The sequence below is a fragment of the Staphylococcus sp. HMSC62D11 genome, assembly GCF_001839145.1.
Lineage (GTDB): Bacteria > Bacillota > Bacilli > Staphylococcales > Staphylococcaceae > Staphylococcus > Staphylococcus lugdunensis.
This window is the reverse complement of sequence record NZ_KV840177.1, coordinates 130,486-188,156: the sequence shown is the minus strand read 5'-3', so window position 1 is coordinate 188,156 and position 57,671 is coordinate 130,486. Positions and strand designations below refer to the sequence as shown.

The following is a 57,671-nucleotide window of genomic DNA, read 5'->3' as shown; positions in this document are numbered from 1 at the left end:
GGTTTATAAAATAGGCTAACACTGCTCTTTCAGGAGTCTCGCCATAAATAATACGTATTAACATGTCGTCTTATATTGAAATGCTTAAAAAAACAAGACACTTTCGTATCATTTAATAAACTTTACTAAACTAAATGAACGAGGTGCCTTTTGTATAAAATCCTGATATAAATTAATCTACGCTACCCAATATTGTAAGAACCATATCCAAAGAAAAAGTTTTGGTGTTCCAATTTGAATCCACTACATTTATATTCTAAAATGTTTCTGACTATACTAATTGTTGCTCTTGTAATTGTTTTACTGCATAAATAATCGCTAGCTTAACGTGCTCATAAGTTAAACCGCCTTGGACATAAACTTCATATGGTGGACGAATTGGACCATCTGCAGATAATTCGATAGATGCACCTTGGATAAAAGTGCCTGCAGCCATAATGACATCATCTTCATAACCAGGCATGTAACTTGGCTCTGGACTAAAATGTGCATTTATAGGTGACGCATGTTGAATACTTTGACAGAAAGAAATCATTTGTTCTTTTGTTTCAAATTGTACTGTTTGGATTAAATCAGTGCGTGGTACATCATATTTGGGCGTTGTGTGCATGTGCATTTTCTCTAATAAAAGACTCGTAAATAAAGCGCCTTTCAAACTTTGGCTCACTACGTGTGGTGCTAAGAAGAAGCCTTGATACATTTCATGAAGTGCATAGACCGAAGCCCCTGCTTCACGCCCAATTCCAGGTGCCGTTAGTCGATAGCCACAACGTTCAATTAAATCTTCACGACCTGCGATGTAACCACCAATTTTAGCTAAACCACCACCAGGATTTTTAATCAGTGATCCTGCCATTAAATCTGCACCACATTCAATTGGTTCTCGTGTTTCAACAAATTCGCCATAGCAATTATCTACAAAAATAATAACATGCGGATATTGTGCTTTAATTTTTTGAATAGCGCATTCAATTTTATCAATATTAAGAGATGGTCGTTGATCATATCCTTTAGAGCGTTGTATAGCAACTACTTTTGTTTTATCAGTAATCGTGCTCAAAACTTGTGAAGTGTCTATATCACCATCTTTTAATGGAATATCACGATATTTAACGCCATGCTCTTTTAAACTTTCGATACCATTACCATTGACGCCTATAACTTCTAATAAAGTATCATATGGACTTCCAGTAATATAAAGTAGTTCATCTCCATGCTTTAACATACTTTGAAGCGCTATTGTAATCGCATGTGTACCTGAAATAATTTGCGGACGCACCAAAGCTGATTGTGCTCGAAATGTATGTGCATAAATCTCTTCTAAATGCTGCCTTCCAATATCATCATATCCATAACCAGTAGTTCCTAGTAAATCACTTTCTGTTGCTTTTACATGATGAAATGCTGCTAGTACTTTTTCCTGATTCAAAAGTGCAATGTCTTCAATCTGTTGAAAAAATGGTGCTAAGATATCTTCTACTTCTGCAATTGTGTGTGTTAAATCTGACATGTATAATCTTCCTTTTTGTTATTTTCTATATCCCGTAACCTCATAACAATTGTTTTGAGGATTAAAGTTCATTTCTTCTATTAGTGTATGCTGTTTCAAAAAGTATATGCGTTGTGCATTGGAACTTGCCACTGTTTCTGAATAATAAGTTAAACTTTCTTTTATTTGTTTAATTAACAACGCTTTGACCTTTGTAATATCTGAATGATGCTGTGTCGATACAAATTCAAATAATGATGATGACATTGGTAAAGCCATTGTAGAAGGACATAAATCTCTTTTGTTAAACAGTACAACTTGTGGAATTTGGTCCATATCTAATTCTTGAATTAACTGATTGACTGTTTCGTATTGTGAGCGAAATTCAGGGTGGCTCGCATCAACTATATGTAATAATATATCAGCATTTTTGGCTTCTTCTAAAGTGGATTTAAATGCAGCTACTAAAGTTGTTGGTAGTTTTTGAATAAATCCTACTGTGTCCGTAATTATCACATTAAATCCTTCATTTAGCTGGATTTGTCTAGTTTTAGGGTCTAGCGTAGCAAACAATAGATTTTGCTCATAAGTACTTTCACCAGACAATACATTAAACCATGACGATTTACCTGCATTAGTATAGCCAACTAATGCTATTTGAAATACTTGATTTTGCTCGCGTTTATTTCGATATCTTTCTCGATGTTCAACTATTGTCTGTAATTGATGTTTAATTTCATTTATTCGTGTTCGAATATGTCGTCGATCCATTTCTAACTTGGTTTCACCAGGACCTCTCGTACCTATTCCTCCACCTAAACGTGACAAACTCTTTCCATGTCCTTGTAGTCTAGGTAGTAAATAATCTAACTGTGCTAATTCAACTTGTAACTTCCCTTCTTTGCTTTTAGCACGTAATGCAAAAATTTCTAGTATAAGTTGTGTGCGGTCAATAATCTTAACATCTAACGCATCATTTAAACTTTTGGACTGTGCTGTCGTTAATTCATCATTTGCTACAACGACATCTATATCATGTAAATCAATAAATGCTTTAATTTCATCGATTTTACCTTTACCAACATAATATTTATGATCAACTTGTTGTCGATTTTGTGTTATTTGACTAACCACTTCAAGCTGGCATGTCTGTGATAAGGCCTGTAATTCTTGCATAGTTGAATCATAATCAAATTGATTATCTACTTGGGCATTTACACCGACTAGAACTGCAGTTTCTCGTTTCTGTTGTGTGCTATATGCTGCTTGTTGCACCATAGTATGCATCTCCTTAATCTTGCTACTCAAATCATTCTAACACAGTGCTTTATTTAAGACTATCTGCATAAATTATGTTAAATTAAAGATAAATTGAAAGGGTGAATAGAATGGAAAATATTTATGATATTGTCGTTCAAACTTCAGATGGTAAAGACTATAAATTAGAAAAATATAAAGGGGACGTCATGCTCATCGTGAATACTGCAAGTGAGTGTGGTTTTACACCTCAATTTGAAGGACTTCAAGAGATTTATGATAAATACAAAGAACAAGGTCTTGTCGTATTAGGTTTTCCATGTAATCAATTCGGTGGTCAAGAACCTGGTTCTGGTGCTGAAGCTAATCAAAATTGTAAAATTAATTATGGTGTCACATTCCCTATTCACGAAAAAATTGATGTAAAGGGAGAGCATCAACATCCATTATTTAGATTTTTAACTGACGCGCAACATGGTATGTTTAATGAGAAAATTAAATGGAATTTTACGAAGTTTTTAGTTGATCGTCAAGGTCATGTGGTTAAACGTTTTTCTCCTCAAAAGAAACCTACACAATTACATGAAGCAATTGAAGCTCTTTTATAACACAAAAAGGCATCCAGTTCGTTTTTAGCGAGCTGGATGCTTTTTACAAACAACTAACGATATTATTTTAATGTGTTATCGCCTATGTTTGTAAACATGTGTAGTAACCGAATACTTCGCTTACTTAGATATGATGATTAAAAGCTTGTAAGCTTATAACCTATTCTTCGCTGTTTGTTTCAACAGTGTCTGAGCCTTCTGTATCTACAGCAAAAGTACTGATCGCATGTTTGTAAATCAAATGTTGTTTACCTTGAGATACGATGTTGACAACATATTTGTCAAAGTCTTCAATAACACCTTTCATTTGGAAACCATTTAAGAAGAAGACAGTGACTTCTGTTTGATTCACTTTAAAATTTTCTAGTGTTTGGTCTTGGATGTTGTGATTTGCAATCATTTTACAGAACTCCTTTTATTTATTTGGGTTGTAATCTCATCTAACATCATTTGAAGCGACATGTTCTCTTTATCTAACCATCGCACTTTCATCTTATTCTTGAACCAAGTCAGTTGTCTTTTGGCATATTGTCTCGAATGCTGTTTCAATTTATCAACTGCATAAGACAATGTTTCTTCACCTTTGACCACAGGAATTAGCTCTTTATAGCCAATTGCTTGCATGCTCTGTTCATGCTCATATCCTGATTCAAGCAGTGCTTCCACTTCCCTAAATAATCCGTTGGTCAACATAATATCAACTCGTTTATTTATTTTAAAATATAATGTTTCACGCGACATTTCAATCCCTACTAATAATGTATCATAATTTTCTGTAAATTGTTGAACTTTCTTGCGTGAACTTAAAAGTTTTTCTGTTTTTAAATAATATTCTATTGCCCTAAGCACTCTTTTTCGATTATTAGGGTGTATTTCTAAAGCAGATTTTGAATCAAATGTTTTTAAATATTGATGTAAATGATCATTATCTAATTCTTCTAATGCATTCATTTTTTTTGCGACTTCACGTTTCTTTTCAGCTGTAATTTCTTCCTTTTCAAATGGATAATTATAAATCAGTGATTGAATATACAAACCTGTACCGCCTGCAATAATAGGAATTTTCCCTCTCGCAGTGATATCTGCGATGCATTGTTCTGCACGTTTTTTAAATTCGTATGCCGAAAAGGCTTCATCTGGATTTAAAATATTGATAAGATGATGCGGTACACCTTCCATTTCTTCTTGTGTTACTTTTGCTGTACCTATATCCATTTGTCTGTACACTTGCATTGAATCGCCACTAATCACTTCACCATTTATTTTCTTAGCTAGGGCGACACTCAATTCAGTTTTCCCTGATGCCGTTGGACCAACGACAACAACGATAAACGGCTTTTTGCTCATCATATTTTACTATCCTCTCTCGTTTGTTCGCTTCAAAATATGTTTTTCAATCCATTCAAACATGTGATTCCATGTTAAATCATAATTATCTTCAAATAATATTTCATGTCTTTTGAATTTATATAGTTGTACCGTGATATGTTTTATACCTGCTCGTTTAAATTTTCGTCCTAGCTTACGCACACCTTTGCCGTAATCACCAAATGGATCTTCCTTACCTGATATCAACAAAATCGGTAGCTTACTATTTATCTTCTTGAGTTCTTTTTTCCATGAAGTCACCATCATATATTTAACCGTTTGATAGATAAGTTGATTAGACACTAAAAAGCCACAGTATTCATCTTCAACATATTTATCTACTTCTGCACGTTGAGAAGATAGCCAATCGCTTGGCGTTTGAGGATTGTCGATACGTTTATTAAATGATTTATAAACAAGTTGATTTACCCATTTTAGACGCTTTCTTCTACCTAGGCATAAAGCTATAAGTTTAAGACTAACTACTGCTGGAATGGCTTTCCATAATGGAAATTGACCTGTCCCCGTCAAAATTAAGCCATCAGCAACATCAGGGTATTGTTCAACAAAACGACGCGCAATAATTGACCCCATTGAGTGACCCAAAACAATATATGGCAATTTGCCAAAGTCACCATATATTGTCCGTGCGATTTCTTCTGCATCTTGAGCTACAATACGCAAATCATCATAGTGTCCGCGTTCATGAATCGTTATTTCCTTTCCATGTCCTCGATGATTATGACGAATCACGTCGTAACCATGTAGATTAAATGCATGGACTAAATTATCATATCTATCCATATGCTCTGCCATACCATGAAAAATATGTACTACGCCAATTGTGGTCTTATGCGCTTTATTAAGTTTAACTTCCAACATTGTGCCATCTTCAACGGTGATATAAAACGTGCCTTGGCTCACATATATGCCCCCTAAAATGAAATATCATGTACTATGTATAAAATTCAGTGTTATATTTTAATATACCTTTACTTATCACTGTTATCAAATGGTTTGCTTTTGTTGAAAAGCTTAGCCAAAGCTCATTATCTTCAAAATAATTAGTAAAAACGCCTATATTATTAAACAAGAAATAACACCCTGAAAATTAGACCTCCGCCTACTTTTCAAGGTGTTACTCGTTTATATAACAATATTTTTACACATAATACTTATGCTTTTACAGCAGGTTGATCATTGCCAGTTTGAGCCTCATCAATAGCTTGATCTAGTTCAGCAGTGAATTGTATCTTCTGCGCAGGCGTATAGTTCAATAAATTACTTAACACTTCGATAACACCTGCTTTATAGGCTAAAACATCTTGAATATTAAAATACAATTTACCTGTTCGGCGTACCAAGAAGTCGGTTGGTTTATATACCATTTCATTTTGAACACTATAAATAAGTTCAACATAAATTTCAAGTGGTAAATCAATATCGTGCAATTGTGCAGTTTGTGCAATATTAAACAATTGATCTACATTAGATCCGTATTTTGAAGCAAGACGTCGTGCAACATTTTCATCGATATGGAATGCTTTTGCTTCTTGGACTTTTTGTTCAACAAATTGATTAAAGTTCTTACTTCCACCAACGTCACCACCAGAAATTGGTAAATGTTTCGTTGCACACGCATCGAATGTTAAACCATATTGCTGCTTCAATCGCTTAGCTAATAAGTTAACTATATCCAATGCCATATGACGATATCCTGTGAGTTTACCGCCTGCAATTGTTAGAAGACCTGAATCTCCTTCCCATACTTCATCTTTACGTGATATTTCTGAAGGATCTTTGCCTTCTTCTAAAATTAATGGACGCACACCAGCCCATGTAGATTCAATATCACTATCCGTCACTTGAACATCGGGGAACATATAATTAATAGCGTCTATAATATAATCTCGATCTTCTTGTGTCACTAAAGGTGATGCTTTGTCATTATCATAGAATGTATCTGTAGTACCTACATATGCTTTACCTTCACGTGGTATGGCAAAAATCATGCGTCCGTCATTCTCTGTATCGAAATATACCGCTTGTTGTAATGGGAATTTAGATTGATCAATAACTACATGAATACCTTTAGTAAGACGTAATTGTTTATTATTTCTAGCATAATCACCGCTTCTTACTTCATCAACCCATGGTCCAGCAGCATTGATTACTTTTTTTGCTTTAATTTGATAAGTTTCATTTGAAAGTTGATCTTTAACTTCTACGCCATTCACTTTGCGTTTTGTATCGTAAATAAAGTGTTCTGATTTCGTATAATTTATGATATCCGCACCTTGTTCGGCAGCTTTTTTTATAACTTCAATTGTTAATCTAGCATCATCCGTGCGATATTCTACATAGTAGCCTCCGCCTTTTAACCCTGCTTTTTTAACTAGAGGTTCTTTAGCCAAGGTTTCTTTTTTAGATAACATTTTTTTACGCTCTGCTTTTTTAACACCTGCTAATCGGTCATACATTGCTAAACCAATTGATGTGCTAAATTTGCCAAAGGTTCCACCCTTATGCATAGGTAACAGCATCCATTCCGGAGTTGTAACGTGTGGACCATTTTCATAAACAATTGCGCGCTCTTTACCCGTTTCAGCTACGACACCTACTTGTAGTTGTTTTAAATAACGTAAACCTCCGTGAACAAGCTTCGTTGAGCGTGAGCTCGTTCCTTGTGCAAAGTCTTGCATTTCTACTAATGCGACCTTCATTCCACGCTGGCTTGCATCTAAAGCAATACCTGCGCCCGTAATACCTCCACCAATAATTACCACATCATAATCTTTATGCTTTAAATTTTGTTTGATTGCTTCTCTTTTTAACGTTGATAATGTCATCGTCATACCCCTCCTATATTAGATAAAAAAAAGAGAGACCTGTCCCAATACAAAGTACTGTCAAACAGATCTCTTCTTCTCAAGATAAATATTAACTTATTAAAAGTATAACACAAATTAAAACACTACGTCTATTTCATAGTTTATTGTTCAAGTTTGAAAATTTGTGTTGCCTCGACTGCTTTTTTCCATCCTTTATAAAGCTTAGTTCGTTCTTGATCTTCCATTTGTGGTTCGAATTCTTTTTCTAGTTTCCAACGATGTGCAATTTCATCTTTACTATCCCAAAAACCAACAGCTAATCCAGCTAAATATGCTGCACCTAACGCCGTTGTTTCTTGAATTTCCGGTCTTTCAACTGGCGTATCCACAATATCCGCTTGGAATTGCATTAAGAAATTATTTTTTACTGCGCCGCCATCGACACGTAAGTTGTTAACTTCTATATTAGAATCTTTAGACATCGCTTCCATAACATCTCGTGTTTGATAGCATAATGATTCTAAAGTAGCTCGTATAAAGTGTTCTTTTTCTGTGCCACGTGTTAATCCGAATATTGCACCTCGTGCCTCAGCATCCCAGTATGGTGTTCCTAATCCTACAAATGCAGGTACGACATAAACCCCTTCAGTTGATTCTACACGTGTCGCATAATTTTCACTTTGCGGTGCAGAATTAATCATTCTTAAACCATCTCGTAACCATTGAATAGCCGAACCTGATACAAAGATAGAACCTTCTAACGCATAGTTCACTTTGCCATCAAGACCATATGCAATCGTCGTCAATAAACCACTTTCAGATTTAACAGCCTTTTCACCTGTATTCATTAACATAAAGCCACCAGTGCCATATGTATTTTTCACATCTCCACGATCAAAACATGCTTGACCAAATAAAGCAGCTTGTTGATCTCCGGCAATACCACTAATCGGCACTTCTTGACCAAAGAAATGGTAACTAATTGTTTTCGCATAAATTTCACTTGAAGCTTTGACTTCCGGTAACATATTGCGTGGAACATCCAAAATTTCAAGTAATTCGTCGTCCCATTTTAAATCATAAATATTGAACATTAAGGTACGGCTAGCATTGGTATAATCAGTAACATGTGCTTCTTTACCAGATAGTTTCCACACAAGCCACGAATCTATAGTTCCAAATAACAATTCACCATTAGCTGCTTTTTCGCGTGCCCCTTCAACATGGTCTAAAATCCATTTTACTTTCGTACCAGCGAAATAAGGATCTAATAATAATCCAGTACGATCACGGAATTTTTCCTCATGTCCTTGTTCTTTTAATTCTTGACAAATTCCTTGTGTTTGACGTGATTGCCATACGATAGCATGATAAATAGGACGTCCTGTATTTTTATCCCAAACAACTGCCGTTTCACGTTGATTTGTAATACCAATCCCCTCAATCTGATTGGCATTGACATTATTCTCATTTAATACTTCAGCCATAACTGATAACACCGACGTCCAAATTTCATTCGCATCGTGTTCTACCCACCCAGATTGTGGGAAATATTGTTTGAATTCTCGTTGTGAAATCCCTTTGATTTCTCCATCTTTGTTAAATAAAATGGCACGAGAACTTGTAGTTCCTTGATCAATTGATAAAATATACTTTTCCATTTAATGGCCACTCCTTTAGTCTTTTAGCTTAGAAACTGTACAAATGAAATAACTACTAAATTATGCCAATACTAACACAATTTTATTATTAATTAATAAATCGTTTCAATATCATCACTTTGCACAATTTTATTTAAAACAAAACCTAGTATTACAGTTAATATAACTACAATAATGCCAATAATCGATATTGTAGTTAAATGTCCTTTATAGAACAACTGATATAATGCGGCACCTAGCATTCCACCAGCGATAGGTCCAAGAACCGGAACAATTGCATACGCCCAATTAGATGCGCCTTTACCTGCAATAGGTAACAATGCGTGAGCAATACGCGGTCCTAAATCACGTGCTGGATTAATAGCATAACCAGTTGTACCACCTAGGCTTAGACCAATAGCTATAATTAAACTTCCAATAATGATAGGATTTAACCCATCAGCAATCTTATTGATACCTATAAATAAAATTCCCATTGTCAAAATGGTAGTTCCAATAATCTCACTAATAAAATTGGCCATATAATTTTTGATAGCTGGACCAGTTGAAAAGACGCCTAATTTAGCGCCTTGATCATCAGTTGCTTTCCAATGAGGCAAGTACATAAGCCACACTAGAACACCTCCGACAATGCCACCTAACATTTGTGCCAAAATATAACCAGGTAATTGTGTCCAACTAAAACTACCATCCATGGCTAAAGCAACAGTAACTGCTGGGTTTAAATGTGCGCCTGAAATATTACCAACTGCATAGACCCCCATCGTCACGGCCAATCCCCATCCAAACGAAATAACTATCCAGTCTGACTTGTGTCCCAATGTCCGCTTTAAATTAACATTTGCGCACACGCCACCACCAAACAAAATTAATATAGCAGTACCTAAAAATTCTGCTACGTATACATTCATTAAAATAACCTCCTAAACAAAAAAATCTCCACAATGCATACCTCATTGTAGAAATCTCCTCGTCTCTTATTCTATTATTAACTTGGGACTATCATACTATCGACATGTAAGCGTTGTCAATATTTTGTTTTAAATCGAGTCTTATATTTACTCTAATATTTGAAAATTACAACAATTTTTTATTTAAGCAAGCAGCGGGCTCAAAGTCAAGGTTTACTTTATTGCCCGCCACATATAATTAATCTCATTACCTACACATCATTAAACTTATCATTTTTATTGGTTAATCATTTAATATCATTCTTAATATCATAGGTTATATTGATAAACTACCAAAGACTGCGATCACTAGTAGTTACATAGCTCGCCCCATTTGACACAGCTTCCTCAATTTCTCTTTTTTCGCTAATCAAACCACCAGCGATAACTTCTGTCTTTGTACTTTGTTTAATTATTTTTACAATTTTACTGGCAACACCTGGTAATACTTCTACATAATCAGGCTGAACCTTTTGTATTAATCTAATACTTCGATTTAATGCTTGGCTATCAATAATAAATACTCTAAATATCGTTGTTTTATTTAATGATTTGGCTTTTTGAATCACTTTTGTTTTGGTAGAAACAATACCTTTGGGTTGATAGGTTTGAATAATATATTCACAAGCAAATTCATCATGACTCATACCTTTAATCAAATCAACATGAATGTATGCTGAGATATCATGCTGTGCTAATAGTTCCATAACACTTTTCAAATGTCCTATATGCATATCTAGAAGGACACAAGATTTATAGTCGGTTTCTGTCAGCTTTTCTAAATCTTTCATATTTCTAATTGCCGGTAAAACATTATCATTCATGCGCACTGTCCTTTCTAAACAACTCTTTTAAATAGTTTTTCTAATTCATAATTTGAAAAGTTAATAATAATAGGTCTTCCGTGTGGACATGTAAATGGATCTTCGGCTTTTCTTAACTGATCAATTAAATCTGCCATTTCATTTATTTTAAGATAGTGATTTGCTTTAATTGACTTCTTACAGCTCATCATAATTGCAGCATCTTCGCGCAATTTTTTTATATCAATTTTTTTATGTTCTAATACTAACTCAATCATATCTTTAATAATGTCTTCAACATCTGCTTTCGGCAACCATACTGGATAGCTATTTACAATATAGTCACTACCTCCAAAATGCTCTAAATGCACGCCTACTTTATCTAACTCCGATTGATATTGGTTTATAATGATTTGTTCATCTTTTGAAAAATGAAAGGTCATAGGTATAAGTAAATCTTGTACCTCATTAGTAACCTCTCCTATTTTATCTCTAAAATATTCATATTTTATCCGTTCTTGAGCAGCGTGCTGATCTATCATAAACATGCCATTTTCATTTTGTGCAATAATATAAGTTCCATGTACTTGACCAACAATTTCCATATAAGGGACACGACGCGATGGTGTCTTACTAACCGTACCTTTAATATCTTCTTGTTCCAATAATGAACTATTGCTAGATGTACTATTTTCTAGCTCAGACAAAAATTCTTTTTGTCGTTCAAAGTAATCATCATTTGAATTTCGTTTATTATAAGTAGAGTCAACTGGTTGCACTGTTTCCTCATTGAAATCATCAGATGTCGTTGTCTGTTCTAATTCATTTGAAGCTCGTTCACTAGATGTGTCATTTGAGTTAGTATTTTGTCGTTGTTTCTCAAAATCCATTTGTTGTTGTTCAAATGTATGCAGAACTTTATTCTTTTTCGGCTTCTCATCCCATTTATTTTGTGGTATTAAAATCCGATCATGGAATGCCTCTCTTATCTTTTCAACGATAAGTTGATACAACTGCTCCTCTTTTGACAATCGCACTTCTAATTTTGTGGGATGTACATTAACATCTACTAGTATAGGATCCATTTTAATATTAATATAACAAATTGGATAACGACCAATCATCATCAACGTGTGATAACCTTCAACAATCGCTTTATTAAGAATGAAATTTTTAATATAACGACCATTAATAAAGATAGAAATATAATGTTTATTGCTTCTAGAATGTTCAGGTTTAGCCACGTAACCTTCTATATGGTAATCACTTGTATCACCAGTAATATGAACTAAATCTTTAGCTACTTTCATACCATAAATATCAGCCATAACCTCATTTGTTTTTCCAGAACCATTTGTTTGCAACATTATTTTACCATCTGATACTAAAGAAAAACGAATATCTGGATGACTCATTGCCATACGATTCACAATATCAGTTATTTTACCCAATTCGGTATATAAACTTTTAATATATTTTAAACGTGCCGGCGTGTTATAAAATAATGACTCGACTTTAACATCTGTACCTTTTCTAGCTTTCGCAGGCTTTTTATGCACGATTTGACCATTTTCAGCATAAATCTCATGACCTTGTTCGTTATCAGTACACGTCGTTAAAGTAACCTTTGCAACAGAAGAGATACTTGCTAATGCTTCGCCTCTAAATCCTAATGTTCGTATATGAAACAAATCGTCATCATCATGCAGCTTACTTGTAGCATGTCTATGAAACACTAAATTTAAATCGTCGGCCTCTATACCTGAGCCATTATCAACTACACGAATCGACGAGATACCAGATTCTTCAACTTCTACATTAATTTCAGTTGCATCAGCATCGATTGCATTTTCTAATAATTCTTTTACTACTGAACTAGGTCTCTCAACTACTTCGCCAGCTGCAATTTTATTAGCTAAAGAGGTTTGTAACTCTTTTATTTTTCCCATTTCATTTCACCCCATTTTATAACTTTTTTTGTAATTCATTTAGTTTAATTAATGCATCAAGTGGTGTCATATTGGAAATATTTAATGTTCTAATTTCAGCTTCAATTTCACTTTCTGTGGTTACATCGTCGAATAAGCTAAAGGTTGTTTGTTCATATGCTGGTTTTACAGCTTGATTTTCAGAGTCTTTCAGATATGCTGATTGTGATTCTGCAATATATGCATCTTTATTGTCTTGCGACCGTATCTGTGACGATTGCGTCGATTTTTGTTCGAATTGGTCAAGAATAACTTGTGCTCTTTCAATCACTTCGTTAGGTAAATCTGCTAATTTGGCAACTTGAATACCATAGCTATCATCTACCGCACCATCTTTAACCTTATGTAAGAAAATAAGTTCTCCTTGGTACTCGTCAGCTGCAACATGCACATTTTTCAAACAGCTTAATTCTTGATCTAGATCTGTTAATTCATGGTAATGCGTTGAAAATAGTGTTTTAGCGTGTGATGTTTTTGCGACATACTCTATCATTGATTGAGCTAAAGCTAAGCCATCGTATGTTGATGTGCCACGCCCAATTTCATCAAAGATTATTAAACTGTCCGCCGTAGCATAAGTTAATGCTTTTTGTGCTTCTAACATTTCAACCATAAATGTACTCTTACCTGAAACTAAGTCATCGGCAGCACCAATACGCGTAAATATTTGATCAAATATTGGTAATGTCGCTTTATCACAAGGAACAAATGAACCCATTTGCGCCATAATACTTATAATAGCCACTTGTCGCATATATGTTGACTTACCAGACATATTTGGCCCAGTTATCAAATAAATAAAGTTCTCTTTATTTAACAAGCAATCATTAGGGACGTAATCATTGTGATCCATCACTCGTTCAACAACAGGATGACGAGAATTTTCTAAATTCAATGTCTTATTCTCGCTAAACTGAGGTCTTGTGTAATTATAGCGTTGTGCGATTTCGGCAAAGCTTTGTAAACAATCTAATTCCGAAATGATTTTTGCTTGTTGCTGAAGTTTCTCAGTATACGTTTTAATATGCTCGCGTAATTTTACAAATAATTGATACTCTAGTTCAACTGCTTTATCTTCAGCCCCAAGTATAATGTCTTCTTTTTCTTTTAATTCATCAGTAATAAATCTTTCTGCATTAGAAAGTGTTTGTTTACGATAATAACCATAATCAGTCGGATTAAATCCTTGTAAATTTGCTCTTGTAATTTCAATGAAATAACCAAAGACTTTATTAAAACTAATTTTTAAAGATTTAATACCTGTTTTTTCTCTTTCTCTAGCTTGTAATTGCGCTAACCAGCTTTTTCCATTTTGAGACGCATCCAAATATTCATCTAACTGCTGATTAAAACCACGTTTAAATAGTCCACCATCTTTAACAGATATAGGCGGTTCTTCCACAATACTATTTTCCAATACATCTAATAGGTCATCTAAAGGTTCCAATTTGTCAAATTGCTGACTAAATGTTTGATCCATTTCTAACAATAATTGTTTAATATGTGGGATTTCTGATATGGAATGTTTCAATTGAATTAAATCTCGAGCATTAACATTACCGTAACTTACTCGACCAACAAGTCGCTCTACATCATAAACTTGATTCAAATAACCTCTTAATGTATCTCTTTCAATAAAAGCGTTTATTAGCTGATCAACAGCATTTAAGCGATGCTCTATTTCTTGTTGTTGAATTAAGGGACGATCAATCCATTGCTTTAATCGTCTAGCACCCATCGGCGTTTTTGTTTCATCCATCAACCACAATAAAGTGCCTTTTTTTGATTTTAATCGAATACTTTCTGTCAATTCTAGATTTCGTTTTGCATAGTAATCCATTTTCATAAAATCAATTGCAGCATATTCTTTCACATCTTCAATATGAGACAAATCTCTTTTTTGAGTATGGTGAATATAATCTAACAATAATTGTGTTGCTTCGAACATCAAGGTTTCTTTTTTGGGATTTACCTCATATACGTTTTGAGAAAGTGATTCATTGACTGTAATCGTTTCAGTGGTCAAATTTATTTGTCGCGTAAGCGCATCAGACAACGCTTGATTAACAACAATTTCATTCGGATTAATCGTAGTTATTTCATTTAACAGTGTCGATGTACCTTCAAATTGTGTTGTCTTCAATTCACCTGTAGAAACATCACAATAGCTAAGTGCTATTTGATTTTGTCTTTGAATAAAACTCAATATATAATTATTTTGTTTGTCATCCACCCCGCCTTGCTCCATTACAGTACCAGGTGTGACAATACGTACTACTTCTCTTTTCACCATTCCTTTGGTTTGCTTTGGATCTTCCATCTGTTCACAAATAGCAACTTTATATCCATTATTTATCAAAGTTTCAATATAGCTATTTGCCGAATGATACGGTACGCCACACATTGGAATAGGTTTTTCTTTTTTGGCATCTCTTTTCGTTAAAGTAATTTCAAGAACTCGTGATGCTTCTTTAGCATCATCAAAGAACATTTCATAAAAATCGCCTAATCGAAAGAATAATAAACAATCATTATATTGTGCTTTTATGTTTAAATATTGTTGCATCATAGGTGTTACATTTGCCATTTATTATTCACAACCTTATTTCTTTTTACTTTTTGATTTATATTATTATTAAAATTATTTGCCTTCGTTAACTTATATATTTTAACATAACTATAAACAAGTCGCCTATTGATATTATCTTTTAAAGTTTAACATAAAAAAACATTGACTTTTGCAGCTATAAACGCATAAGTCAATGTTTTAGGCTCTACTTAAAGCGATCAAGTAAACCTCGTTTTTTTAAAATAATCAATAATATATAGCTTATTACTGCACCAATCACACTAGAAACAATAAAAGCTAACATTAATGGTTTAACAACAAAATTGTGAAATCCTAATATCCAAGCCATTGGTATACACATCAAACTACCAATAATACCCGTACCAATAACTTCTCCAATAGCAGCTATAAAGATATGTTTTTTATACATATAAAATAAACTTGCTAAAAACACACCAATCATGCTACCTGGAAATGCAAAGAAGCTACCTGTATTAAATGTGATTCTGATAATTGATGAGATAAGTGCTTGTGCTAAGCCATACCATGGTCCAACAAATACTGCACATAAAACATTGATAAAATGCTGTACTGGTGCTGCTTTGATTGGTCCTACCGGTATAACAATGATACTGCTTAAGACAACGTTAATGGCAATAAGTATGGCAGTCACAGTTAACTTCTTTGTGTTCATGAAATTACAATCCTTTCACTATTGATTACTATGTTCATCAGTATGATGTTCATTTAATCTATTTTCCATTGTGCTAATCATCAATTGTAGAAATTCATTAGCTTCAAATTGCGCGCTTTTAAATTCATCTACAATAGGCAAATGATTAATTTCTGCTTCAAGATGATTAATTTCATCTTCTGATTGTTCAAACGCATGTTGTTTACCATAATTCTGAAAGTTGACCGATTGCTTTTGTTGCTTTTTAAGCTGATTCATCTTTGTTGCAATCGTCTTATTTTGATGAATTTGTTGTTCGACACGCTGATAGGTTTGGATAATATCCAATTTTTCAATATTCTTTGTTATCCCATCGGCATACGTTAAAATATCTTTTTTTGAATACATTTAAGGCGTCACCAACGTTTGTTGAGTGAATCTAACAAAGGTACCATTTAATGAATATTGTTTAGCTTCATCAATTTTCACTTCTACTAATTGACCAATCGCTTCTTTAGGACCTTTAAAATTCACTAATTTATTTTTACCAGTATATCCAGCTAGTACTGTGTCATCTTTTTTACTTGTGCCTTCACATAATACAGTCACAGTTGTGTTTTCATAATGGCTCATAGCTTGTTGTGAATACTGTCCAACCTTTTGATTTAAACGTTGTAATCGTTGTTTTTTCACTTCTAGCGGTACATTATCTTTCATTTTAGCAGCTGGTGTACCATCGCGCTGCGAGTATAAATACGTATAAGCATGTTCGAAAGCCACTTCATCGTATAGTGTTAACGTTTCTTCAAATTGATCTTCTGTTTCGTTAGGGTAGCCAACAATGATATCAGTTGTTAAAGCAATATTCGGAATAGCCGCTTTAATCTTTGATACTAATTCTAAATAACTTTCACGCGTATATTTACGCCCCATAATTTTTAACACTGCATTATTTCCTGATTGAACCGGAAGATGAATATGTGGCACAATATTACCACCTTGCGCAATCACTTGTATCATTCTGTCAGTAAAATCCCATGGATGACTTGTTGTAAATCTAACTCTAGGAATATCAATTTTAGAAATAGCTTCAAGTAAGTCGCCAAGCTCATAATCTATATCTTCAATATCTTTCCCATAAGAGTTAACATTTTGACCTAATAACGTGATTTCTTGATAACCTTCACGTGCAAGTTCTTTGACTTCCGCAATAATATCTTCTGGTCTACGACTACGTTCTTTTCCTCTTGTGAAAGGAACAATACAATACGTACAAAACTTATCACAACCATACATGATATTCACCCATGCTTTAATATTGCCTTCTCTCACTTTCGGCAAGTTTTCAATGATGTCTCCCTCTTTGGACCACACATCAACAACCATTGCTTTAGACATATATGCCTCTTCAAGAATTTCTGGCAATTTATGGATATTATGTGTGCCAAAAATCATATCGACATTTTGATATGACTTTAAAATTTTATTGACTACTGATTCTTCTTGCGACATACAACCACAAACACCAATTAGGCAATCAGGTCTATTTTTCTTTAGGTGTTTTAAATTTCCAATCTCACTAAACACCTTATTCTCGGCATTTTCACGGATAGCACAAGTGTTTATAAGTATGACATCTGCTTCTTGAATATCAGAGGTGGATTGATAACCTAGTGCTTCTAAAATACCGGCCATTACTTCTGTATCGTGCGCATTCATCTGACAACCATATGTTTTAATTAAAAATGTACGTCCTTGACCGATATTGCGATATTTATCCTCTATCTGAAAATCTCGATTATATTGTACTTGTTGTTTCCCACGTTTTTTAGCTTCTTTTAAACTAGGCGGCTGATAAACCGTCTCAAAGTACTTGCTATAATCTTTTTCTTCTTTTTTATTACGTTCACTTAAAATATCTATCGTACCAGCTTTTCTTTGCTCTTCATTCACTTAAAAAATCCTTTCCATATGCCCTTTTTATCATTATTCCATTATATTAAATTTAGCTATAAAGTGCAAAATGCCTTCATTCTGAATTTTAAAGACATCTTTATTATAAAAAAATTAGGGCAAGAAAAAGGTCAATACATTGTCCTTTAAGCTTACCCCATCACTATTTATTATTTAAATCGTAGCTTATCCATCATATTTTCCTGTTAAAGTTTCAATCGAAATACCTTCGGGTACATGATAAAACTTAACTTGGCTAATAATACTTGAACATTCTAATTCAACCATTCTCTCGTTCAATTTTTGAATGAGAATTAAACAAGCACTCATTTCACCTTGTACTGTTGTTTCAAGCGGACCTACTCGATAATGCAATCCAGATTGTTCTATCAATTTAATAGCTTCGTCAACATATGGGATTACATCATCATTTTGTGGTGTCTTTGGTATAATTTGAATACTCATTAATGTATCTTGCATCATTATCACCTCGAAAAAATTGTTCTTTATGTTCATCATATCATTTTTATCTTATATTTAGTTAACTTGAGATGTTGATTCTACAATTGCTTGTGCTATCTGATACATTAAGTTACTCCAATTATCTTTATTAGTTCGATTGTGATAGCCGTATTTTCCATTTTTAAATAATTGTTTTCTGAGTGCCGATGTTAATTCTAGTTGTACACCCGCACCAAGTTGATTACAATTAACAATATTATTTGATTGTTTGCCTGACATGTTGCTTGGGGCATGCGCCACTTTTATACCTATTTGTTTCAGACTATTGCTTATTTTTTTACTCAGCAGTTCATCTTTACCTCCAATATAGACTATTGGACTTTCACCTTTACATCCATGTATAGCAATTGTTCTTTCACTCCGTTTTACAAGATCTATCGCTATTTTATTATCATAATGAATTGAAGTCACATGCAGTTCTTGATTCCCCTTGCTTCTCATTCCATTAAAAACAAAGTAATTATAGTTACCTTCTTTGGCTATCAGTTTTGTTAACTCTGTAGTTGCTGGCTCAATTCCGCCACCATGTGGGGCAATAATAACCACTTGACTGTGATTATCTTCCGTTTCAATCTTCCAATCTTGATGTTCAGCTGTTTGTTGTTCCAATGTCTCCATCGTTTTAAATTTATCCATCATACATCACTCCTTTATACAACTTATATTTCATATTACCTATTTTAGAAGTTATAAAAGTGATTTACAGAAAATAAATAAAATTTCAATTTATTAAAAATAAACAGCAGAGACATAATCCAAAATAATAGAACCTCAAACATGATTATTATGTTCGAGGCTCTTAACTATATATTTAGTAGACTAAATTGAAAATGCACTGATACCCAGCTTTTTCTATCCTAGTCAACCTTGACTGGGTGGAAATAAGAACTCAAAATGAATGCTGTCCCGCTTCCTTATTTTATATTTAATACTCTATGTTGTATGGCTTCGCGTCTTTAGGATTCTATATCAGTCACACTGGCTTGCTTTGTTAGAAAAACTGTTCTAGCCAGTTACGCTGTGCTTGGATCCCAACAAAGGGAAATACAACAACCATTTCTACAATTAACATATGTTGCAATCAATATGCGTTAACAAAAATTGGGAAAATAATATTACCTTATTGTTCAGGATTACTTATACCCTAGACACTTAATGGCCTAGCCTTTTATAAACTACTATACAAATTGCTCTGTTAAAGTGTTAAATACTTCTTCCGGTAACTGCAAATCTCTTTTAGCCAATGGCGTATCTTCTAACTCTACGATTTGCGACTCATAAGACGGAGTTGAAGTATCTTGATACACTATTCCTTTTACTAAAGATTCATGTTCAATGACTGTTTTCATAGCTAATTGCTTATCCGATGTATCATAATCAGTGATATCTTCTATATTTGTCAAATGTTCTTTAAACCAATCATATGTGTTCACTTTATTATATGTTACGCAAGGTGAGAAAACATTTACAAATGAAAATCCATCATGATTAATTGCATCTTCAATCATTTTTGTTAAAGCTTTAATATCGCTGGAAAATCCTTGAGCGACGAAGGTTGCACCTGAAGATAGCGCTAACTCTAATGGCGCAACATTTTTTTCTATATTGCCTTTAGGTGTTGATTTCGTAACAAAACCAACAGCTGAAGAAGGTGAAGTTTGTCCTTTTGTTAAGCCATAAATTTGATTGTCCATAACGATATAAGTCAAATTCATATTTCTTCTTAATGCGTGGATCGTATGCCCCATACCTATCGCATAGCCATCTCCATCCCCACCTGATGCAATAACAGTTAAATCTTTATTTGCCATTTTTACACCTTGAGCTAAAGGTAATGCTCTACCATGAATAGCATGAACACCATAAGAATTTACATAACCCGATAAACGTCCGGAACAGCCTATACCTGTAATTATGGCTACTTCTTCTGGCTCTAATCCTACATTGGCAGCAGCTTTTTGAATGGCTGCTTGTACTGAGAAATCACCACAACCTGGGCACCAATTTGGTTTGACGCTATTTCTAAAATCTTTAAATGTAGCCAATTAGACCAACTCCTTTAATTCTTTTACAATTTTAAGTCCTTGTTCCTCAATTTCATGTGGTAAAAATGGCGTACCATCATATTTTGTCTGCTGTACTAATTTATCTTGAATCTGCGTATTCATTTTAATAATACTTGCGAGTTGTCCTTGATAATTATGTTCTGCAACAATTACCTTTTTAGCTTTATTGATGGCGTCTTGGATGATTTCTTTAGGAAATGGATGTAATTGGCGAATCTGCATTGTATTAACTTTTATTCCTGCATCTTTTAATCGTGATGTACCTTCTTGAATGGCACCTTTACTTGAGATAAAACCAATGTATAATATATCTGCTTCATCATACGTTTCGTTTGACTCTACAGGATTTTCAATTCGTAGCTGTTCTGTTTTTCTCATTCTTTTATCCATTTGTTCGCATCGATTCATCGCAGCTTCACTTGGTTTACCCTGTTGATTATGCTCTACGCCAGTTACATGATGAATACCACCTTTTACACCAGGTATTGGTCTTGGGGATATACCACTATCTGTTATCGCATAGCGTTTAAAGTATTCCTTATCTCCCTCTTCTCTCTCAATATCAGTTTGGATAATCTCACCACGATTGATTTCAATTTTATTATAGTCTAATGCTTTCACTGTCTGTTTACCTAGAGACAACTGCAAATCACTTAAGACAATAACTGGACATTGATAAATTTCGGCTAAATTAAAAGCTTCAATAGTTAAATAAAATGCATCTTCTGCATCAGTTGGCGCAAGAACAATCTTTGGTATATCACCATGAGTTCCGTATATCATTTGCATAAGATCAGATTGTTCTTGTTTAGTTGGCAAGCCTGTTGAAGGTCCCCCACGCTGCGTATTTACAATAACTAATGGTGTTTCTGTCATACCAGAAAGACCGATTGCTTCCATCATTAAAGATAATCCGGGCCCAGAACTTGCAGTAAATGCTCTTACACCAGCATAATTTGCACCAATAGCCATTGTGGCAGCTGCGATTTCATCTTCAGTCTGTACAACAGCCCCTCCTGCTTTTGGCAAATTAGCAATCATATATTCCATAATTTCAGATGCAGGTGTAATCGGATATGCTGCCATAAATCTTGAGCCTGCTGAAATTGCACCCAGCCCTATAGCATCATTCCCAATCATATATAAATGCGGCGCACTATCCGTTGCTACTAATTCAAAATCTCCTTGAATTTGATCTAATTGCTCTTGCATCAATTGGTATCCTTGATACAATGCAGTTATATTCATATCGACAACTTTGTCGCCTTTTTTCATAAACATATTTCGAATTAAATCTTCGAAAGTTTGTGTATTTAAGTTCATTAAAGCACATGTTGCTCCGACAGCTACCATATTTTTCATTAATGCAGTACCTAACTCTTTTGCAGTTGCAGTTAATGGTAAATCAATGAGTTGTGCTTTACAGTTTTCAGGCTTTTCTGGTTTTGCTTTAGTATCAGCAATAATAATACTATCTGATCTCATTTCGTGATGATTTAATTCGATAGTTTCTTGGTCAAATGCAACAAGGATATCTAAATCATCACTAATAGCATGAACAGGTGTTAATGATACTCTTATTTTATTATTTGTATGACCGCCTTTTATTCGACTCGAAAAGTGTCTATATCCATATAAATAGTATCCTTTTCTGTTCATTGCAGTTGCAAAGATTTCACCTGTAGATTCTATACCTTCACCTTGTTGTCCGCCCACTTTCCACGATAATTGTGGTTTCATATCATAAGCCTCCTGTGGAATTAATTCATCTTAAATAATAACAAAAAGAACCACCGTATTACTATGTCAACAGTGGTAATTTCATAAACTCATACTTATGGACGATAGTCTTCATATCGTTCTTAGGAACTTGTTAAAATGGATGATCTTGATTAATTAGTATCCTTTCAATATGTGATGTTTTTCCTTCTCTATCAAGATCAATCAGCACACCTGACAACACACTGCGTCCATCATCAGGGACAACATGACGTTGCGGTAAACTTGTAATAAATCGCTCAATAACTTCTGTCTTGTTGATACCTAGAATACCATCATAAAAACCAGTCATACCAACGTCTGTAATATATCCCGTGCCTTGGGGTAAAATACGTTCATCTGCTGTTTGTATATGTGTATGTGTACCAACAACAGCACTCACCCGTCCATCTAAATACCAGCCCATTGCATTTTTTTCAGATGTTGTTTCCGCATGAAAATCAACGAATATATATGGTGTTTGTTGTTTAGCCTCATTTATAAGTTCATCTGCTTTTTTAAAAGGATCATCAATAACTGGCATAAAAGAACGTCCTTGTAGATTAATTATAGCTAATTTAATATCATTAATTTGGATAAATCTCATACCCACGCCAGGTGCTTCACTAGGAAAGTTTGCTGGTCGCACCATTCTTTTCGCTTCATCGATAAAATCATATATTTCCCGTTGACCATAGGTATGATTTCCCATTGTAATAAAATCAACGCCGTCTCTTAGCAATTGCTTATATATTTTTTCGGTTAGACCTTTACCGTGTGCAGCATTTTCCGCATTGACAATCGTTATTGTTGGCCTATGTGATTGCTTTATTTTAGGTAGGTATTCTGCTATTGCTTTTCTACCAATTTTCCCTACGATATCTCCTATAAAAAGTATTCTCATGAATTGTTCATCCTTTCATAAATAATTTTAAGTCAAAATCAAAAAGAATTAAAGCAGATTAACTATTTTTATTTTGTTTTAAAGTGCATTTCTTTTTCAGTAAAGAAACCTATGTTAAGATGAATTTATAAAATAATAGGAGTTGTATATATTACATGTCAATTAACATTGATCCAGAAAGATTTGCAGAATTGGTTTTAACAGCAAACCCAGCAAAATCTGAAGATGCTGAAGATATCGCAAAAGAATGTTTAGAGTTATATATTAATGCTTATCGCTTAGCAGAAAGATATTCTAACGTTGCAACAAACTGCTATGACACTGCTGAAGTCATTTCAGAGATGAACAAAGCGGATTTACAATTGAAGCATTAACATACCACACCTATTAACGACAACAATTTGCATATTAATGAATAAACATATAAACATTTAAATTATTAATACAGGTTGCCACCAAAAGTTGAATGAAAATTCTAACTTTTGGTGGCACTTCATATTTCAAATAAATATATTTTTATGATGCCTTACTTTAAGTTCTTAATAAGATGATCAATTATGCATAAGCATTAACCTAACTTATTATTTAATGTTGAACTAATCATTTTTATTTGAAACAATAATGAAGTAAGTTGTGCCTTATAATTAAAAATAACACCTAAAAAAACAAACCTAATATTTTACAACATTAGGTTTGTCGACATTTAAGAAACAGGCACGAAAGGCCTGTTTTATTTAGCATATTCAACTGCTCTGGTCTCACGAACAACTGTCACTTTAATATGACCAGGATATTGAAGTTCTTCTTCGATTTGGTTTTTAATATCTCGTGCAAGGCGATATGATTTTAAATCATCAATTTCATCCGGAGAAACGATTACTCTTATTTCTCGTCCGGCTTGAATAGCAAATGCTTTTTCAACGCCATCGTAACCTTCAGATAATGTTTCTAAGCGTTCTAATCTTCGGATATAATTCTCTAAAGTCTCTTTACGTGCACCTGGTCGTGCAGCGGATAAAGCATCTGCTGCCGCGACTAAAATTGATATGATAGAAGTGGGTTCCACGTCACCATGATGAGAATGAATAGCATTTATTACCGTATCATTTTCGCCGTATTTTTTAGCGAGTTCTACACCAATTTCAACGTGACTACCTTCAACTTCATGGTCTATTGCTTTACCAACATCATGGAGCAAGCCAGCTCTTTTGGCTAAACTTACATCCTCACCTAATTCAGCAGCAAGCATACCTGATAAATGCGCAACTTCAATCGAATGTTTCAACACATTTTGACCGTAGCTTGTTCGATAATTTAAGCGACCTAAAATTTTCACTAATTCAGGATGCATATTATGAATATTCATTTCAAAGGTAGCTTGTTCTCCCGCATCTCGAATGATTTCGTCAACTTCTTTTCTTGCTTTGTCAACCATATCTTCAATTCTACCAGGATGGATTCTACCGTCTGATACTAAATTGACTAATGCTGTTCTTGCAATTTCACGTCTAATTGGATCAAAACCAGATAAAATAACTGCTTCTGGTGTATCATCAATTATCAAATCGATACCTGTTAATGTTTCTAATGTTCGAATATTTCTACCTTCTCTACCAATAATACGACCTTTCATTTCGTCGTTTGGTAAATTAACAACTGATACTGTTGATTCTGTTGTATGATCTGCTGCTAATCTTTGGACAGTTGTAGCTAATAATTCTTTGGCAGTTTTATCGACTTTTTCTTTAGCTTCTGCTTCTTTTTCTTTAACAAGTACTGCAATATCTTGTGACAGTTCTTCTTCAACTCTCTGAAGTTGTTCTCTAACAGCTTCTTCTTGAGTAAGACCGGAGATGCGTTCTAATTCTTGTTCATGCTTCATTATTAATGATTGAACACTACTCTCTTTTGCATCTACTTGTTGTTGTCTTTCTTCAAGTTTAGATTCTTTTTGTTCTAAAATCTCATCTTTTTTGTCTAATAGATCAGATTTTCGATCTAAATTTTCCTCTTTTTGAAGAAGTCGGGCTTCTTGTTTTTGAAGCTCACCACGTCTTTCACGTAATTCTGATTCAGTTTGTTCTCTTAAGATTTGGTTTTCTTCTTTTGCTTCAAGTAACTTTTCTTTTTTGATATTTTCAGCTTCTTTGTTTCCTTGCCTAATAATATCATCAGCGGTTTGTCTTGCTTGTAATTGTTTTTGATGCAACAAATTTCGGGCTACGAAATACCCTACAACAACTCCTAGAATAATCCCAAGCAAAATGAGTAGGAGGGCTAATAAATTCACACAAACACCTCCTTTTTCTAGGGCTATGTTCTGTATATCAAAATCGATATGATTTTATGAAATTTATAATAATCATACAAACTAATTGTACTTTTTTAGTTGTGTGAGTGTCAAGGTAAGAAGCCTATTAATCATTGTAATTCTATTAAAAATAGTGTATAAAAATACCTTGATGGCCATAAAACCAACAAGGTATTTTAAAAGTTATATATTTAATTATTTTGTAGTTAATTAACTATGCGTTAAATCATATCACTCAAACTTGATATCATTCTTCATCAAATAGAGATTCTGGTGCTTTAGCTTCTTTTTCTTCAACATCACCATCAAAAATACCTAATTTTTCTCTTAGTTTACGATCAATATCATCTCTTACTTCTGGATTTTCTTTTAGATAAGTTTTGACATTTTCTTTACCTTGGCCCATTCTATCTCCATTGTATGAGTACCAAGCACCTGATTTATCAACAATATCATGTTCAACACCTAAATCAATGAGTTCTCCCTCTTTAGAGATTCCTTGACCATACATAATATCTACTTCTGCAACTTTAAATGGCGGCGCAACTTTATTTTTAACAACTTTGATTTTCGTTCTATTACCAACGATGTCTTGACCTTGCTTTAATTGTTCTGCACGACGAACTTCTAAACGTACTGAACTATAAAATTTAAGTGCACGGCCACCAGGTGTTGTTTCAGGATTACCAAACATTACGCCAACCTTTTCACGAATTTGATTGATGAAAATGGCTGTCGTATTTGATTTAGAAATTGCACCTGAAAGCTTACGTAATGCTTGAGACATCAAGCGAGCTTGTAAACCTACATGCGTATCTCCCATTTCTCCTTCAATTTCAGCTTTGGGTGTTAAAGCTGCAACTGAGTCCACAACTACAATATCAACAGCTCCACTACGTACAAAGGCTTCAGCGATTTCTAAACCTTGTTCACCATGATCTGGTTGAGAAAGATATAAGTTATCAATATCTACACCTAAAGCAGCTGCATATTCAGGATCTAGCGCATGCTCAGCATCAATAAAAGCTGCAATACCACCATTTTTTTGAACTTCGGCAATTGCATGTAATGCAACGGTCGTTTTACCTGAACTTTCAGGACCATATATTTCTATAATTCTTCCTTTAGGATATCCACCAACTCCTAAAGCATTATCTAATGTCACTGATCCAGTAGATACACTAGATACGCGACGGCCTTTATTATCCCCTAATTTCATTACGGCACCTTTACCGAATGATTTTTCCATATTTTTAATTACAGTATCTAGCGCTTTTTGACGATCATTATCCAAAACGAGACCTCCTAATAGGATTATTTTCCTGTTTATTGTCTTATCATTACTATACAATCATTTCATATAAAATACAAGAGATTTACGAATATTTGTTCGCTATATTTACGGTAAACTTATATTAATTTCATGTTAAAACTAAAAATATACGAACATAAGTTCAAAAAATGATACTATCTTAACCAATTAAGTAATGTTATCAAAGCATAATTTTGACTTCTGCGTCTTAGAATATTTCGTGTTTGTGGCATTTTAAACATTTTAGCTTTAAATGCTTGATCTGTTAATAAACCTATATAGACTTTCTCATCTTCATTCAATAATGCAATTCCCATTTTACTATGGTATGTCTCTTTTATATATAATGCTGACTGTTGCAGCTTGTCATGAATATTTGATGTGTTGCTCAAAAATATTTCTGAATCTGGCAACATTCCTACTAACTTTTGTTTTTCATCTACATCTTTTAAGCGATGATATAATGCACCATTGGTCACACCATCATAAATTGCGTATGAATCAGTTAACTTTTGACTCACGGCTTCTTCTATAAGAATATCATCAGAACCGTAATAATATTCACCAATTCTAGCTAATATCTCATCTTTCACAGGTGCTATTAAATCGTGACAATCTTCTTTAGTATCCGCATTAGCTGTTAAGCGTATATATACCTCATCAGTACCCGCTAATGGTGCAATAGTCGGATTTTCTTGTGCATCAATTAAATCCATTAACAACGTTTCAACTTTTGATTCCCCTATACCAGCAAAACGGAGTTGTTCTGAAAAAATGATATGTTCGCCATCTAATAAATACGGTAATAACTTATTTTTAGCCATTGGACGCATTTCACGCGGTGGTCCTGGAAGTAGGACTATTTTTTTATTACCTTCTGTTATTAACATGCCAGGTGCCATACCATAATCATTTGCTAATACAGTTGAACCTTCTATCACTAAAGCTTGTTGCTTATTATTGGGGGTCATTATTTGCCCTTGAGCATTAAAATAGTCTTGAATAAAGTTAAGTGCCACATCATCTATAACCAGTTGTCGTCCTAAAATATCTGCAACAACCTGTTTGGTTAAATCGTCTTTTGTTGGTCCTAACCCGCCAGTTAATACGATAGTATCAAATCGTGTTAATCCTTGTGATATAGCATGCGCCAATCGTTCTGGATTATCACCAACAACTGTATGTTCTACTACACTTTTTCCAATACTATTAAATAATTTTGATAAATATTGACCATTGGTGTTTGCTATTTGACCTAATAGCAGTTCTGAACCAACCGCTATAATTGATATATTCATAAATTAAAAGCTCCTATTCAATAAAAAATTATCACTTTATGTGTCAAAAACTTGTGCCAATTATTAAATTACAATAAAAACGACCAAGTGTCCTAATAAAAAGTTTATACTTATGAATCACGTCATTTATTATGCGTGTATAAACTTCAGAACATCTTGGTCAGAAATAGCTATTGTTTAAAAACAGCTCTACCTTTATAAAAATATTCAAGGCCAGATAATATTGTAAATAAGACACCGATGTATAGCAATGTTTGTCCTATTGAGAATCCAATCACGTTAACGAACAGATCGCCAAATAGTAGCCAAATAATTGCAACCATCGTTACAGCAGTTTTAATTTTACCTAATTGACCTGCTGCACTTACAAATCCTTGTTCGATTTGTAATAATCGTAGTCCTGTCACAGCAAATTCACGTGCTATAATAATAATCGCTACAACAGAATTAGTTATTCCTAATTCTACCATTACAATCAAGGCGCTTGATACGAGTAATTTATCAGCTAAAGGATCTAAAAATTTCCCCATATTCGTAACCAATTCCCATTTACGCGCCAAATATCCATCAACAAAGTCGCTCAGTGAAGCAACTATAAATACTATCGCACTAATCAACTGCTCAATGCGTATATCGTAGCCTCCTAAAACGGATACCGTACCGAATCCAAAATCTACAAGAGCAAAAAGGATAAATACGGGGATGAGGATAACTCTAAAAACTGTAATCTGGTTAGGTATGTTCATTAAAAAGCCTCATTTCTATATTTAAAAAATTAATACTGCAATAATCCATAGTATAACAGATATGATACTTAGTGAGACGATGATTATACTCAATTGAATAGGTTCTTTATAAGAAACGTGTTGGGTTGGTGGTTCAATACTTTGAAACTGTGTGATTAAATCATCTAGTTGGCTTTGACTATTGGGAATTTCTTCTCTATGTGCAGATACTAATTGGTTATCATCAATATTTACAGTTTTAGCATACTTACGAATAAAACCTTCTGCATAATCTTTTTTAGCCAATAATTCATAATTATTATTCTCAATATGCTGTAATGTTTGACGTTTAATTTGCGTTCGTGACTCTAGTTCAGCTAATGTCATTCCTAAACGTTCTCTTCTATGTTTTAATATTTCACCAACTGTTTTCACTTGATATAGCCTCCAACTTTATTATTCAAAGAAACCAAATCCACCACCAAATGGATCACCAAAATCCAAGTTGTTCTTGCTTTGTACCTTTTGAGTCTGAGCTTTCATATGCTCATATTCAATTTTTTGAAGTTTATTTTCCCGCAATTCTATAATATAGTCAAAATCATCCATAGTATATTCTGATGTTTCTACAAATAAATCGGGATGTTCTACAACCTTAATAGATGGTAATGTCATCACTTCACGCACAAGCTCTTGATGCTTTTGATTGGTTTCTCTACCTGTTACTGCACCATCGATGATATAAACATGATTTGACTCATATTCCCCTTTAATAAGTGAACTTCTAACTGTTTGCTTAATAAGTGTTGAACTAATAAATAACCATCGTTTATGAGCACAAACACTACCTGCAACAATTGACTCGGTCTTGCCAACACGAGGCATTCCTCTTATACCAATAAGCTTATGCCCCTCTTCTTTAAACAATTCAGCCAAAAAATCCACCAACAGTCCTAAATCTTCTCGTTCAAAACGAAAGGTTTTCTTATCATCTGCATCTTGCTCAATGTATCTACCGTGTCTTACAGCTAACCTATCTCGCAATTCAGGAAGTCTTAGTTTGGTTATTTCAATATCATTAACCTCTGAAATAATGTTTTCAAAACGTTTTACTTTTTCGAGGCTATCGGTTTTGATTAACAAGCCTCTCTTGCCTTGATCCACACCATTAATCGTAACAATGCTGATGCCGAGCATACCGAGAAGGCTTGATACATCTCCTAGCAAACCTGGACGATTTAACGTAATCCTATACTCAAGATACCATTCTTTCTTTTCAATTATGGCCATCAGTCATCCCCCTTGTAGATAACATCAATTTATTAAAGCTATTATAACACTTCAAATGATTACATGAATATAAGAAAATAAACAACAAAATATCTTATTAAATATACCAACCGCCGTTAATTTTTTGCACTGTTCCAGTGATACTACGTGCTAAAGGATGGCATAAATATGAACAGGTATGTGCAATTTCAGCCGGTGTCACAAGTCGCTGTTGTGGAATGTTCTGTATAATTTCTGCTAAATCATCCTCAGACCAGATATCGCTCATTCGCCCTGAAACTATACCGGGCGCAATAGCATTAACGGTCACCGTCGTCAAAGCCAATTCTTGACTCAATGCTTTAACAAAACTTATTTGTGCACCTTTCATCGCCGAATAAATTGTTTCCATACTTGCGCCAGTCTCACCCCAAATAGAAGAGATAACAATCACTCTTCCATGTTGACTTTGTCGTAATTTATCAATAAAAAAACGGCAACAACGCATCATTTGTTTAACATGAATATAATAACTCTTATCCATATCATCATCCGTCATATCTTGGAGCATACCGTATAGGGCTACGCCGCTACAATAGATAAGGCAATCCAGTTTATCAATGTGTCCAAATGTTTGCTCTAAATCGATATTTTGACTTAAATCTGCTTGAATAAAAGATACACTTTTACCATGATATTTTTCTCGCAAATCTTCGATATCGCTGCGATAATAATGCAAAATAACATCATAACCGTCAGATAATAAGCGCTCAACAATTGCCGTTCCAATACTTCCTGATCCGCCTAACACTAATGCCTTCATTGTGTCTCAATCTCCAAACGACTATCTACTTGTTGTTCAAGATTTAAATAAGCCATTGTCGTTTCATTAATACTTTCAAGTGTAATACGTTCAACAATATCTAGTAACTCAAAGACACTAACTCCCTCAAAATATAATTTAGTATACTGATTAGCTATATATTCAGGAGAGTTTAAACTAGAAATGTATTCGCCTATAAATTGTTTTTTTAGTAATTGGAACGTTGCATCATCTGTAAGCTGTCCACGATTTTGAGCTAACTCATTGAGTAATAATTCTTTTAATTTGTCAGGTTGTTGTGTTGCACTCGTAATAACTGAGAAACTATAGCTTGGCTCTAGCACAAACTGATAACCAAATGTTTCGTCTATCAATGATTCATTAAGTAGCATTTGATAAAAATCTGTTTCCTCACCGAAAACTAATTCAAAAAATAATGTCATTTCTAGATCTTTTTGAACAAATTGTTGTGGTGACAAATCACCTGGCGTATTTTTAAAACCAAGCATAATTCGTGGAGACTGCAATTTCATACATTCACGCACATTAGCATCTTTAACATATGACGGTTCATCCACTAAAGATCGTTCTATCGTAGGTTGATAGACTTTGTCTCGTTTCGCTTCATGCTTTTCAACAATTTGGCATATTTCTTCCGGATTAACGTCTCCAACAACAAACAACACCATATTGGAAGGATGATAAAACGTTTCATAACAGCGATATAAATCATCTTTTGTAATATGGTAGATACTTTCGACACTTCCAGCAATATCCACCCTGATTGGATGGTGATGGTACATAGCTCTTAGTGTATTAAACATTAATTTATAACCTGGTTGTTCTTGATACATTTTGATTTCTTCTGCTATGATTCCTTTTTCTTTTTCAACAGTTTCTTCCGAAAAATAAGGCTGTTCAACCATGGACAATAAACGAATAATATTGGCTTCAATTTGATCAGTTGCACTAAACAAATAACTTGTACGATCAAAACTAGTAAATGCATTTGCTTGAGCACTGTCTTGAGCAAATGATGTAAATAAGTCTTCGCCTTGCTCTTTTTCAAATAATTTATGTTCTAAAAAATGGGCTACGCCATCTGGTACAGTTACAAAATCATCTTGACCAAATGGTTTGAATTTACTATCAAGGGAACCAAATTGCGTCGTATATGTAACAAATGTTTTTTGAAATCCTTTTTTAGGAATGATAAATAAACGCAATCCATTGTCTAGTTCTTTTTCATAAACACGCTCATCAATAAGTTCATAATAATGTTCATTCATTTATGTCATCTCCTTTTGTTAAGACATAAATTGTATCTAATTGAGCTTGGTTTACTAATTCGATTATGTCTTCTTTGGTTACTTTATTTATAGCATCAATATATTGTTCGTTACTTTGAGGATAATCAAGTAGTAATTGATTATGCATTATTTCGATAATACTTTTTGGTCTATCCATCGATTCATAGCGCTGGGATGCAATAACCTTTTTGGCTAAAGCTAATTTTTCTTCGCTAAAGTTTCCATTTTTAAACTTATCAAATTCATCTAAAATAGTTTGCTTAGCAACTTGGTATTTATCGACTGAAACACCACTTAACACAAATAAATAACCATTTTTACCATCGATTTGTGAATGAATAGAATATGCTAAACTTTGTTTTTCACGCACTTCACTAAATAAAACCGAAGATGGATCTCCACCAAACATCATATTAAAAACAACAAATGTGTAATAATTTGCGTTTCCATAAATAGCAGGGAAACGATAACCTAAATTCAATTTAGCTTGATCAACCACATCATAGTCTTTGATATCTTGAACTTGGATTTCATTTGCTAAGTCTAGATTTTCGTCAACTTTTTCAAGTGTAATGGAAGACATAGGGAACTTTTGTTCAATCATTTTTGTAACATGTGCATCATCTACATTTCCTACAATATAAACGGAAGATGTATCATTAGTAATCATAGCTTGATATGTATTGTATAGACTCGTTGGCGTAACCTGATCTATTTGTTCTAACTGGCCTGTTGCTAAAAAACGATAGGCTTCATATTTAAACATATGTTTCATCAAATTTAAAAATGCAAACTGTGATTTATTGTCAACCATGGATTCTAATTTCTTAGTAAGTAATGTTTTTTCTTGCGTTACATATGTATTATGAAAAGCTTTATCATGAATAAGTGGATTCCAAATCACTTCGTAAAGTAAGTCTAACCCTTTTTCAAGGAGTGGTGTTGTATCCTTTAAATAACGTTCATTAACAATCTCCAATGAAATACTTACTACATGTTGATTCTTATATTTGGATACAGAACTATTGATGTAAGCACCATATAAACCTGCTAAATGTTGATTGAAAGCCTTGTCTGTAGGGAAGTGTTGTGTAGCCCTGGTTAAAACTTTGCTGAGCACTGATCTTTGTGTAATCGTCTCATAATTTAATGGGGTCATAAACTTAAAAGTTATAGTCGTTGTTTTGAACTTTTCTGTGGAAAATATATGAATATTATTCTGTTTTTCTTTCTCTGTCATATTCTTTCGCCTCTCTTTCAAAGTTGTCTTTCTACTACCATTTATAAAGCTTATTAATTACAACTAATAAAACAACCTTAAAATGTATCGCTATTCTCGCCTTTGCATCTAGTTATTTTAAATTTAACTAAGCTGCTTTTTAAATAATTTAAAGAATAAAGAATGGGCTGCTGATTTTCGTCATAATGCGTAACCTTTAACATCATTAAGCTTTCGTGGGGAGAAGCATTTAATACTTCTGAAATATGTGGCTCATAGCTAATAGCTTCAACCTCTGTTTCGGCATATTCAATACTTAAACCCGTGTTATCTTCTATTGCCTTCAACATTGAACCACTGCGCGATTGATACTCTGTACAGGTCAAATGATGGTTTGCTATTTTGTCTAAACAATAAACGACAGGCACTTGATTTGCTGTGCGTATACGTTCTATTACAGTAATCAATTCTTGATCTTGTATACCTAACTTTTCTGCATCTAAAATACTCGCTGGCTGCTGTTCTAAACTTAAATATTCTGTTCCTGATTGATATCCAGCACATGTTATCATTTCACTAATGCTAAATAATTTATTTAGCGGATAGTAAAAAGGGTGAAGTGCTTTCACACTTGGCCCTTCTTCAAAGTTATCCGTTAATACCTGCTCTGTGATAAGTTCACCAATAGCATCATAAACATCATCTGTTTTCACATGAAGTTCACGTGCAATTGCTAAATTGCTAGGAAGTTTGTCACCAGGTAGATATTTATTTGAATGTATTTGATTTAAAATATATTCTTTCACTTTAAAAATAGCGGTCAATTCTGCCATGATTTACACCTCATCATTATCTAAATCAATTAATACTTGTCGTGGTTTACTTCCTTTTTGTGGACCAATCACTTGGTTTCTTTCTAAATCATCCATTAATCTTGATGCTCTATTGTATCCAATTCTAAATTGTCTTTGCAATAATGACGTACTCGCTTTCTGCTTTTCTAAAACAAACAAGTAAGCTTCATCATATAATTCATCTTCACTTTTCATCTCTGATTTATCTACTGGTGCGTCTGGTTCCATTTCTTTTACATAGTTTGCTTGTTGTTGTTCCACAACATAATTCACTACTTCTTGGACTTCATAATCACTTAAAAATGCACCTTGCACACGCGTTTGCGATGATTCGCCATTTCCAACATAAAGCATATCACCCTTACCAAGAAGTTTCTCAGCACCACCTGAGCCAATAATTGTTCTTGAATCAGTTTGTGAACTCACTGCAAACGCAATACGTGACGGTATGTTATTTTTAATAATACCAGTAATAACATCTACAGAAGGTCGTTGTGTTGCAACAATTAAATGAATACCTGCCGCTCTTGCCATTTGTGTAATACGTTGTATGGCGTTTTCAACATCTTTTCCTGCTACCATCATTAAATCAGCTAACTCATCTACAATAACAACAATATATGGTAATTCCGCTTGCTTTTCGTCTAACTCAGCATTTTGTTGACGAATATATTGATTATAACCTTCTATATTACGTGTTGATGAATGTTGGAACAAATCATAGCGTCGTTCCATCTCAGCAACAATTTTTTCAAGTGCTTGTGCAGCTTTATGTGGATTAGTAACAACAGGTATTAATAAATGTGGAATTCCATTGTATACATTTAATTCTACCATTTTAGGGTCAATTAACATAAGTTTTACTTCGTGTGGTTTTGCATTAAGTAATATACTCGTGATAATGCCGTTAATACAGACAGATTTACCGCTACCTGTCGATCCTGCTACTAATAAATGCGGCATTTCATTAAGTTGTATTGTCATAGGATTCCCAGAAATATCACGACCTAAGCCAACTTCTAATTTATTTTGAGCTGGGAATTTTGAATCTAATACTTCTTTAAGCGTTACCAATGAAATTTTATCATTAGGCACTTCAATTCCTACTGCAGACCGCCCTGGAATTGGTGCTTCTATTCTTACATCCTTTGCTGCTAAGGCTAACGCAATATCATTATGTAAGTTAACTATCTTACTTACTTTAACGCCTTGAGCTGGTTGAATTTCATATTGTGTTACTGCAGGTCCAATTTTAATTTGTGTAACTTTTGCATTCACACCAAAGTTCTTTAACGTTGTTTCTAGTACACGACCTTTACGTTGCACTTCTGCTTTAGATGTCGTTTGTTGCTTAGTCGGTTGATTCAACAATGATAAAGGCGGAATATGATATGCTTCATTGGCCACTTCACCCGCTTCAGAAATCGAGCTACCTACTTGGTCATCAATCATTGTTTCCTCATTGGTTTCAGCTTCTAATGATGGTGCTTTGTTTTCATCAGTATCTGAATTCATATCAGTTGTTTCAAAGCGACGTTTTTTTCGTGAAGAATGATTAGCCTGCCCTTTTTCATTATGATTATAAATAGGAATATCATTATTACCTGTTATTTCAGGTAAGTCAGATACATCTTTGACTTCAGAGTCTTGCTGACCATTTTCTAGTAATTGCTGCTGTTTTTCTTCTGAACGTTGTTGCTTTTTCTCTTGTGCTTTAATACGTTGTTGCTTTATTTTAGCAGATGCTGCTTGGCTGAAATCTTTAATTTTTGTGAATAATGATTTTAATACATCACGATGTCTCAATTTCATAATTAAAATGATACTAGATGCACTTAACACAATGGTGATTAATATGACACCTATAATTGAAACTAATGGTTCAAATATTGCTAATAGATAAAAACCTATCAAGCCGCCACCAAAATCAGGAAAACGGGAAGAATCATAAGCGCTATAAACGTATGATAACACCGGTTCTCTCTCCGCTAATACACCTTTAGTAAAATGAAAATTGAGTTGTGCTATCAATAACAAGACAAATTGTAATAAAAATATACCTGATGTCCGTCTTGATTTCGGTATTTTACCAGCAAAAGCAATATAAAGTGATATTAAACTAATAAGAATATAAGTCATGTAGCGACTCCAACCAAATAGATAATTAAAAAAACTATCCACTGCACGACCTATAATCCCTAATTGAAATAAACCAAATATCGATATTGCGATAACAATGATTGCGAATATGAAACGTACTGAATTATCACTGCTATTTTTTCTATTTCTTGACGATCTACGCGCGGTTGTTTTTTTCTTTCTAGAAGTAGTTTTCTTCTTTGTTTGTGGCAAACTCATACACCTTCTTTTTAATCTTTAACATGATATAACATCTGTGTTGCTTATGTATTGTTGTTCTGTGTCATAACATAAATGATTAAAGAGGTAGGGCGACATATTCACTAATAGATAACTTTATCAAGCAACCGACTGGCTACATTATGATAACACTATCATCTATCATTCTACATGTACTGCGACACTCTGATAGCATCATTGTACAAATTCAAGTGATACGACCCAACCTCTTTATATAAATGTGAACAACTCACTAGAAGCTAATTTATTAAATTTCTGAGATAACTGGTATAATCATTGGACGACGTTTCGTACTCTCAAATAATAGCTTGCTAATTTGGTCCCTCATATTTTGCTTAATTTCAGACCATTCAATACGTTTTTCTTGTAGACCGGCTTCTACGATTTCACGCACTTTTTCTTCTGCTTCTTTTAAAAGTTCTTCACTTTCCCGAACATAGACAAATCCTCTTGATTGAATTTCAGGTCCAGCAGCGATACGACGATGTTTAGGGTCTAACGTTACGACAGCAATAAAAATGCCATCTTCTGCTAGTAAATGACGATCTCTTAACACGATATTACCTACATCACCAACACCGATACCATCAATTAAAACATTGCCTGATGTAACTTTCTCACTCAAAGTCATGTCTTTACCGTCGTAATGCATGACGTCACCTTTTTCAACTAAAAAGATTTTTTCTGGAGCAACGCCAGTTTCATTAGCTAATTTAGCATGCGCAATTTGCATTTTAAATTCACCTTGTACTGGAATAAAGTACTCTGGTTTCATAATATTAAGCATCATTTTTAATTCTTCCATGCAACCGTGACTAGAAGCATGTATTTTTTTATTATTAGGAACGATATGTGCACCTGCACGAACCAACTCATTTAAAGAATTACCAATAATAACTTCCATATTAGCAGAAGCTGTAATGGCTAGATACACTGAATCACCTTTTTGAATGTTCATAATTTTATGTTTATTACGTGCCATTTGACTTAATGCTTCAATAGGTTCGCCTTCCATTCCAGAGGCGATAATAACAACTTCATTTTTCGGATAATTTTCAACTTCATCAATTGGAATAAGGAGATCTTTAGGTATATCAAAATATCCCATCTTACGTGCAATATTAAATGAGCTTTCTAGTGATCTGCCTAAGAATGAAACTTTACGATTTAACTTACTAGCAGTATTTAACACCTGCTGAATACGAATAAAGTTTGATGCATAACATGATACAATAATTCGTCCTTTTGCTTTAGCAAATGCATCATAAATGTGCGTTTCAATGACATTTTCTGGTGTGTTGTAACCAGGTTTTTCCGCTTCTGTAGAATCACTTATTAACGCAAAAACACCATTCTCTCCTATTTCTGACATTCGTTTTAAATCTGGCGCATAGTTTCCTTGTAAGCTTTGGTCAAACTTAAATTCGCCTGTATAGACAATGGCACCATATGATGTATGAATACAAATACCTAAACTATCTGGAATACTATGTGTTGTATTGAAAAACGTAATATTTACATTTTTGAATTTCATCACTGAATCATGATTAACTGTATAATAGCGTACTTTTTTCTTTATATTACGCGCTTTCATATTCTCTTTAACAAGTGCCAATGTAAGCTTTGATCCATAGACTGGAACATCTAACTGCTCTAAAATATAACTTACTGCACCAATGGCATGTTCATGTCCATGAGTCAAGAAAATCCCTTTTAAACGCGCTTTATTTTCTAGGACATACGTAATATCCGGTATAACAATGTCAACACCTAGCATTTCATCTTCTGGAAACATCAAGCCGGCGTCTAATATAAACATCTCATCGTCAACTTCGACGATATACATATTCTTTGCGATTTCACCCACGCCACCTAAGGGTATGATGCGAATATCTTTATTTTTTTTCTTAATTAAACTCAAAATGTTACCTCCTATAAAAATTCCCGTCCAAATATATACTCATTCATTATTATAAGTTAAATTGTACGCTGTGTACACTATTAAAACCATTTCAACTCCGGTTAAAAAATAGAAAAGGTAGCGCGTCTAGCACACTACCTAAAACTTCATTAATTGATTTAATTCGTTTTAAAAAACAGAACCTTATTCAACAAGTACTTTATGAGAGGCATTGACGCGACCTTGTTTATCGATTTCAGTGATTTTAACTTTAATCGTATCTCCAATTTTCAAGACATCTTCAACTTTATTAATGCGGTCTTTTGAAATTTGAGAAATGTGTAATAATGCATCTTTGCCTGAGAATATTTCTACAAACGCACCATATTTTTCAATACGTTTTACTTTTGCATCATAAATTTGACCAACTTCAGCTTCACGTGTAATCGCTTCAATGATTTCTTTTGAACGATTAATCATTGCTTGATCTACAGCCCCAATATAAATTGTTCCATCTTGTTCAATATCTAATTTCACACCTGTTTCATCAATAATTTCATTGATTTTTTTGCCTCCAGGTCCAATGACATCTCTAATTTTATCTGGATTAATGTGCATAATTTCTACTTTTGGTGCGTATGCACTAAGCTCAGCACGTGGATGATCAATCGTTTGTAACATGTGGTCCATAATCGCTAAGCGACCTTTACGTGCCTGTTCTAAAGCCTCTTCAATAACTTCACGTGTTAACCCATCAATCTTAATATCCATTTGGATTGCCGTAATACCATCTTTTGTACCAGCAACTTTGAAATCCATGTCTCCTAAGGCATCTTCCATACCTTGTATGTCTGTTAAGATTGTATAGCTGTCTTCACGTGTAACAAGACCCATCGCAATACCTGCAACCGGTGCTTTAATTGGTACACCTGCATCCATTAAGGCCAAAGTAGAACCACAAATGGATGCTTGTGAAGATGAACCATTAGATTCAAGTACTTCACTCACGATTCTTATTGTATAAGGGAATTTAGATGTATCCGGAATAATGTGACGTAATGCGCGTTCACCTAAAGCACCATGTCCGATTTCTCGACGTCCTGGTGCTCTTACAGGACCCGTTTCACCAACTGAGAAATTAGGAAAATTATAATGATGCATAAATCGTTTTTCTTGTTCAGGTCCTAAACCATCAATAATTTGATAATCACCTAAGGCTCCGAGTGTCAATACAGACAATGCTTGAGTTTGTCCACGTGTAAACAATCCTGACCCATGTGCTCTTGGTAAAATACCAACTTCAGATTCTAAAGGACGAATCTCATCTGGTTTACGCCCATCAGGTCGGATTTTTTCGTCTGCAATAAGACGACGTACTTCTTCTTTAACTAGATCATTTAAAATTGCATGAACTTCATTAATTAGCAATTCATTCTCAGGATCAGCTTCGTCTATAAATTCTGCTGCAATTTCCGCTTTTAACTCGTCTAAGTTATCATCACGTTGTTTTTTATCGAATGTTAACACCGTTTCTTTAAGACTTTTTTCTTCTGTTAATGCTTGTACTCTACTAACTAACGCTTCATCGCGTTCAACTGGAATAAACTCTGACTTAACTGGTTGGAGATGATCAACAATTTGTTGTTGGAATTCAACAAGACGTTTTATTTCATCATGCCCAAAGAAAATAGCCTCTAACATTTCCTGTTCTGTGATTTCACTTGCACCGGCTTCAACCATATTAACAGCATCTTTATGCCCTGCAACCTCTAAATCCAAACGAGATTGCTCTTTTTGTTCCAATGTAGGATTAATAACATATTTGCCATCTACATAACCAACATTCACACCGGCAATTGGACCTTGGAATGGAATATCAGATACGCTAAGCGCCATTGATGAACCAATCATCGCTGCCATTTCAGGTGAGCAATCAGGATCTGCACTTAAGACGATATTCATAATTTGAACATCATGTTTATATCCTTTAGGAAACAAAGGTCTAATCGGTCTATCGATAAGTCGTGCTGTTAATGTCGCTTCATCTCCAGGACGACCTTCTCTTTTTTTAAAGCCACCAGGGATTTTACCAGCAGCATACATTTTTTCTTCATAATTTACTGTTAATGGGAAAAAGTCACCATCACGTGGTTCTTTTGACGCAACAGCAGTTGATAAGACAACTGTATCGCCATAACGTACCAAAACAGCACCGTTAGCTTGCTTAGCTAATTGTCCTGTCTCTATTGTTAATGAACGGCCGGCCCATTCAGTTTTGAAAACTTTCTTTTCTTGAGACATTATGAATCTCCTCTCTTCATTCTAATATATATATCATATCATTAATTTTTGAATTTTTATAATAGTTATTTGTCTTATTTCTATAAAAAAAGGAAAGCCCTAAGTGAATAGAACTTCCCTCAAAGTGTATTAAGATTAACGACGAATACCTAATGATTTAATCAATTCACGGTAACGTTGAATATCTTTGCTACGTAAGTAGTTTAATAAATGTCTACGACGACCTACCATTTTCAATAGTCCACGACGTGAATGATGGTCTTTTTTATGAGTACTTAAATGTTCGTTTAATGCTGAAATTTCAGCAGTTAAAACAGCAATTTGTACTTCTGGTGAACCAGTATCTGTTTCGTGTACACGGTATTCTTTAATAATTTCATTCTTACGTTCTTGAGTGATTGCCATAATCAATTCCTCCTATAATTTGTATACACCTCAATCTGAGCTAGGCGTCGGAGTCTCAACCTGCCAAGATAAAGGATTATATTGGTTGATGTCTTTATTTACAAAACTCAACTTTATATATTATATGATACTTCATCGCCAAAATCAACTGCCAGTAAATATTGGGCTTTAGCTTTATCTTCATTCATCTGTTCAACTAGCGGATCAATGCCATCAAATTTAACTTCAGGTCGTAAATAATGATGCCAATAAACAATGACCCTTTCACCATAGATATTTTCATCAAAATCAAAAATATTAACTTCTATTACAATTTCCGCTTTAGAAGGATCATGGAATGTTGGCTTTACACCAACATTTGCTACACCACGATACAATCTCTTTTCTGCACCAATAGCCATACTAACAGCATATACACCTTTTTTCGGTAGCACATAATCATCACTAGGTTGAACATTCGCGGTTGGAAAACCAATCGTACGCCCTCTTTTTTCACCTTGTACAACGGTACCTTTTAAACGGTATAAATAACCTAATTCATTGTTAGCTTTTTGCAAATGACCTTCTTGCAAAGCCTGACGAATAGCAGTAGTAGAAATTTTTTCGGCTTCAATTTCTTGCTTTCCAACAATGGTCGTATTAAAGTCGTCCATTTCTTTTAATACTGTCATATTTCCTTTGCCAAATTTACCATAAGTAAAATCAAAACCAGCAACCACTTCTTTAACATGGTTATTTATAATATAATTTTGAACAAAATCTTCTGCAGTCACATCAGCAAAACGCGAAGAAAAATTAATGACAATGCAATAATCGATATTTTGTTGTTCAATCATCTCTAATTTATCAGTCAAAGGTGTTAAATATGTAGTTCTTTTTCTTTTTGGGTTTAGAACGACAGAAGGATGTGGATCAAATGTCATAACTGCTTTTTTCAAGTTATGCGCTTCAGCACGTTCGTTGAGTGTTTCAAAAACCTTTAAATGACCTTTATGCATACCATCAAAAAAGCCAAAAGCCATCGCAACATCTTCGTTAATCAGTTGTTCCGGCTGTATAGGATGCGTTACTTCTATCACTTTCATTAATATTTCTCCTTTAATTAAAAACTTTCTTTGGTTTAATTTCCTTTGGCTTATCTGGATGTGAAATATAGATAGCTAAAACTTGTTGTGTCCTACCATCAATAAATACAATTTGTTGTTGAATAACTGTAGAAAACATAGACTTCTGAAACTTTTGTCCATTAAGTATACGATGCTTGATGTCCTCATTATATATTTCAATAGAAGGTAGACCTTTTAATCCATATTCTATAGGAAACAACTTTTCTTGTAACTGTTCTTGCTCATGCAATACTTTGATTTGCTCAATAGTTAAACTATCACTTATATTAAATCCGCCAGATGATGTTCGAGTAAGGCGTGACATATGTGCTGGAAAGCCTAATGCTTTGCCAATATCTGTAGCAAGCGTACGTATATATGTCCCTTTACCACAAGTAATATCTATATCAAATAAGCACATGCCTTGTTTAAAGTGAATTTCTGAAACACGTTGTATGCTTTTTATCTCAACTTTTCTTTCTGGACGCTCTACAGTTTCACCATTTCTAGCATATTCATAAAGCTTTTTTCCTTTAACTTTAACTGATGAATACATAGGTGGAATTTGTGTAATCCATCCTTGAAATTGAGACAAGGTCGAGTCAATTGCTTCTGATGTAATTTCTCCTACATTTATTGTTTTCTGTTCTAATATATCTCCAGTTTGATCTTCAGTAGTGGTACTTGTCCCTATAGCCACAGTAGCATGATAGGTTTTTCCCATATCCATGATATAATCACTTACTCGAGTGGCGATGCCAATACAAACTGGCAATACACCATCAACTTCAGGATCAAGTGTGCCCGTGTGGCCTATTTTCCTAGTTTGTAATATCTTTCTCAATTTAAAGACGACATCATGACTTGTAAGTCCTCTTTCCTTGCGTACAGGCAAAATACCGTTATACATATTTTCACACCTTTTAAATAATAAATGCTATTCTTTCACATTATAACACTGATGATTAGCGCTTCGAACATTATTTTTACAAGAAAAAAGACAAGCTGCTTTAAAATACTCACTGTCTTTACTAAAAATCATAGAAGGTTGAGTATTTAAAATCGAATTGCTTGCCTTAATGTTGCTTTTAAATGTTAACGTTAATTTTAATCTTTTTTATGCAAATCTCGAATCATTTTTTCAATTTTATTACCATAATCTATGGATTTGTCATACTCAAATGATAATTCTGGTATTATGCGCAATCTCATACGAGTTGCTAATTCTGATTTAATAAAACCTTTTGCTTTATCTAATGCTTTAAATGTATCATCAATTTCTTTATCACTGCCAAGTACTGTTAAAAATACTTTAGCTTGTGATAAGTCGTTCGTTAAGTCTACATCTGTGATAGTAATAAAACCTACTCTTGGATCTTTGACTTTATTATTAACAATATCCATAATCTCTTTTTTCATTTGTTCGCCTACACGTTCAGCTCTCATATTAGTCATAAATCGTTCACCTCTTTGTCCATTTTTGTATTTATTCAAAATTCAATAAAGTCATAATACGTCTTTGCATGTGAATATCATTGTTTATTTTAAGTTATATTGTACTATTTAACACATAAATTTATAAATTTTTTGATATTCAAAAACTGTCAACATAGTTCAACTCAATGCTGACAGTTTTTAATTGTATTATCATTTATTTTCGATAAATTTAACGTTTTACTTCTACCATTTCAAATGCTTCAATAATGTCGCCTTCTTTAAGGTCATTATATTTATCAATTGTAATACCGCATTCGTAACCTTGTGCTACTTCTTTAGCATCATCTTTAAAACGTTTTAATGTATCTAATTCACCTTCAAATTGAACAATACCGTCTCTAATCACACGAACACCTGCATTACGAGTGATTTTACCTTCAACAACGTAGCTGCCTGCAATTGTTCCTACTTTAGATACTTTAAATGTTTGACGTACTTCAGCTTGACCGATGACTTGTTCTTCAAATTCTGGATCTAGCATTCCTTTCATAGCTGATTCAATTTCTTCGATAACATTATAGATAACACGATGTAAGCGCATATCTACATTTTCAGCTTCTGCTGCACGTTTAGCTCCTGAATCCGGTCTCACATTAAAACCAATGATAATTCCATTAGATGCATTAGCTAATGTAACATCTGATTCATTGATTGCACCAACTGCAGTGTGAATAATACGTACATTAACGCCTTCAACGTCAATTTTCATTAATGATGCAGCTAGTGCCTCAACAGAACCCTGCACATCACCTTTGATAATGACATTTAAATCTTTCATTTCACCTTGTTTCATTTGTTCAAATAAGTTATCTAGAGTTACATTCTTACTTTCTTGACGTTGTTGTATAATACTGGCTTCGTGACGTGCTTCACCGATACGACGCGCTTGCTTTTCATCACTAAAGATAACGAAGCGATCTCCAGCTTGTGGCACATCGTTAATACCTGTAATTTCTACTGGTGTGGATGGTCCTGCTGATTTAATACGTTGGCCCAAATCATTGACCATTGCACGAATACGTCCATATGTGTTACCGACAACAATGGCATCACCTACATTTAGAGTACCGTTTTGTACTAACAGTGAAGCTGATGGCCCTCGTGATTTATCTAACTCAGCTTCAATCACTGTACCAACTGCACGCTTACTTGGATTAGCTTTTAATTCTTGAACTTCTGCCACTAAACCAATCATTTCTAATAAATCATCAATACCCTCACCACTTAATGCTGATAGCGGTACAAAGATGGTATCGCCACCCCAATCTTCAGGAATGAGTCCATATTCAGTTAATTCTTGCATAACTCGATCAGGATTAGCTGTTGGTTTATCAATCTTATTTACAGCGACAATCGTAGGTACATCTGCTTCTTTAGCATGATTAATCGCTTCAATTGTTTGAGGCATGACGCCATCATCAGCTGCCACAACTAAAATAGTGATGTCAGTAACTTGGGCACCACGAGCACGCATCGTTGTAAATGCTGCATGTCCTGGTGTGTCTAGAAATGTTATTTTCTTCCCAGCATTTTTAATTTGATAAGCACCGATATGCTGCGTAATCCCTCCAGCTTCTCCTGCAGTCACTTTAGTGTGACGAATTGAGTCAAGAAGTGTCGTTTTACCATGGTCAACATGTCCCATAATTGTAACAACAGCAGGTCTTTCAATTGCATCAGGATCTTCTTGTTCATCATCAAAGTAAATAGATAAATCTTCTTCATCAATAACTATTTCTTTTTCAAGTTCAACATCATAATCACTAGCAATCAGTTCTAATGTATCTTCGTCTAAAGATTGATTAATATTGGCAACAATACCCAATAAGAATAATTTTTTTATAATCTCAGCTGACTCTACATTCATTTTATCAGCTAGTTCTCCAACTGTAATACCTTCAGTATATGAAATTTTTGATGGAATTTCTTTAGGCTCAACTGGTTTTTTAACCGTATTATTTTTGTTATTTTTATTGTTTTTACTATTTTTGTTGCTTTTATTATTTTTATTGCCCTTATTATTATTTTGATTGCTTTTCTTTTGATTGTTCTTAGTTTGTTGATTTCCTTGTTGTTTACTACCTTGTTGTTGATTTGATTTTTGAGTTGATTTATTAGATGATTTTTGGTGATTATTTTGAGCTTCTTGTTTATTATTCTGTTGTTTTTGTGGTCTGAATTTTTTATCAAGCGCTGTGATTTGTTCTTTTTCTAGTGCTTGCATATGATTAGATACTTCAACATTCATACTTTTAAGTTCATCTATAATATCTTTACTCTTTAAATTTAATTCTTTCGCATATTCATAAATTCTTTGTTTACTCATATAATCACTCCTTACGATATTCATCGATCATTGACACTAATTTTTTAGCAAATCCAGCATCAGTGATTCCGATATTAACTCGTTCGCTTTTGCCCAAAGCTTGTCCTAATTGTTCTTTCGTTCCAAATACTCTCAACGGAACTTGATAACTATGACATTTATTTTTAATTGTTTTTGTTGTATTATCAGATGCATCAGAAGCTAAGATGACTAATGTTAATGTCTTTTTTTTGATTTCAGTCATCAAAACTGATTCACCAGACTTTACTTTTCTTGCTCTCATGGCTAAGCCAAGAAAGTTCATAATTTGAGCTTCAGTCATTTAGGTATCTCTTCTCTATATATAAGTCGAATGATTTCCTTGTAGACCGGATCAAGTTGTTCTTTGCTCGCATTGAAGTACTTTTCTAAAACGCCTTTTTGCTGTGCCTGTTCAACAGCTGAAACCACTTTAGAAACATAGGCACCTCTCCCTGGTTTCTTACCAGTAGCATCTGCAAATATCTCGCCTTCTTTATTAATAACCACTCGAATCATATCTTTTTTTGGTTGCATCTCATTCGTTAAGATACATTTACGCATTGGTATTTTTTTCTTTTTCATAAGATACATACACCAGCCTATTCTTCAGTGTTTTTGGATTCTTCAGCTGCATCTATTTCTGTTGTTTCAATTGATTCGTCGTCTATTTCAATTTCAGCTTCATCTGCATGATTTTCAGCTTCTACAATAGGATAGATACCTGCTTCACGTGCATCTGTTTCTGATTTAATATCGATTTTCCAACCTGTTAATTTAGCTGCTAATCGCGCATTTTGCCCTCTTTTACCAATAGCTAATGATAATTGATAATCTGGAACAATGACAACAGTTGATTGATTGCTTTCATCGACAATAACTTCTAAAACTTGTGAAGGACTTAAAGCATTCTTAACGAAAACTTTAGGATCTTCATCCCATTGGACAATGTCGATTTTTTCTCCACCTAACTCTTCAACAACAGCTTCAACACGTGCACCTTTTGCACCAACACATGCACCTACAGCATCGATGTCTGGATTCTCTGAGTACACGCTGATTTTAGATCTATCACCTGCTTCACGTGCAACAGATTTTACGATTACTGTGCCATCATAAATTTCAGGAACTTCTTGCTCAAATAATCGTTTAAGCAAACCAGGATGACTGCGAGACACATAGATTTGAGGCCCTTTTGTTGTTTGTTCAACTTTATTGACATAAACTTTAATACGTTCATTAGGAATATACTTTTCATTCGGACTTCTTTCAGCTTCAGATAATACGGCTTCAATACGACCTAGATTAACATAAACGTAACGATGATCAACACGGTCAATAAGACCAGTTAAAATATCATCTTCTTTATCTACAAATTCATCATAAAGGATTTCTCTTTCTGCATCACGTAATCGTTGCATAACAGCTTGTTTAGCTGCTTGAGCGCCAACGCGGCCAAAATCCTTTGGTGTCACATCTTCTTCATAAATATCGCCCACTTCGTATGCAGGATTTTTAACAAGTGCAGTGCTCAAATCCACTTCATCTCTATGATCAGAAACTTCTTCAACTACTGATTTGCGAGCCACTACTTTAAATGTACCTTCGTCCATATTTAATTCGACACGAACATTGCGTGCGCTATCATAATTTTTCTTATAAGCCGTTATTAATGCGGCTTCAATCGCATCAATTAAAACTTCTCTTGGGATTTTCTTTTCTTTTTCTAAATATTCTGTTGCCAATAATAGTTCATTACTTGCCACAATTATTCCTCCTCATCACGTTAGAGCATTACCGCGTGACGTGCTTTTGCTATTTTATTTCTTGGTATGCTAATTTGTTTTTTCTTGGCTTTTTCTTTAACTTCCATGGTAATTGTTTCTGCTGTAACTTCCACTAAAATACCTAGCCATTCTTTATTATTTTCGATAGGTGCATAAAGTGACACAAAGATAGGCTGTTGGATTGCCTTTTGATAATCTTGCTCTTTTTTGATTGGTCGCTCTGCACCTGGTGAAGCCACATCAAGATAGTACATTTCTTTAATCGGATCATGCTCATCCATCACTTCACTAATTTTTTCGGAGGCAAGTGTACAATCGTTCAAATCTACGCCACCTTCTTTGTCAATAGATACACGTAAGAAATGATCTTTACCTTCTTTCACAAATTCAACTTCTACAAGTTCATAATTTAAAGCTTCCAACACTGGTTGAATAAGAGTTTCTACCTCTTCAGTTATTTTGCTCATACAGACCTCCCTTTTTGGCAAATAGAAAAGAGCGGGTATATGCCCACTCTTTTTGCCTGAGTATCATTTTTTACACAATTAAAGTATACCATAACTAATTGTAGTAAACAAATTGTAACAATATTTAGTGCGTCAATTACATATCAAATATAGATAACTGTGCTTTATCTGGTAAATCTGGTAAAGAACCCAAATCATCTAAGTAATCAATAATCTTTTGTGATAAGCCAGCTTTTTTATTTAAATCTTCTTTTGATAAGAAAGGACCTTCACTACGCGCCTCTACAATACGTTGCGCAACGTTTTCACCAAGTCCAGGAACTGCAATAAATGGTGGAATTAAAGAATCACCTTCGATAATAAAATCAAATGCCTGGCTTTTCTCTAAACTAATCGGCTGCATACTAAAGCCTCTATGAGCCATCTCATTCACTAACTCTAACACTGTTAATACGTCTTTTTCTTTTTTACCTAATTCCATATAGCGTGCATACATATCTTTAACAGTATTTTTAATGCTTTCTTTATCTTTAATCATCGTGATTAAATCAAAATCAGATGCACGAATCGTAAAATATGCTGCATAATAATACAATGGATGATGTACTTTAAAGTAAGCAATGCGTACTGCCATTAAAACATATGCTGCCGCATGTGCTTTAGGGAACATGTACTTAATTTTCAAACATGAATCTAAATACCAGTCTGGTACATTATTTTCTTTCATGGTTTCAATCATCTCATCGGTTAATCCTTTACCTTTACGTACGGATTCCATTATTTTAAATGCCATAGATGGTTCTAGTCCGGCGTACATTAAGTACACCATGATATCATCACGGCAACCTATCACACCCGATAAATCACATATACCACTTCGCACTAGTTCTTGGGCGTTACCTAACCATACATCTGTACCATGAGACAATCCTGAAATTTGTACTAACTCCGAAAAAGTAGTTGGTTTTGTATCTTCAAGCATCTGTCTTACAAATCCTGTACCAAATTCAGGTACCCCAAACGTACCTGTTTTACATAAAATATCTTCTTCCGTCACACCTAGCGTTTCAGGGCTACTAAAAATTTTCATTGTTTCTTTATCATCAACTGGAATTGTTTTTGGGTCAATACCTGATAAATCTTGCAACATACGAATCATGGTAGGATCATCGTGCCCTAGTATATCAAGTTTTAAGACATTATCATGTATAGAATGAAAATCAAAGTGTGTCGTCATCCATGCTGAATTCTGATCATCAGCCGGATATTGAATTGGCGTAAAATCATAGATATCCATGTAATCTGGTACAACAATAATGCCCCCCGGATGCTGTCCAGTCGTACGTTTTACTCCTGTACATCCTTTAACTAAACGATCAATTTCAGCACCACGCTTATGAATTCCTTGATCATTTAAATAGCCTTTAACATATCCGAAGGCAGTTTTTTCAGCAACTGTACCTATAGTCCCTGCACGGAATACTTTGTCTTCTCCGAAAAGAACTTTCGTATAGTTATGCGCGTTTGGTTGATATTCACCACTAAAATTCAAGTCAATATCAGGTACTTTGTCACCTTTGAATCCTAAGAATGTTTCAAATGGAATATCTTGACCTTCTTTAATTAATTCACTGCCACATGTTTCACATTTTTTATCTGGTAAATCAAAGCCAGAACCTACAGATCCATCATTAAAGAATTCACTCGTTTTACACTGTGGACATATATAGTGCGGAGGTAGCGGATTAACTTCTGTAATTTCAGTCATTGTTGCTACGAAGCTTGATCCTACTGATCCCCTTGATCCCACTAGATATCCATCTTCTAAAGATTTCTTAACAAGTCGCTGAGAGATTAAATATATAACTGCGAAACCATTACCGATAATACTGGCTAACTCTTTTTCAAGTCGATCAATAACAATTTGTGGTAGATCTTCACCATATAATTTTTTGGCATTACTATAGCTTAATTCACGTATTTCTTCATTTGCACCCTCCATTCTTGGAGTAAATAACTGATCTTTAATCGGTACAACACGTTCAATGCGATCAGCCAAAGCATTTGTATTTTTAACGACGATTTCATATGCCTTTTCTTCTCCTAAGAAATGAAATTCATCTAACATTTCATCAGTTGTTCTAAAATGTGCTTTAGGTAAAGTTGAACGATTCAATGGGTTACCTGGTTGTGAAGCGATTAATATTTTACGCGCTATGCCATCATGTTCATTTAAGTAATGGGCATTACCTGTTGCAATAACAGGTATATTGGCCTGTTCTCCTGCTTTAAGCAAACGTTGGTAAATCTCATGTAACGTCGCTGTGTCACGGATTAACTCTCGATCAAGTAAATCTTGATACAATGCAGGTGGTTGAACTTCGATAAAATCATAATAGTTCGCAACTTTTTCAACTTCCGATTGATCGCGTTGCATTACAGCTGTAAATAATTCACCTTCATCACATGCTGTGCCAATTAATAGACCTTCACGGAATTCATCAAGTAGAGATCTTGGAATACGAGGTGTACGATAATAATATTTGACCAATGATGCACTAACAATTTTAAAGAGATTTTTAAGTCCTTCTTGGTTTTGGACAATCAGTGTGACATGAGATGGACGTGCACGTTTATACGCGTCCTCATTCGACAACTTCTTATTGATGTCTTTATGATTTGATACACCTAATTCTTTCATTTGTTGAAGCATCTTAATAAAAATATATGCAGTAGCTTCAGTATCATAAATTGCTCTATGATGTTGCGTAAGTTCGACACCATATTTTTTAGCTAAAAAGTTTAATCCATGTTTACCATATTCTGTATTAATCGTTCTAGATAATTCAAGCGTATCGATTACTCCATTGGTCGAAGGTCCAAAACCTATGCGCTCATATCCGGTGTCAATAAAGCCCATGTCAAAAGAAGCGTTGTGTGCTACGAAAATAGCATCCCCAACCCATTCTTTAAATTCTGTCAATACTTCATCAATTTCGGGTGCATCTGTCAACATATCATCTGTAATATGCGTTAAATTAATAATCGTTTCTGATAATTTTTGATGTGGATTGCTAAAACGTTCGAATTTATCAATAATTTCACCATCATAAACTTTAACAGCCGCTAACTCAATGATTTGATCATATTGATTGGATAAACCCGTTGTTTCAACGTCAAACACTACATAAGTAGCATCTTTTAAGTCACGATTCGTGGGTTTATATGCAATAGGCACACCATCGTCTACCAACATACCTTCCATTCCATAAATCATCTTTATGCCATGCTTTTCTGCTGCACTATGCGCATCTGGAAATGCTTGAACACCGTTGTGATCCGTCACTGCTATCGCTTTGTGACCCCATTCGGCTGCTTGAGCAACATAACTATTAATGTTAGGTATCCCATCCATTTGACTCATTGCAGTATGTAAATGAAATTCTACGCGCTTCTCTTTTGATTTATCTTGTTTAGGTGTTTTTTTAATTTCTTCAATATCAGACATCATCATAACTAAATCTCTGACAAAACTATCTTCCTCAATGCGTCCTTGAGCACGTATCCACTTGCCGACACTTAAAGCTTTAAAGTGATCTAAGTCATCTTTGTTTTTACGTGTGAACATCTTTAATACTAATGAGTCTGTGTAATCAGTAACTTTTAATTCGACTATGTGACGACCACTTTTAAGTTCTTTTAAATTTATGTCAAAAATAACCCCTTCAATTGCAACTTTAAATTCCTCTTCAACAATTGATTCGATAGTTCTAATATTTTCAACTTGTATTGTCTTTCCAATTTGACACTTAGAAACGGTACTTTCATTATTGTCTTGTTGTTTCGCTTTTTCTGCTTTCATTTTTTCAAGTTTTTCCGTAGCTTCACGTGCACTTTGTTCATCCTCTTGTTGAATATGTGCTTCAAGTGATGCTAAGTTTTCATCTTGATGACTATGATCTGTTTCAAAAACAACTTTATTGATATCAAAACCACACTGCTGATATGCCTTTACCAAACTCCCATTACAAACTTTGTCAAAGTGATTTCTTTCGACGTCATTAGAAACCATCACTTTCAAGACATCGCCTGACATAATTAGGCTTTTTTGCTTTAACTGTCCTTTAACTTTTGGAGATAATGCTGTCTGATCAATACAATAATCAAAATATTTTATCGCAAATTCATCTTGGTTATGAGTATCAGCAATAGTAAAATGCCACTGTACAGTTGCTATTTCTTTAAATTCTTCGACTATTGCGTGTGTAAAGATAAGATAGTCTTCTTTAGATAAAAAACGTGGTAACTTAATTTGGAAATCCCAAGTTCTGTTCTTTTTCGAAACATCTATACGCATTAATTCGCCTTGTTCTATAATATCTTGCTCAAGCTGATTAGCTATTTTAATCTGGTCAGCAAGTACTTTAAATTTTTCTTGATTTGTCATTGCCAAGACAACTACCACCTTAAAATATTACTTTTATCACGTTAAAATATCAATTTTTGCTAATAATTCAAAAATAAATTTACTTCTTATTATACTACTGTAATTTAAAAAATTCATGTCTGCAAAATAACTTTTTGTTACACAACCAGGTACTTTGTTCAATCAAAAGCGGTGAAAACCTATGAGTAGGAATTTTCACCGCTTTATGTCATTTATACTTTTAAACTTTATAATTCGTTATAAATAGCTTTAATGTATTGTTCAAGTTGTTCAACATGTACATCTTCACTTGTGCCTGTACGTCGAACTTTGACTTCAACGATGCCTTCAGCTGCTTGTTTACCTACAACAATACGAATAGGTAACCCAATTAAATCTGCATCATTAAATTTCACACCGGCACGTTCTTTTCTATCATCATATAATACGTCAAACATACCGTTAAGTTGCTGATACAAATTATCTGCTAATGATTGTTGTTCTTCTTTTTTAGGATTTACAGTAATAAGATGCAAATCAAACGGTGTTACAGTTTTAGGCCAAATAATACCGTTATCATCATTATTTTGCTCAACAATAGCACTTAATGTACGAGAAACACCGATGCCATAGCATCCCATAATTAATGGTTGTGCTTTTCCTTGATTATCTAAGAACGTCGCATTCATCGCTTCAGAATATTTAGTGCCAAGTTTAAAGACTTGTCCAACCTCAATACCTTCTGCAAATTGAGCTTTACCAGATCCATCGCTCAACATTTCACCTTCAAGAATAAAACGAAAATCACCAAAATCATCTACAGTAAAATCTCTGCCTATATTTGCGTTCATGTAATGATAACCATCTTCATTAGCACCTATGACTAAATTCGTTAAATCTTGCACATAATTATCAGCAATTATTTTGATACCTTTATCAAAAATTGGACCTAGTGAACCCGGATGTGCACCTACTAAATTGACAATTTCATCTTCTGTTGCCATCTCAATAGCATCTGTGCCAAAATATGATTTTAATTTAACGTCATTAAGTTCATGATGACCTCTGATAAGAATCATGACAAATTCACCGTCTATTTTAAAAATCATTGATTTAACAATGGCGTTTAATGGTAACTGTAGGAAGTCTGCTAACTCTTGTGCAGTTTTAACATTTGGTGTTTCAATTTTAGTTAAGTCTGCTGACGATTCTTCTTGACGTTGTGGCTGATATACAACTTCTGCTTTTTCAATATTAGCTGCATAATCACTTTCATTACTATAAACAATCGTATCTTCGCCAATTTTACTTAGTGCCATAAATTCGTGGGTATGATTGCCACCAATAGCACCAGAATCGGCAAGTACAGGGCGCACGTTAATACCTACACGTTTAAAAATTCTTCCATATGCTTGATACATGTCTTGATATGTTGCATCTAATGATGCTTCATCAGCGTGAAAAGAATAGGCATCTTTCATTATAAACTCACGTCCACGTAATAAGCCGAAACGTGGTCGTTTTTCATCACGGAATTTTGACTGAATTTGAAATAGCGTAAGTGGTAGACGCTTGTATGATTTTAATTCATCTCGAACTAAAGAAGTAACTACCTCTTCATGTGTAGGCCCTAATGCAAACTCTCTCCCATTTCTATCTTTTAAGCGCATTAATTCTGGACCGTATGCGCTCCAACGACCTGATTCTTCCCAAAGTTCAGCTTGTTGTAATACTGGCATTAAAATTTCAACTGCATCAATGCGTTCCATTTCTTCGCGAATGATTTTAGAAATATTATTAAGGACACGTGTTGCTAATGGTAAGTAACTATAAATACCACTTGTACTTTGTTTGATTAGTCCCGCTTTAAGGAGTAATTGATGACTCAAAGCTTCAGCTTCAGCAGGCACTTCTCTCATAGTTGGTATAAATACTTTTGATTGTCTCATGACTTTCTCCTCCTATAATTATAAGAAATAGCGTTGAATATCATTCCATGTTACTGCTATCATAACAAGCAAGACAAAAATAGCCCCTGCTGCAATAATCATTGTTTCTGCTTTTTTATTAATTGGTTTTCTAAAGATAGCTTCATAAATAACGAATAAAATACGACCACCGTCAAGGGCAGGTATTGGTAATAAATTCATTATACCTAGGTTAACACTTAATAGCGCTGTATAACTTATTAGATTATAAATTCCAGATTTTACTACCGTATCTACATTATGATAAATACCCACAGGTCCATTTAACATATTAAACGTAAAGTCTCCTGTAAAAATACTAGCTAATAATGTACCCACAGCCTGGAATATTAGCTTTCCTTTATCGAAGAATTCTGTTACACCAAATTTTAACGATGGTAGTAAAGAATGGTCATATGTTGGTGCAATACCCAATAAAAATGTAGATTGTGTTTTAGTTTTAGTAGTTTTTTGTTTAAATTCTTTAGGTTTAATTTCGATATTCTTTGTTTTATTATCGCGTTCAATTTTTACTATTGTGCTTTTAGCTTTCGTGCCATCTAAGGTTTTCTGAATGTCTTTAAAATTTTTGATGTCTTGCCCGCCGATTTGAAGAATTTTATCTCCCTTATGAATACCAGCTTGTTGGGCAGGATATTTGTCAATTGTTTTGTCTACTATAGTAGTCGGTGCACCACTATACATAGCTAATCCAAGAAAAAGAACTAACGCTAAAATAAAATTAAACAATGGCCCAGCAAAAAGTGTTAAAAACTTTTGTAACGGTTTTTTATGTGCAAATTGGCGATTTCTAGGGGCAATTTGAATTAAACTACCATGTTCAACAAAGAACGCTTTCTGCGCAATATTGAAGTGATGACGTTGTTCATCATACGCTGTAATACCCTCTATAAATAACTCATTTTTAAAATCACATTTTTTAACTTCGATAGCTTCAATTTGTTGAAATTTGTGCTGATCATCTAAAATAATGTGTGTAATTTCATCTTGCTCATTGAGTTTAATTTTAACATTCATACCAGGTTGTACTGGCAGTTCTTCAAGCCCATCACCTGCCATACGGACATAGCCACCAACTGGTAACAAACGAATCGTGTATAACGTTTCATTCTTTCTAAAGCTAAAGATTTTTGGTCCCATCCCAATTGCAAATTCTGGGCACATAATTCCTGCACGCTTTGCAAAAAACATATGCCCATATTCATGCACTGTCACTAGCACTCCAAATACGATAGCAAATGATACAACTGTAATTAATATGCTCAATAACTACACCTCTATAATTTATTTGATTTCATGCTGAAAATCATTACTTATTCAAAAATACTATATAAAACGTACATATAATGTCAATTCATTTTATAAACCTTCATAATACTTATTACTCATGGTTTAGCTATCTTAGCATTATTTTATAAGAACACGTTTTAAATTTAAATATATATAAGAAAAATGCTAACTTTGATACTATATCCGTTTTAATGATTTCTATTTACATCACAGTATTCATTTTAATAATCTCTTGTCTATCATATTGATAAACAACTTCTTAAGTATATCATTTTATATAACTTAGTTCCTACTATCAAATAAATAATTTTACTTAATAATTGTTAAATATATAGCTGCAAATAAGTTAACGGGAGCTGGAAAAGTTATTTTAACTTTCATTTCCACTCCCGTATAGTAACTTAGTTTATAAGATTCATATTCGTAATGCTTAAATTTATAATAGTATTACATATTTAATAGAACATTTCCATCTTACTATCTTTTATTTATCTTCTTTTTTTGAACGTCGACGATTTAAGAATAATAATCCACCTAAAAATAGAAGTATGCTTGATATAAAGCCAGTTTGTTCTGACTGTTCTCCTGTTTTTGGCAAGGATTTATCTGTGTTTTTCTGTGTAGTGTTATTTGAGTCATAATGTTGATGTTGAGCTTTCATTGTTGATATACCACGTTGATTAGAATTATTATCAACTTCAACACCTACATTATCATTTTCTGAATCACTATCTGAGTCCACATTGCTGTCGGAACCGGAATTGCTGTCAGAATCTGCGTCGCTATCGGAATCTGCATCGCTGTCGGAGTCTGCATCGCTATCTGAGTCCGCATCACTGTCAGAATCTGCGTCACTATCTGAGTCTGCATCGCTATCGGAATCTGCGTCACTATCGGAATCTGCATCACTGTCGGAATCTGTGTCGCTGTCAGAATCTGCATCGCTGTCTGAATCTGCATCGCTATCTGAGTCCGCATCACTATCGGAATCTGCATCGCTATCGGAGTCTGCGTCGCTATCTGAGTCTGCGTCGCTGTCGGAATCTGCATCACTATCGGAGTCTGCGTCGCTGTCGGAGTCCGCATCGCTGTCGGAATCTGCGTCACTATCGGAGTCTGCGTCGCTGTCGGAGTCTGCATCACTATCGGAATCTGCGTCGCTGTCGGAGTCCGCATCGCTGTCGGAATCTGCGTCACTATCGGAGTCCGCATCACTGTCGGAGTCCGCATCACTATCGGAGTCCGCATCGCTGTCGGAGT

46 protein-coding genes and 1 pseudogene are annotated in these 57,671 nt (G+C 34.2%); 2 read left to right on the top strand and 45 right to left on the bottom strand.

Features of this window, described 5'->3' with window-relative positions:
- Positions 1-271 precede the first annotated feature (271 nt).
- Together HMPREF3267_RS01760 and hflX are read right to left on the bottom strand one after the other, a co-directional pair.
- Positions 272-1,510, bottom strand: coding sequence for a methionine gamma-lyase family protein (locus HMPREF3267_RS01760; RefSeq protein ID WP_002478257.1), 1,239 nt, complete (start codon positions 1,508-1,510; stop codon positions 272-274).
- A gap of 18 nt (positions 1,511-1,528) precedes the next feature.
- Entirely contained in the window at positions 1,529-2,767 is a 1,239-nt protein-coding gene (gene hflX / locus HMPREF3267_RS01755) for a GTPase HflX (protein WP_002478258.1), read from the bottom strand.
- A 110-nt stretch (positions 2,768-2,877) separates the two neighbouring features.
- Here hflX and HMPREF3267_RS01750 point away from each other — a divergent pair, with 110 nt between their 5' ends.
- Positions 2,878-3,354, top strand: coding sequence for a glutathione peroxidase (locus HMPREF3267_RS01750; RefSeq protein ID WP_062077583.1), 477 nt, complete (start codon positions 2,878-2,880; stop codon positions 3,352-3,354).
- A gap of 160 nt (positions 3,355-3,514) precedes the next feature.
- On the opposite strand, the gene hfq is transcribed toward HMPREF3267_RS01750, so the two are convergent.
- From hfq to HMPREF3267_RS01665, 17 genes are all read right to left on the bottom strand, one after another.
- On the bottom strand, positions 3,515-3,754 hold the full coding sequence (hfq, locus tag HMPREF3267_RS01745) for an RNA chaperone Hfq (RefSeq protein ID WP_002459238.1): 240 nt from the start codon (positions 3,752-3,754) through the stop codon (positions 3,515-3,517).
- Complete coding sequence (gene miaA, locus HMPREF3267_RS01740; protein WP_002478259.1) at positions 3,751-4,704, bottom strand: tRNA (adenosine(37)-N6)-dimethylallyltransferase MiaA; 954 nt, start codon at positions 4,702-4,704, stop codon at positions 3,751-3,753. Before miaA ends, hfq begins: the two co-directional genes overlap by 4 nt.
- A gap of 6 nt (positions 4,705-4,710) precedes the next feature.
- Positions 4,711-5,646: an alpha/beta fold hydrolase gene (locus tag HMPREF3267_RS01735; protein WP_002459240.1), complete on the bottom strand. Its 936-nt coding sequence runs from the start codon at positions 5,644-5,646 to the stop codon at positions 4,711-4,713.
- A gap of 251 nt (positions 5,647-5,897) precedes the next feature.
- Positions 5,898-7,571 carry a glycerol-3-phosphate dehydrogenase/oxidase gene (locus tag HMPREF3267_RS01730; RefSeq protein WP_037542961.1) on the bottom strand — a complete coding sequence of 558 codons (1,674 nt, stop codon included), beginning with the start codon at positions 7,569-7,571 and terminating at the stop codon, positions 5,898-5,900.
- A 143-nt stretch (positions 7,572-7,714) separates the two neighbouring features.
- Positions 7,715-9,214 carry a glycerol kinase GlpK gene (gene glpK / locus HMPREF3267_RS01725; RefSeq protein WP_002492109.1) on the bottom strand — a complete coding sequence of 500 codons (1,500 nt, stop codon included), beginning with the start codon at positions 9,212-9,214 and terminating at the stop codon, positions 7,715-7,717.
- 92 nt (positions 9,215-9,306) lie between these two features.
- Complete coding sequence (locus tag HMPREF3267_RS01720; RefSeq protein WP_002459244.1) at positions 9,307-10,125, bottom strand: MIP/aquaporin family protein; 819 nt, start codon at positions 10,123-10,125, stop codon at positions 9,307-9,309.
- Positions 10,126-10,454: 329 nt separating this feature from the next.
- Positions 10,455-10,988, bottom strand: a complete 534-nt coding sequence (locus HMPREF3267_RS01715) for a glycerol-3-phosphate responsive antiterminator (protein WP_002459245.1) — start codon at positions 10,986-10,988, stop codon at positions 10,455-10,457.
- 14 nt (positions 10,989-11,002) lie between these two features.
- On the bottom strand, positions 11,003-12,916 hold the full coding sequence (mutL, locus tag HMPREF3267_RS01710; RefSeq protein ID WP_062077581.1) for a DNA mismatch repair endonuclease MutL: 1,914 nt from the start codon (positions 12,914-12,916) through the stop codon (positions 11,003-11,005).
- Between the two features lie 16 nt (positions 12,917-12,932).
- A complete protein-coding gene (gene mutS, locus HMPREF3267_RS01705; RefSeq protein ID WP_002478264.1) occupies positions 12,933-15,542 on the bottom strand; it encodes a DNA mismatch repair protein MutS in 2,610 nt (869 codons plus the stop codon).
- Between the two features lie 187 nt (positions 15,543-15,729).
- On the bottom strand, positions 15,730-16,218 hold the full coding sequence (gene thiW / locus HMPREF3267_RS01700; RefSeq protein ID WP_002459248.1) for an energy coupling factor transporter S component ThiW: 489 nt from the start codon (positions 16,216-16,218) through the stop codon (positions 15,730-15,732).
- An 18-nt stretch (positions 16,219-16,236) separates the two neighbouring features.
- Positions 16,237-16,605 (bottom strand): YlbF/YmcA family competence regulator, encoded by a 369-nt coding sequence (locus tag HMPREF3267_RS01695; protein WP_002459249.1) that lies wholly within the window; start codon positions 16,603-16,605, stop codon positions 16,237-16,239.
- Positions 16,606-18,150: a tRNA (N6-isopentenyl adenosine(37)-C2)-methylthiotransferase MiaB gene (miaB, locus tag HMPREF3267_RS01690; RefSeq protein ID WP_002459250.1), complete on the bottom strand. Its 1,545-nt coding sequence runs from the start codon at positions 18,148-18,150 to the stop codon at positions 16,606-16,608.
- A 186-nt stretch (positions 18,151-18,336) separates the two neighbouring features.
- Positions 18,337-18,630, bottom strand: coding sequence for a thiamine-binding protein (locus tag HMPREF3267_RS01685; RefSeq protein ID WP_002492111.1), 294 nt, complete (start codon positions 18,628-18,630; stop codon positions 18,337-18,339).
- A 57-nt stretch (positions 18,631-18,687) separates the two neighbouring features.
- Positions 18,688-19,308, bottom strand: a complete 621-nt coding sequence (locus HMPREF3267_RS01680; RefSeq protein WP_037542965.1) for a poly-gamma-glutamate hydrolase family protein — start codon at positions 19,306-19,308, stop codon at positions 18,688-18,690.
- Between the two features lie 542 nt (positions 19,309-19,850).
- The gene (locus tag HMPREF3267_RS01675; RefSeq protein ID WP_002459254.1) at positions 19,851-20,717 is read right to left on the bottom strand and encodes a 2-oxoacid:ferredoxin oxidoreductase subunit beta; all 867 of its coding nucleotides are present in this window, start codon (positions 20,715-20,717) and stop codon (positions 19,851-19,853) included.
- Positions 20,718-22,478: a 2-oxoacid:acceptor oxidoreductase subunit alpha gene (locus tag HMPREF3267_RS01670; RefSeq protein WP_002459255.1), complete on the bottom strand. Its 1,761-nt coding sequence runs from the start codon at positions 22,476-22,478 to the stop codon at positions 20,718-20,720.
- Positions 22,479-22,611: 133 nt separating this feature from the next.
- A complete protein-coding gene (locus tag HMPREF3267_RS01665) occupies positions 22,612-23,400 on the bottom strand; it encodes a TIGR00282 family metallophosphoesterase (protein ID WP_002459256.1) in 789 nt (262 codons plus the stop codon).
- A 155-nt stretch (positions 23,401-23,555) separates the two neighbouring features.
- Here HMPREF3267_RS01665 and HMPREF3267_RS01660 point away from each other — a divergent pair, with 155 nt between their 5' ends.
- Positions 23,556-23,774, top strand: a complete 219-nt coding sequence (locus tag HMPREF3267_RS01660) for a hypothetical protein (protein ID WP_002459257.1) — start codon at positions 23,556-23,558, stop codon at positions 23,772-23,774.
- Between the two features lie 356 nt (positions 23,775-24,130).
- Here the strand turns inward: HMPREF3267_RS01660 and rny are convergent, their stop codons facing one another.
- From rny to HMPREF3267_RS01530, 26 genes and pseudogenes are all read right to left on the bottom strand, one after another.
- Positions 24,131-25,690: a ribonuclease Y gene (gene rny, locus HMPREF3267_RS01655; RefSeq protein WP_002478266.1), complete on the bottom strand. Its 1,560-nt coding sequence runs from the start codon at positions 25,688-25,690 to the stop codon at positions 24,131-24,133.
- Positions 25,691-25,958: 268 nt separating this feature from the next.
- On the bottom strand, positions 25,959-27,005 hold the full coding sequence (gene recA / locus HMPREF3267_RS01650) for a recombinase RecA (protein ID WP_002478267.1): 1,047 nt from the start codon (positions 27,003-27,005) through the stop codon (positions 25,959-25,961).
- 173 nt (positions 27,006-27,178) lie between these two features.
- On the bottom strand, positions 27,179-28,321 hold the full coding sequence (locus HMPREF3267_RS01645; protein WP_062077579.1) for a CinA family nicotinamide mononucleotide deamidase-related protein: 1,143 nt from the start codon (positions 28,319-28,321) through the stop codon (positions 27,179-27,181).
- 170 nt (positions 28,322-28,491) lie between these two features.
- On the bottom strand, positions 28,492-29,067 hold the full coding sequence (gene pgsA / locus HMPREF3267_RS01640; RefSeq protein ID WP_002459261.1) for a CDP-diacylglycerol--glycerol-3-phosphate 3-phosphatidyltransferase: 576 nt from the start codon (positions 29,065-29,067) through the stop codon (positions 28,492-28,494).
- 21 nt (positions 29,068-29,088) lie between these two features.
- Entirely contained in the window at positions 29,089-29,481 is a 393-nt protein-coding gene (locus tag HMPREF3267_RS01635) for a helix-turn-helix domain-containing protein (RefSeq protein WP_002459262.1), read from the bottom strand.
- Positions 29,482-29,502: 21 nt separating this feature from the next.
- On the bottom strand, positions 29,503-30,336 hold the full coding sequence (locus HMPREF3267_RS01630; RefSeq protein WP_002459263.1) for a YmfK family protein: 834 nt from the start codon (positions 30,334-30,336) through the stop codon (positions 29,503-29,505).
- A gap of 97 nt (positions 30,337-30,433) precedes the next feature.
- Positions 30,434-31,138, bottom strand: coding sequence for an elongation factor P 5-aminopentanone reductase (gene ymfI / locus HMPREF3267_RS01625; protein ID WP_062077577.1), 705 nt, complete (start codon positions 31,136-31,138; stop codon positions 30,434-30,436).
- Positions 31,135-32,427 (bottom strand): EF-P 5-aminopentanol modification-associated protein YfmH, encoded by a 1,293-nt coding sequence (yfmH, locus tag HMPREF3267_RS01620; RefSeq protein ID WP_062077575.1) that lies wholly within the window; start codon positions 32,425-32,427, stop codon positions 31,135-31,137. Before yfmH ends, ymfI begins: the two co-directional genes overlap by 4 nt.
- Positions 32,420-33,688, bottom strand: a complete 1,269-nt coding sequence (gene yfmF / locus HMPREF3267_RS01615) for an EF-P 5-aminopentanol modification-associated protein YfmF (RefSeq protein WP_062077573.1) — start codon at positions 33,686-33,688, stop codon at positions 32,420-32,422. The genes yfmH and yfmF overlap by 8 nt, the downstream gene beginning before the upstream one ends.
- Before the next feature lie 77 nt (positions 33,689-33,765).
- Positions 33,766-34,500, bottom strand: coding sequence for a GntR family transcriptional regulator (locus HMPREF3267_RS01610; protein ID WP_002459267.1), 735 nt, complete (start codon positions 34,498-34,500; stop codon positions 33,766-33,768).
- A 3-nt stretch (positions 34,501-34,503) separates the two neighbouring features.
- Positions 34,504-36,777: pseudogene (locus HMPREF3267_RS01605) on the bottom strand (DNA translocase FtsK); the annotation flags it as partial.
- 370 nt (positions 36,778-37,147) lie between these two features.
- Complete coding sequence (rnjB, locus tag HMPREF3267_RS01600) at positions 37,148-38,821, bottom strand: ribonuclease J2 (RefSeq protein WP_062077570.1); 1,674 nt, start codon at positions 38,819-38,821, stop codon at positions 37,148-37,150.
- Between the two features lie 183 nt (positions 38,822-39,004).
- Positions 39,005-41,101 (bottom strand): polyribonucleotide nucleotidyltransferase, encoded by a 2,097-nt coding sequence (gene pnp / locus HMPREF3267_RS01595; protein ID WP_062077568.1) that lies wholly within the window; start codon positions 41,099-41,101, stop codon positions 39,005-39,007.
- 135 nt (positions 41,102-41,236) lie between these two features.
- Positions 41,237-41,506: a 30S ribosomal protein S15 gene (gene rpsO, locus HMPREF3267_RS01590; protein WP_002459271.1), complete on the bottom strand. Its 270-nt coding sequence runs from the start codon at positions 41,504-41,506 to the stop codon at positions 41,237-41,239.
- A gap of 113 nt (positions 41,507-41,619) precedes the next feature.
- A complete protein-coding gene (ribF, locus tag HMPREF3267_RS01585; RefSeq protein WP_002459272.1) occupies positions 41,620-42,591 on the bottom strand; it encodes a riboflavin biosynthesis protein RibF in 972 nt (323 codons plus the stop codon).
- A 13-nt stretch (positions 42,592-42,604) separates the two neighbouring features.
- Entirely contained in the window at positions 42,605-43,522 is a 918-nt protein-coding gene (gene truB, locus HMPREF3267_RS01580; RefSeq protein WP_002478273.1) for a tRNA pseudouridine(55) synthase TruB, read from the bottom strand.
- A gap of 197 nt (positions 43,523-43,719) precedes the next feature.
- On the bottom strand, positions 43,720-44,067 hold the full coding sequence (gene rbfA, locus HMPREF3267_RS01575; RefSeq protein WP_002459274.1) for a 30S ribosome-binding factor RbfA: 348 nt from the start codon (positions 44,065-44,067) through the stop codon (positions 43,720-43,722).
- A 211-nt stretch (positions 44,068-44,278) separates the two neighbouring features.
- Positions 44,279-46,435: a translation initiation factor IF-2 gene (gene infB / locus HMPREF3267_RS01570; protein WP_002478274.1), complete on the bottom strand. Its 2,157-nt coding sequence runs from the start codon at positions 46,433-46,435 to the stop codon at positions 44,279-44,281.
- 4 nt (positions 46,436-46,439) lie between these two features.
- On the bottom strand, positions 46,440-46,757 hold the full coding sequence (locus HMPREF3267_RS01565; RefSeq protein WP_002459276.1) for a L7Ae/L30e/S12e/Gadd45 family ribosomal protein: 318 nt from the start codon (positions 46,755-46,757) through the stop codon (positions 46,440-46,442).
- A complete protein-coding gene (rnpM, locus tag HMPREF3267_RS01560; protein ID WP_037540354.1) occupies positions 46,754-47,038 on the bottom strand; it encodes an RNase P modulator RnpM in 285 nt (94 codons plus the stop codon). Before rnpM ends, HMPREF3267_RS01565 begins: the two co-directional genes overlap by 4 nt.
- 17 nt (positions 47,039-47,055) lie before the next feature.
- Positions 47,056-48,219, bottom strand: a complete 1,164-nt coding sequence (nusA, locus tag HMPREF3267_RS01555; RefSeq protein WP_002459278.1) for a transcription termination factor NusA — start codon at positions 48,217-48,219, stop codon at positions 47,056-47,058.
- 20 nt (positions 48,220-48,239) lie between these two features.
- Positions 48,240-48,707, bottom strand: a complete 468-nt coding sequence (gene rimP, locus HMPREF3267_RS01550; RefSeq protein ID WP_002478277.1) for a ribosome maturation factor RimP — start codon at positions 48,705-48,707, stop codon at positions 48,240-48,242.
- Positions 48,708-48,843: 136 nt separating this feature from the next.
- Complete coding sequence (locus HMPREF3267_RS01545; RefSeq protein ID WP_060795586.1) at positions 48,844-53,154, bottom strand: PolC-type DNA polymerase III; 4,311 nt, start codon at positions 53,152-53,154, stop codon at positions 48,844-48,846.
- A gap of 227 nt (positions 53,155-53,381) precedes the next feature.
- A complete protein-coding gene (locus HMPREF3267_RS01540; RefSeq protein WP_062077564.1) occupies positions 53,382-55,082 on the bottom strand; it encodes a proline--tRNA ligase in 1,701 nt (566 codons plus the stop codon).
- 18 nt (positions 55,083-55,100) lie between these two features.
- Positions 55,101-56,387 (bottom strand): RIP metalloprotease RseP, encoded by a 1,287-nt coding sequence (rseP, locus tag HMPREF3267_RS01535; RefSeq protein ID WP_002459282.1) that lies wholly within the window; start codon positions 56,385-56,387, stop codon positions 55,101-55,103.
- Positions 56,388-56,895: 508 nt separating this feature from the next.
- The coding region (locus HMPREF3267_RS01530) for an LPXTG cell wall anchor domain-containing protein (protein ID WP_141762957.1) at positions 56,896-57,671 on the bottom strand (776 nt) is incomplete at its 5' end.

Excerpts from the sequence above, each read along its gene's own strand:
- HMPREF3267_RS01760 (WP_002478257.1), bottom strand. The coding sequence starts at position 1,510 with ATGTCAGATTTAACACACACAATTGCAGAAGTAGAAGATATCTTAGCA.
- hflX (WP_002478258.1), bottom strand. The coding sequence starts at position 2,767 with ATGGTGCAACAAGCAGCATATAGCACACAACAGAAACGAGAAACTGCA.
- HMPREF3267_RS01750 (WP_062077583.1), top strand. The coding sequence starts at position 2,878 with ATGGAAAATATTTATGATATTGTCGTTCAAACTTCAGATGGTAAAGAC.
- hfq (WP_002459238.1), bottom strand. The coding sequence starts at position 3,754 with ATGATTGCAAATCACAACATCCAAGACCAAACACTAGAAAATTTTAAA.
- miaA (WP_002478259.1), bottom strand. The coding sequence starts at position 4,704 with ATGATGAGCAAAAAGCCGTTTATCGTTGTTGTCGTTGGTCCAACGGCA.
- HMPREF3267_RS01730 (WP_037542961.1), bottom strand. The coding sequence starts at position 7,571 with ATGACATTATCAACGTTAAAAAGAGAAGCAATCAAACAAAATTTAAAG.
- glpK (WP_002492109.1), bottom strand. The coding sequence starts at position 9,214 with ATGGAAAAGTATATTTTATCAATTGATCAAGGAACTACAAGTTCTCGT.
- HMPREF3267_RS01720 (WP_002459244.1), bottom strand. The coding sequence starts at position 10,125 with ATGAATGTATACGTAGCAGAATTTTTAGGTACTGCTATATTAATTTTG.
- HMPREF3267_RS01715 (WP_002459245.1), bottom strand. The coding sequence starts at position 10,988 with ATGAATGATAATGTTTTACCGGCAATTAGAAATATGAAAGATTTAGAA.
- mutL (WP_062077581.1), bottom strand. The coding sequence starts at position 12,916 with ATGGGAAAAATAAAAGAGTTACAAACCTCTTTAGCTAATAAAATTGCA.
- mutS (WP_002478264.1), bottom strand. The coding sequence starts at position 15,542 with ATGGCAAATGTAACACCTATGATGCAACAATATTTAAACATAAAAGCA.
- thiW (WP_002459248.1), bottom strand. The coding sequence starts at position 16,218 with ATGAACACAAAGAAGTTAACTGTGACTGCCATACTTATTGCCATTAAC.
- HMPREF3267_RS01695 (WP_002459249.1), bottom strand. The coding sequence starts at position 16,605 with ATGTATTCAAAAAAAGATATTTTAACGTATGCCGATGGGATAACAAAG.
- HMPREF3267_RS01685 (WP_002492111.1), bottom strand. The coding sequence starts at position 18,630 with ATGCAAGATACATTAATGAGTATTCAAATTATACCAAAGACACCACAA.
- HMPREF3267_RS01680 (WP_037542965.1), bottom strand. The coding sequence starts at position 19,308 with ATGGATAAATTTAAAACGATGGAGACATTGGAACAACAAACAGCTGAA.
- HMPREF3267_RS01670 (WP_002459255.1), bottom strand. The coding sequence starts at position 22,478 with ATGAAACCACAATTATCGTGGAAAGTGGGCGGACAACAAGGTGAAGGT.
- HMPREF3267_RS01665 (WP_002459256.1), bottom strand. The coding sequence starts at position 23,400 with ATGAGAATACTTTTTATAGGAGATATCGTAGGGAAAATTGGTAGAAAA.
- HMPREF3267_RS01660 (WP_002459257.1), top strand. The coding sequence starts at position 23,556 with ATGTCAATTAACATTGATCCAGAAAGATTTGCAGAATTGGTTTTAACA.
- HMPREF3267_RS01645 (WP_062077579.1), bottom strand. The coding sequence starts at position 28,321 with ATGAATATATCAATTATAGCGGTTGGTTCAGAACTGCTATTAGGTCAA.
- pgsA (WP_002459261.1), bottom strand. The coding sequence starts at position 29,067 with ATGAACATACCTAACCAGATTACAGTTTTTAGAGTTATCCTCATCCCC.
- HMPREF3267_RS01630 (WP_002459263.1), bottom strand. The coding sequence starts at position 30,336 with ATGGCCATAATTGAAAAGAAAGAATGGTATCTTGAGTATAGGATTACG.
- ymfI (WP_062077577.1), bottom strand. The coding sequence starts at position 31,138 with ATGAAGGCATTAGTGTTAGGCGGATCAGGAAGTATTGGAACGGCAATT.
- yfmH (WP_062077575.1), bottom strand. The coding sequence starts at position 32,427 with ATGAATGAACATTATTATGAACTTATTGATGAGCGTGTTTATGAAAAA.
- yfmF (WP_062077573.1), bottom strand. The coding sequence starts at position 33,688 with ATGACAGAGAAAGAAAAACAGAATAATATTCATATATTTTCCACAGAA.
- HMPREF3267_RS01610 (WP_002459267.1), bottom strand. The coding sequence starts at position 34,500 with ATGGCAGAATTGACCGCTATTTTTAAAGTGAAAGAATATATTTTAAAT.
- pnp (WP_062077568.1), bottom strand. The coding sequence starts at position 41,101 with ATGTCTCAAGAAAAGAAAGTTTTCAAAACTGAATGGGCCGGCCGTTCA.
- rpsO (WP_002459271.1), bottom strand. The coding sequence starts at position 41,506 with ATGGCAATCACTCAAGAACGTAAGAATGAAATTATTAAAGAATACCGT.
- ribF (WP_002459272.1), bottom strand. The coding sequence starts at position 42,591 with ATGAAAGTGATAGAAGTAACGCATCCTATACAGCCGGAACAACTGATT.
- truB (WP_002478273.1), bottom strand. The coding sequence starts at position 43,522 with ATGTATAACGGTATTTTGCCTGTACGCAAGGAAAGAGGACTTACAAGT.
- rbfA (WP_002459274.1), bottom strand. The coding sequence starts at position 44,067 with ATGACTAATATGAGAGCTGAACGTGTAGGCGAACAAATGAAAAAAGAG.
- infB (WP_002478274.1), bottom strand. The coding sequence starts at position 46,435 with ATGAGTAAACAAAGAATTTATGAATATGCGAAAGAATTAAATTTAAAG.
- HMPREF3267_RS01565 (WP_002459276.1), bottom strand. The coding sequence starts at position 46,757 with ATGACTGAAGCTCAAATTATGAACTTTCTTGGCTTAGCCATGAGAGCA.
- rnpM (WP_037540354.1), bottom strand. The coding sequence starts at position 47,038 with ATGAAAAAGAAAAAAATACCAATGCGTAAATGTATCTTAACGAATGAG.
- rimP (WP_002478277.1), bottom strand. The coding sequence starts at position 48,707 with ATGAGCAAAATAACTGAAGAGGTAGAAACTCTTATTCAACCAGTGTTG.
- HMPREF3267_RS01545 (WP_060795586.1), bottom strand. The coding sequence starts at position 53,154 with ATGACAAATCAAGAAAAATTTAAAGTACTTGCTGACCAGATTAAAATA.
- HMPREF3267_RS01540 (WP_062077564.1), bottom strand. The coding sequence starts at position 55,082 with ATGAGACAATCAAAAGTATTTATACCAACTATGAGAGAAGTGCCTGCT.